Raw genomic sequence first — 57,531 nt, forward strand, 5'->3', positions numbered from 1 at the left:
GGCGAACACTGGCCAATAGAAGACCGGCACGGCCCCCATGTAGACCAAATTGTTGCGGCTGGAGATGCTCTGCCGATGATCGACCAGCGGCTCTCCCTCGGCGTTGACGGCGGGCAGACCGGTGGCGGGATCGATCAGCGGAAATTGACTGTCGGTGAACTCGATCTCGCCCGACTGAATGCGGTAGCGCGGGGCGCCCAGTTGGCTGGAGGTGGCGAAGCTGTCGCGCAGAAGGAACCGATCGCGACCGGTGATCTGCACCAACTGTGATCGCAGGCGGAAGGGTTGGCCGATCAGCGGCGCCTCGGTGCGCAGTTCGCTGTTGAGCACAATGCCGTTCTCATTGCGCACGTTGTAATACATGCGATCGGCGTGGATCGTGCGCTCGCCCTCGCGGAAGACGATGTTGCCTTCCAGGTACAGCTCGAGCGGTTGATCGAGCGGTTGCAGCGTGCCGGCGCGGATGTCTGGTGTTTGGCTGTTGGGCTGTCGCTCGTTGCGCATCCAGATCACCGCGCGATCGGCGGCGATGTCGAGCGCGCCGAGGCTGCCGACCCCTTGCACGATGATGTTGATGCCCGAGTCGATGGTGGCCACCCACTCCGATTGATCGGCGCTAGGGAACCATTGAATCTGCGGTTCGACGCTGCTGCGCGGCAAGACGAGCACGCGGCGCGTGCCGGCGGGCAAACTATTGAGGACGGCGTCGGGCTGTTCGACGCGTGGGCCGGGCGCGACCATCGGCGGCGCCGGGAGGGGTGAAATCGCGGGGGGCGCGATTTGTTGGGTTTCTTGCAGGCCGCGCTGCTTGGGGTCGCGAGCGCGGCTGGCGCGATGAAAGACTTCGGGACGCGGCAGGGGATCTTCGGTCGGTGGCGGCGTCTTAAGGCGGAAGGCGCTGACGGTGTCGAACTCGCCGAGCCAGGTGGCGTCGTCGATCGTCGCGCGGCGACCATCTTCGCCGACAAACGTGCCGCGCACCGCGCCTTCGAGATAGGTGATGGCGCGGGTATGCACCGCGGCGCCGTCGGGCTCGCGCAACACCCAGATGACGGCGCGATCTGCCTGGGCCGACGAATCGTGCTGCTCGATGCGGCAGGCGTCGAGCGTGTAGACATCGTACTCGCCCAGGCGCCAATGGCTGGCGCGGTCGGCGGAGATGGTGAGCGGCAGGAGCGGATCGGGGATCGGCAGATCGACACTGGCGCGCGCGATCCAGGGCGCGAGGAGCCACAGCGCCAGCGCCAGCGCGCAGCGCCACAGCGCGGCGCGATCTTCGCGCAGCGCTTGGCACGAGCGACTCGTTCGACTCGCCGAAGGCTTGTTCAGTGTTGCGATCCCTTGCCCGCGCGATGCCCTGGTTGCAGACGAGCCGGCGACGTCCCAAGACGTACGCCAAGCGGCTGTTAGGAAGAGAACGGGGGCGCCGCGCCGGGCGGGGATTGTAGGAATGGCGGTCAGCCAGAGCAAGGCATCTTCAGCGCGGCCGCGCAACCCTCAAGTCACTGGCTTACTTGTCTTTACGCGCACTGAGTTGGCCGTCGATCCAGGCCGCGCCAGCCGCCGCCAAGAGGGCGAAGGCGGGCATGGCTGGCGCGCGCATGCGCATGTCGGTCCAGTAAAAGAGGTGGGCCGCGGCAAGCGTGGCAATCAAGAGCAGCGAGGGGAGCCAGAGCCGCCAGCCGACGCGTTCGATCCACAACAGGCCGACCAGCGCCAGCGCAAACACCGCAAAGTACCAGCCGGCGATGGCAAGCCGCGCGAACTGCGCGGACCGCGTACCGGTCGGTCCGGCGCGCAGCGGCGCCAGACGCCAAAAGCTTTGCTGGCGGTAGATCGCGGCGCGCAGAAAATCGCGCCCGGCGGCGGCGATGTGGGCCCGGGCGAGTCGATAGGCCAAGGCGTCCTCGTCGATCTCGCTGGCGACTTCTTCCTCAGCCAGCGTCTGCTGCCACGCTTGCACAAATTCGGCAGAGTCCCAGGTTTCGCCGCGCCGCCGCTGGCGCAAGAAATCGTAGAACCGCGGGTTGTTGCCCAAGAGCAGCGTATAGCCGCCATGCGTGGTGGTAATCAGTGGCTGCCCGAGTTGCAGGGCGTTGCGAATGGCCCACGGGGCGAGCGTGGCCATAGCTACCAGCAGGGCCATGGCCGCCCAGCGCGGCTGATAGCGCTTGCCGGCCGCCGCGCCGACCAGCGGCAGGCAGGCGATCATCCACAGCGCGAAGGTGGGACGGCAGAGAATGGCTAGCCCACCAGCAATTCCCACGGCAAGCGCGGCGATGGCGCCGCCGCGTGTCTGGGCGCGGCAGAGAGAGTAAAGCACGAGACTGGCAAGAAATGTGGCGAGCGTTTCGGTCATCACCTGCGTCGAGCTAGCGAGCAGAATGGGGTCGCACGTCACCACCAGCGCCGCCAGCAGCGCGCAGCGTCGCAACCCTAGCGCGCGCGCGGTGAGGAGCGTTAACGCCACCGTTGCCAAGCCGGCCAGCCAATGCAGCGCCGCGACGGACCAGATGGATTGAGCATCGATGCGCTGCGCGGCGGCCAAGAGCAGTGGATAGAGGGGGGGGCGCCAGGCGGAAGGGGCGCCGTTGCGCAGGAAATTGCCGTGCTCCAGGAGACTGGTGGCGTACTGGCGATAACTGTCGGGGTCGGCGGCGAGCGAATCGGCGCCATGCCAGAGCGCGGCGGCGCGGATCAGACCGGCCACGCAGAGCACGAGCCAGAATTGGCCGTCGAGCCGCTGGAATGGTGGTTCGGCGGCCGAAGGATTGGCATGCTGCGCGCCGTGCGGGTGGATTGGTAGAATTCGCGTTCTCCCACAAACGAGACAGCCGCCGCGGACCCCTGTGCCGGTGGCGGTACGACTATCTTGTGCAACCGCGAGCGCATTTCCAACAGCATGTCGTATTCACCGTTGAGTGAGAAAATCGCGGGTCGCCTGATCGCCTGGCGGTGGCCGCTGTTGTTGCTGGCGGCGGTGGCCGTTGTCCTGTCGATCCGACCGGCTGGCCGCCTCGGATTCGATCGATCGATCGAGAACATGTTCGCGCCCGACGATCCGCTGCTTGTGCCGTACCGGCAGCTCAAGCAGATCTTTGGCGGCAACGAGGTGGCGCTGGCGGCATATATCGATCCGGAGTTGCTCACCAGCGACGGCATGGCGCGGCTCGCGGATGTGAGCCAAAAGATGGAGGCCGTGCCCGGGGTGGCGGGGGTGATGAGCCTGACCACGACGCCAATGGGAGTGGACCTGGTGCAAGATCCGCTCTTGGAACCGTTTTTGAAGTTGTTCGAGGGGTATCTGGTGAGCGCCGATCGGCGCACCGCCGCGGTGGTCTGCACGCTGGCGCCGGAGGGCGATTCGACCAAGCGAACGCACACGGTGAACGCGCTGCGCGCGATCATCAGCCGGCACGACCCAACTGGGGTACTGACCGGCGAGCCGGTGATGGTGAGCGAGGGGTTTCGCTATCTCGAACACGACGGCACGCTGTTGGGCACGATCTCGACGGTGCTATTGATGGCGACCATCGTGCTGTGCTTTCGCAGCGTGCGGTGGGTGATTGCGCCGTTGGCGGTGGTGACGGCGGCCTTGTGGTGGACCAAGGCGGTGCTGGTGGTGGGCAACTTCCGCCTGAGCATGGTGAGCTCGATGCTGTGGTCGATCGTCACGGTGATTGGCATTGCGCACGTGATGCACATTATCGTGCGATTTCGGGATGAGCGAGCGCAAGGCAAGACGCCGGAGAAGGCGCTCTTGGCCGCCGGCGCCGGCCTGGCTGTGCCGATCGTGTGGGTGTGCCTGACCGACACGGCCGGTTTTGCCTCGCTACTGGCCGCCAAGGTGGGGCCGGTACACGACTTTGGCGCGATGATGGCCATGGGGTCGCTGCTGGTGCTGGCGAGCATCGCGATGGTGCTGCCGGGGCTGTCTTTGATTGGCTCGATCGACGCCGATCCGCAGCGCGCCTGGGGAGAGCGGAACCTGGATCGGGGGTTGCACACGCTGGTGTATTACCTGGAGCAACGACCGAAGCTGATCTTTGTGTCGTCGCTATTGTTTATTGGCATGTCGTTAATTGGCTACCGCTGGCTGGACGTGGAGACCGATTTCACGCGCAACTTTCGCGCCTCCAGCCCGGTGGTGAAGAGTTATCAGTTTGTGGAGTCGCACCTGGGGGGCGCGGGGGTGATGGATATTTTCATCGCGGCGCCCGAAAAACTGGACGAATCGTTCTTGTCGCGGGTGCGCGCGCTCGAAGCGCGGCTGCGCGACGAAGTGCGGGTGGAGAACGCGCAGGGCGAGACCGTGCCGGGATTGACCAAGGTGCTGAGCCTGGTCGACGGGATCGACATGTTCGCCGGGGCGCTGGGGGAGGAACTGCGCGACAGCATGCCGCTGGACTTGTTGATCAGCAACTTCAAAAGTCAGATGCCGGTGGCCATGCAGGCGCTGTTGGGCACGGACCAGGCGCACGGCAATCAGTCTTACTACCGCATCATGCTGCGCGCACGGGAGCGACAACCCTCGGCCCAGAAGAACCGCTTGATCCAACAGGTGCTCACGATCACGCACGATGTATTTCCCCAGGGGGCCAGCGTCACCGGCTTTTTTGTGCTGTTGACCAATCTGATCGACAGCATGTTGCGCGACCAATGGATCTCGTTCTTGATCGCCACGGCAAGCATCTTGGTGATGATGGTGGTGGCGTTTCGCAGCGTGCCGTTGGCGATCATCGCGATGATTCCCAACGCGCTGCCGATCATGGTGGTGTCGGGGCTGATGGGCTGGTTTGGGCTGAAGATCAACATGGGGGCCGCGATGATCGCGGCGGTGTCGATTGGCCTGGCGGTGGACGCTTCGATCCACTACATCGCCGAGTTCTTGGAGGTGCGCCAGGCGGGGCACGACGTGTATCGGGCGATCGACATTGTGCATCAGTCGGCGGGGCGAGCGATGGTCTTCTCGACGTTGGCCTTGATCGTCGGCTTTAGCGCGCTGTGCTTCAGCCAGTTCATTCCGCTGGTGTATTTTGGCGTGTTGATGGGGCTGACGATGTTCGGCGGGATGCTCGGCAATTTGATCTTGCTGCCGCTGCTGTTGCGGATGTGGTCGGGCGAACGACTGTAAAGCCGCCGGCGCCGGTTGCCCAGACAGGGACGTTTTGCGACGATAACCGCACGATTCGCCGCAGCATGTGATACCGCCACCAGTCGATTGAAGGACTTCGCCATGGCCGCCGCATTTCCGGAAATTGCCAAGATCGCGTACGAGGGCCCGCGTTCGAAGAACCCGCTGTCGTTCAAGCATTACAACGCCGACGAGTTGATCGAAGGCCGGTCAATGCGCGATCATTTGCGGTTCAGCGTGGCCTATTGGCACACCTTCCGCGGGCAAGGCGCCGATCCGTTTGGCGTGGGCACGATGCAGCGTCCGTGGGAGGGACCGGTCGACAACGTGGAGAACGCGATTGGCCGCGTGCGGGTGGCGTTCGAGTTCATGCAGAAGCTAGGAGTGGACTTTTATTGCTTTCACGATCGCGACGTGGCGCCCGAGGGGAAGTCGCTGGCCGAGAGCAACCAGAACCTGGACGCGGTGGTGAAGGCGCTGGCGGAGGAACAACAGCGGACCGGCATTCGCTTGCTGTGGGGCACGGCGAACTTGTTCAGCAATCCGCGTTATGTACATGGGGCGGCGACCAGTCCCAACGCCGACGCCTTTGCCTACGCCGCCGCGCAGGTGAAGAAGGCGATTGAAGCGACGCACGCGCTGGGCGGCGAGAACTACGTGTTTTGGGGCGGGCGCGAGGGATACCAAAGCCTGTGGAACACCGACATGAAGCGCGAGTTGGATCACCTGGCGCGCTTCTTTCATCTGGCGGTCGATCATGCCAGGCACATCGGCTTCAAGGGGCAGTTTTTGATTGAGCCCAAGCCGAAGGAGCCGACCAAGCACCAGTACGACTTCGACGCGGCGGCGTGCATCAACTTTTTGCGGGCGTACGACCTGACCGATTCGTTCAAGCTAAACATCGAGACCAATCACGCCACGCTGGCCGGGCACACGATGCAGCACGAGTTGGAGTACGCCGGCAGCCAGGGATTTTTGGGATCGATCGACGCCAACACTGGCGATCTGCTGTTGGGTTGGGACACCGACCAGTTTCCGACCGACATCTACCTGACCACGCAGTGCATGCTGGCGATTTTGAAATACGGAGGATTGAAAACGGGGGGCGTGAATTTCGACGCCAAGGTGCGGCGCGAGAGCTTTGAGCCAGTGGACCTGTTCTACGCGCACATCGGCGGCATGGACGCCTTTGCGCGGGGCTTGAAAATCGCGGCGGCGATGCGGGCCGACGGCGCGCTAGAGCGGATGGTGCGCGAGCGCTATAGCTCTTGGGACAGCGGCATCGGCCAGGAGATCGAAAGTGGCCGAGCCACGCTGGCCTCGCTCGAAAAGCACATGCTGGCCCAGGGGGAGATCACTCCCAATCGCAGCGGCCGGCAAGAACTGTTCGAGAATGTGGTGAACGACTACCTATAACGATCACTTGCCGAGGAGCTTGCGCTTCTCGCGCGCGAACTTCATGTGGTGCGCGAGGTGATTGGTGTAGGTAGTGAGCAGCTTTTCGAGCGTGACCGGCCCCACCTCGTTGTGGATGCCGGTGCGGGCAAAGGCTTTGTCGGGGACATGCTCGAGCAGCGCGGCCGTCAGCAGCCGATTGAGGCGAAAGATCTCGCAGGCCATGGCAGCGTCGAGTTGATCCTGCGGCAGGTTCTCGGCGAAGAGAGTCTCGTTGTAGCCGATGAGCGCTGGTTGATCCTCGGCGATGACGCGCTTCATGCGGTCGGAGGCGATGAGGTCGCTATCCATCATGTGGATCACGATTTGTTGAATGCTCCACGTGCCAGGGACGGGATGGGCGTTCAGTTCCTTGTACGACAGGCCTTCAATGGCGGGCGCTAGTTGATCGGCGCCGGCTTTGTAGTCGGCGACCAGTTGTTGGAATTTCGACATGCGAGACGCTCCCTCAACGCTAAAACAGTTGGAATCGCCAGAGCTTAGCAAAATGTGAGTCTTTTGCAGCGCCGTCGGCTGGCGGTGAGCGGACAGCGCGAGCTGGGCGCAGGTTCGCGGCGAGACTCGACCTTTGGGATGTGTTACGATGGCGGGGCCTGGGAGCATCGCCCCCCTCTGGTTGCAGGTGAGAGCCGCTTGGCATGTTGCGTGTATTGGGTTCGCATCGCCGGCTTTGCAGTGGCGTCAGTCGCCGCGATTTTTTGCATGCCGGCGCGCTGGCGCTCTCGGGACTCGGGCTAGGCCATATGGGTCTGGCCGATCTGTTGCGGCTGCAAGCCGCCGCTGGCGAAAGCGGCGGCACGTTCGGCAAGGCCAAGTCGATCATTCTGCTGCATCTGTATGGCTCGCCCAGCCAGTTGGAGTGGGCCGATCCCAAGCCGCTGGCGCCGGTGGAGATTCGGGGCGAGCTGGGGACGATCTCGTCGTCGCTGACGGGCTGTGGCGTGTGCGAGTTGCTGCCGAACATGGCCAAGGTGATGGATCGGACCACGGTCATTCGGTCGATGACCCACCCGTATCCGATTCATGGCGTGGCCTACGCGCTGACGGGGACGCCGACCATCGACGTGGCGATGGAGCTGGCGCCGCACGATCCCCGGCATTGGCCCTTTTTCGGCTCGGTGGTGGAGTATGTCGATCGATTGAAGCGCGACGCGGGCGCGGGCGGCGCGCCGGCGGCCACGCCCGGCATTCCGCCGAATCTGGCGCTGCCGTTTCCGATGAGCACGCGGCGCGTGGGTGAGGTGCCGCGCGCGGGGCCGTATGCCGCGTTCCTGGGCGCGCAGTACAACCCGGTGTGGACCGAGTTTGTCGGCACGGCGACGCGCGGCATCCGCAAGGAACTGGCGGGCAAGGTGTTTGCCGACAACGATCCGTATCTGGGGGTGGCGCCCGACAGTTATTTCATGATTCCCTCGGCGACCGATCCGCAGCCGGGAGTGACGCTTAATCGGCTTGATAGTCGGCGCGGGCTGCTCGCGCAGTTGGAGCAAGAGCGACGAACGCTCGATGCGACCAGCGCGGGCTTGGAGCTGGATCGACATCAAGAAACGGCGTTCTCGCTATTGCATTCGGCCGGCCTGCGCGAGGCGCTCGACCTGAGGCGCGAAGACACCAAGTCGCGCGCGCTGTATGGCGACCGGTTGTTTGGCCAAGCCTGTCTGGCCGCGCGGCGGTTGGTGGAGGCGGGGAGCCGCGTGGTGACGGTTTTTTGGGATGAGTTTGGTTTGGCGGGAGACGCCTGGGACACGCACTACAACCATTTTGAGCGGATGCGCACGGCGCTGTGCCCTGGCCTGGATGAAGCGTGGTACGGGCTGATCACCGATCTCGATCAACGGGGGCTCTTGGACGACACGCTGGTGGTATGCACTAGCGAGCATGGTCGCACGCCGCGGTTCACCGGCACAGGGCGCGATCACTGGTCGCGCGCGTACACCACCCTGGTCGCCGGCGGCGGCACGGCGCGGGGACGGATTGTCGGCGCCACCGACAAAATTGGCAGCGACGTCACCGATCGGCCGGTGAGCCCCAAAGATTTGTTGGCGACGATGTACCACCTGTTGGGCATCGATCATCGCACCTGGATTCACGATGCGCTGGGGCGGCCGCTGCCGCTGGTCGATGGCGAAGTGGTGCACGAGGCGCTGGCGTAGCGATTGGCATAGCGCTCAATGATCCAGCGCCGGCCCAAGGATGATCACGCTGTCGGGCGCCAAGTGAACGGCGTCGGCAGTGATCTGGCAATGTCCACTGGCCGCCAGGACGTTGGTTGACTGGCCGGCGCTGGTTGGCACGTCGGCGGTTGCCTTGCCCAGGTTGCAGGCGATGGTGACCGGCCCGCGTTCGACGCGCAGCCAGCAGGCGGCCTCGTCGTAGGCGACCTGGACTGCGTCGCGTTCTCCATCGCGCAGCACGGGGTGCGCGCGGCGCAGCCGAATCAACTGCTGGTACCAATCGAGCATGTCGCGATGCGCCGGTTGATCCAGTTCTTCCCAGCGAAGTTTGGAGCGCTCGAAGGTGGCGGGGTCTTGCGGGTCGGGAACCTGGTCGAACGTCCAGCCAAACTCTTTGAACTCGTTGCGCCTGCCGCGGCTGACCGCCTCGCCGAGATTGCGATCGGGGAAGCTGGTGAAGTACTCAAATGGCGTGGAGGCGCCCCACTCTTCGCCCTGAAACAAAAGCGGGATGTAGGGAGACAGCAGGATGAGCGCTGCGCCGACGCGGGCGCGGTCGGTGGATACCAGGCTTGTGATGCGGTCGCCTTGGGCGCGATTGCCGATTTGATCGTGATTCTGCAGGGCGACGACGAATTTTTCGCCCGCGAGCCCGTCGGGGGCGCGGCCGTGGCGTCGATCTCGAAAGGGAGAATAGCCGCCGGCGTAGGTATAAGGAGAGCGCATGGCGTCGGCCAATTGGGCGAAGGAGCCAAAGTCGCCGTAGTAGCCGGCGTGTTCGCCAGTGAGCACGGCGTGCAGCGCGTGATGCACGTCGTCAGCCCAGTGGGCGTCTAGCGCGTAGCCGCCATGCTCGCGCGTTTGAATAATGCGGGGGTCGTTGAGGTCGCTTTCAGCGACAAGGACGAAGCGGCGGCCCGTTTGTTGTTCCAGTTCGTCCACGCGGTCGCGCAACTCTTCCAGAATGTGGCGGGCGGAGGTGTCGACGATGGCGTGCACGGCGTCGAGGCGGAGACCATCGAAGCGATAGTCGCGCAACCACAGGAGCGCGTTTTGAATGACGAACTCGCGCACCTCGTCGCTGCCGGGCCCATCGTAGTTGGCGGCGGCGCCCCAGGCGGTATGGTGGCGATCGCTGAAGTAGGGACCGAAGCGCGGCAGGTAGGCGCCGCTGGGGCCGAGGTGGTTGTAGACTACGTCGAGCAGCACGGCCAGGCCGCAGCCGTGACAGGCGTCGACCAGACGGGCCAACGCCTCGGGGCCCCCATAGGCGTGATGCGGCGCGTACCAATCGACGCCGTCGTAGCCCCAGCCGCGCGGGCCGTCCCACTCGGCCACCGGCATCAACTCGACATGCGTGACGCCGAGCGCGGTTAGATGATCGAGCCGCTCGATCGCCGAGTCGAACGTGCCTTGCGGCGTGAACGTGCCGATGTGCAGTTCGTAGACGATCGCGTCGCGCCAGTCGGGGGGAGTGAAGTCGGCATGACGCCAAACGAAGTGCTGGGGATCGATCCAGCGCGAAGGGCCATTGACGCCGGCCGGTTGCCAGCGCGAGGCGGGATCGGGGAGCGGCTGGCCGCCATCGATCCGCAGCGCGTAGTCGGCGCCGGGTGGCAGTTCGCGGTCGAGGCGCCACCAGCCATGTTCGCACGGGGCGAGCGGCGTCTGCACGCCGCCCGTGTCGATGTGCAATTGTCGTGCGGCTGGCGCCCACACTCGATACATTAATCGTCCCCCTGGCGGTTTCAGAATGGCCCGGTGATTGGCTGTGACTTGGGTGGTCGCGCGCCCGGTGCTTAAACCGATTAACGAGCGCGCAACGAGGCACGACCGCGCTCGCGCAAGTTAACGCAGCAAGGATTGTGCCGTGCTGACGACGTGCTCGGCGGTGAAGCCGAACTTGTCGAGCAGCACCTTGAGCGGCGCGCTGGCGCCAAAGCGGTCCATGCCAATGAAAGCGCCTTGTGGTCCCAGCCACTGCTCCCAACCTTGGCGGACGCCAAGTTCGACGCCGACGCGGGCCGTGACGGCGGGGGGGAGCACTTCGTCGCGATACGCTTGCGGCTGTTGGGCAAACCACTCGAAACATGGCATGCTGACGACGCGCGCGCGAACGCCAGCGGCCGTCAGAAGCTCATAGGCGGCGACGCACAGCGACACCTCGCTGCCGGTGGCCATGAGAATGACCTGCGGCTTGCCGCCGGGCGCGTCGGCCAGGATGTAGGCGCCGCGGGCCAGCCCAGAGGCCGCGGCGTACTTGGCGCGATCGAGAGTGGGCAGGTCTTGCCGCGTGAGGACAAGCGAGACTGGGCGATCGCGCAGCGGCATGATCGCACGCCAGGCCTCGCTCACTTCGTTGGCGTCGGCCGGCCGGACGACGAGCATCTGCGGCATGGCTCGGAGCGACGACAGATGCTCGATGGGCTGGTGCGTGGGGCCATCCTCGCCCACGCCAATGCTGTCGTGCGTGTAGATGTAGATGACCGGCAGTTCCATGAGGGCGCTGAGCCGCTTCGAGGGGCGACAATAATCGCTGAACACCAGGAAGGTGGCGCCATAGGGGCGGACGCTGGAGAGCGCCATGCCGTTGAGCGCCGCCGCCATGGCGTGCTCGCGAATGCCAAAGTGCAGGTTGCGAGCGCCGTGGTCGGCGGCCTCGAAGCTGCCATCGCCGGCGATCAGCGTTTTGGTTGACGGAGCCAGGTCGGCCGAGCCACCCAGGAGCCACGGCACTTTGGCCGCGACCGCATTGAGCGCCTTGCCGCTGGAGACGCGGCTGGCCATGCCCTTGGCGTCGGCGGGGAACACCGGCAGTTCGCTGTCCCACCCCTGTGGCAGGCGGCGCTCGGCGATCAGTTTCCAGCGGGCGGCCAACTCGGGATGCGCCTTGGCATACGCCTGGAAGTTGGTCTCCCACTCCTCGCTCAGTTCGCGACCGCGCCGGCCGACCGTCGCGGCGTAGTGATCGCGCACCTCGGGGGGAACTAGAAAACTTTGGTCGGCCGGCCAACCGTAATGCTCTTTGGTCAGGCGGATCTCATCGGCGCCGAGGGGTTCGCCATGCGCTTTGGACGTGCCTTGCAGGTTGGGCGCGCCGTAGGCGATCTGGCTGCGGACAATGATCATCGTCGGCCGATCATTGACCGCCAAAAAATTTTCGTAGGCGCGGCCGAGCGATTCGAGGTCGTTGGCGTCGTCGACATGCACGACGTTCCAACCATACGCCTCGAAGCGCTGGCCCACGTTGTCGCTGTACGCCAGTTGCGTTTTACCTTCGATGGTGATGCCGTTGTGGTCGTAGATCCAGCAGAGGTTCGACAGGCGGAGGTGACCGGCCAACGAGGCGGCCTCGTGGCTGATTCCCTCCATCAGGTCGCCGTCGCTGCACACGGCGTAGATGTTGTAGTCCCACAAGTCGTAGCCGGGCCGGTTGAACTGCGCCGCCAGCCAGCGCTGGGCGATGGCCATGCCGACGCTGTTGCCGATTCCTTGGCCCAGCGGGCCAGTGGTGGTTTCGACCCCGCTGGTCCAACCGTGCTCGGGATGTCCAGGACAGCGGCTTTCCCACTGGCGGAATTTTTCGATGTGTTCGAGCGGCACGGCGAGCTCGCCGGTGGGTCGCCCCGCGGCGTCGAGTTGCCGCACGCCGGCCAGATGCAACGTGGAATAGAGCAGCATCGAGGCATGGCCGCAGGAGAGGACAAAGCGGTCTCGCGCGTGCCAAAGCGGGTTCTGGGGATCGTAGCGCAGAAACCGGGTCCACAGCTCGTAGACGACTGGCGCCAGGGCCATTGGCGTGCCGGGATGCCCGCTATTGGCTTTTTGCACCGCGTCCATCGACAGGGTGCGGATGGTGTTGATGGCGAGATCTTCGATGACTGCGGTCTGTGGATTCATCAGCGGTGGGCCTCGAAAAGCAAAGGCGCAAGGTGGGACCGGCGACGGAACTGTTAGCGCCGGCGCAAGTTGAGTTTAGGGGCGCCCTGGAAGATCGTCAACGAAAGGCGCGCGGCGCAAGCGCCGCCAACCTCGCTAGCGAAGCGGAGTTACACCAACCCCTTGCGCACCGCCCACACGGCGGCTTGTGTGCGATCGACGACGTTGATCTTGCGCAGAATATTCTGCACGTGTTCCTTGACTGTCTCGATGCTGATGGAGAGCGACTTGCCGATTTCCTTGTTGCTGAGCCCCAGCGCCACGTGGCGCAGCACCTGGTTCTCGCGCATGGTGAGGGTGACTTCCTCATCGACCGGCAAGCCAGTGGTGCGCAGCACGCTGGCCACGCGGCGCAGGACGGCGGAGCGGCGCGAGGTGTCGCCGGCGGCGGTGGCGCGGATGGCGGCCACCAACTCGTCGCGCGAGGAGCCTTTGAGCAAGTAGTCGCTGGCGCCTTGCGTCACCGCGCGGGCGATGTAGGTGGGATTGTCGTAGGTCGACAGGATGATGACGCGAGTCTCGGGGAGTTCATCGCGAATCTTTTCGAGCGCGTCGAGGCCGTCGACCTCGGGCATGCGGATGTCGAGCAAGATGATGTCGGGCTTGGTTTCTTTGGCCAGTTGGAGCGCTTCGGCGCCGTTGGCGGCCTGACCGACGATTTCAATTTCGGCGTCGGCCAGGATGCTGGCCAGGCCGGACCGGACGACCTCGTGATCGTCGGCAATCAACAAGCGAATACTCATTACGACGTGCTCTCCATGGACCGCATTAGGTCCTGCTAAGGTCTGGGGGACAAAACCTGACGAATCGCCACCTCGTTGACGTTTTGGACTTTGGTTCTGTCTGGCAGCCTGTCAGGGTTTTGGGCCCGTTCGGTGTTCCCCCACACGATGGCCCGGGGCACGCGTTCTTCGTAAACGCGAAAGAAAGATCGCAATCAGCCGAGCATGTCGCCCGGAGTCCCAAGGTGTTGAATCTGAGGCGTCGGACTGCAATCACAAGTTTTACGATACGCGCCGCCCCCCCCGGCGGCTAGGGGGACAAACCGCCAGTTGGCGGAGAATTGCGGCGGCTCAAAGCGACCTGGCGGCGGCACGGCGCCAAAGGACAAAAATGCCGCGAAAATCGGCACAATCGCTAGGCGTCTCGCGGGCCAAGAGCGATCTGGGGCGTCGGGACGACGCCCGCGTTGACCGGTGGCAGCGAGCGACGTAGATATTTGGCGACAGGCGTGTTTTCCTCCCACGTGCCGGCCCGCGGGCTCCGCGGCGCTTGGCGCGCTTGTCGACTCCGGCGGGCCCAGTGGCCCGCTCGTGGCGTTTGCCGCACGGATGGCGTATCGACCTTCCCGCCGATTGCCTCGGTTTCCGCGCGTGCGCGCGCTTGCCTTAGCAAAAGCCACCGACCAATGAGCAAAGCCACGCTGTTACTTGTCGACGACGACCGCCACATTCTCAACTCGATGTCGGAGTGGCTGCGCGAGCAGGGGTATCAGGTCGACACGGCAAGCGGCCATGCCGACGCGATGAAGTCGCTGGCGCGCCGCGGCTACGACCTGTTGCTGGCCGACGTGCGATTGGGAGACGGCGACGGCTTTGAGCTGTTGACGCAGTGCCGCCAAACGCATCCCGACATGGCGGTGATCCTCTTGACCGGTTACGGCCACGCCGACATGGCGGTCGAGGCGATCCAGCTTGGCGCGTTCGATTTTTTGACCAAACCGCTCATCGACGATGAGCTGGAGATGTCGATCCAACGCGCGCTGACGCAGCGGCGCGTGATCGCGGAAAACCAAAATCTCAAGGCGCAGCTCGATTTGCGGTTTGGCCTGGAGAATGTGATTGGCCACGACCACCGCATGCTCAAGGTCTTTGACCTGATCGAAAGCGTCGCCGACACCAAGGTGACGATGCTGATCACCGGCGAGAGCGGCACGGGCAAATCGCTGATCGCGCGGGCCATTCATCGGCGCAGCGCGCGGCGCGACAAGCCGTTTGTCGAAGTCGCTTGCGGCGCGCTGCCCGAGACGCTCTTGGAAAGCGAGTTGTTTGGCCACGCGGCGGGGGCGTTCACCGGGGCCACCGGCGACCGGTTGGGCAAGTTCGCGCTGGCGGACGGGGGCACCATCTTTTTAGACGAGATCGGCACGGCCACGGCCAGTATGCAGGTGAAGTTGCTGCGCGTGCTGCAAGAGTTTGAGTTCGAGCAGGTTGGCGGCTCGAAGACCTTCAAGGTCGACTCGCGCGTGATCCTGGCCACCAACGAGAATCTGTCGGAACTGGTGGGTCAGGGACGCTTTCGGCAGGACCTGTACTATCGCATCAACGTCATCAACATCGAATTGCCGCCGCTGCGGGAGCGAATCGCCGATATTCCGCTGTTGGCCAAACATTTCCTGGAAGAGGTGTGCCAGGAGTCGGGGCGGCAGGCGCGCGGCTTCGCGCCCGAGGCGTTGGCCGTGATGCAAGGCTATCGCTGGCCCGGCAACGTGCGCGAGTTACAAAACGTGGTCGAGCGGGCCGTGCTGCTGTCGAAGTCAGACACGATTCGGATCGACGATCTGCCGCCGGCCTTGGCGATGACGGCGCCGGCGACCGTGGTCGCGCCCTTGGGCGCGCGCACGCTGAAGCAGGCGCTGGAGGCGCCAGAGCGACAGATTATTTTGGAGGTGTTGGAGAGCCACCATTGGAACCGGCAGCTCACGGCGGAGCAGCTTGGCATCAACCGCACCACGCTCTACAAAAAGATGAAGCGGCTGGGGTTGGAAGATCACCCTAAGGCGCGCGAGACCGCCCAGGTCGGCTAGTCCAACGTCTGCCGATAGCGCTTGACGCTGATCGTCAGCACGACCGTGGTGAAGAGCGCGATGGGCCAGAGGTCGGGCACGATCTCGGCGATGCCGTTGCCCTTGAGCAGAATGCCGCGCACCACGCGCAAGAAGTGAGTGAGCGGCAACGCCTCGCCGACCATCTGCGCCCAGCGCGGCATGCCGCGAAACGGGAACATGAAGCCCGACAAGAGCAGCGACGGCAGAAAGAAGAAGAACGACATCTGCATGGCTTGCAGTTGGTTCTTGACCAGGGTGGAGAAGGTGATGCCGACCGCCAGATTGGCGAGAATGAACAGCAACGTGGCCGCCAGCAGCAACAGCAGGTTGCCGTAGATGGGCACGTCGAAGAGAAAACGCGAGGCCAACAGGATCAGCCCCACCTGCACATAGCCGACGAGAATGTAAGGCACAATCTTGCCGATCAGCACCTCGGCGGGGCGAGTGGGCATCGCCAACAGGTTTTCCATGGTGCCGCGTTCCCGCTCGCGCGTGATGGCCAGCCCGGTGACGATGACCATGGTCATCGTCAGGATCACGCCCATCAGTCCGGGCACGATGTTGTATTGCGTGTTGGCGTCGGGGTTGTAATGCGCATGGACGCGCAGTTCGATCGGCCGCGGAGGGGTGGCCAGGTAGTCGAGCGACCCCTGGAAGTCGTTGGCCAAGGCTGTGTCGAGCAAAGTTCGCAAGGCGCCAATGGCGTTGCTGGTGGCGGCGGGGTCGGTGGCGTCGGCCTCGACCAGCACCACCGGGCGATCGCCGCGCACCAGATCTCGACTGAACTGCTCCGGAATGTTGACGACAAACAGCGCTTGGCCGTGGGCCAGCGCGTCGCGCGCCGCTTGCTCGGTTTGCACGACGAGGGCCACATCGAAGTAGCCGCTGTTTTGAATGGCGCGCAGCAAGGTGCGGGCCTGCGGTCCGTGGTCGGCCAGCAGCACCGCGGTGGGCAGGTGCTTGGGGTCGGAGTTGATGGCGAAGCCGAACAGCACGAGCTGAATCATCGGGATGCCGATCATCATGCCGAAAGTCAGCCGATCGCGCCGCATCTGGATGAATTCTTTCCAGACCACCGCCCATAAGCGCGCTGGCGAGAACCGCACGCGACGACTCATGGCGGCGCCCCTTGGCGGGCCTGCTCGGTGAGGTGGATGAACACGTCTTCCAAGCCGGGCGCGACCTGGCGCCACTGGCCGCTGGCCGCGCGGAATGGTTCGATGGCGTGGGCCAGCCGCGCCGCGTCGTCGCCGCTGACATGCAGCGCGGCGCCAAAGGCGGCCACCTGATTGACGCCGTCTTGCTGGCGAAGCGTTTCGGCCAGCGCGTTCAGTCCGGGGCCGCGCACCTCCCAGGTGGTGAGGCCGGCCTGGGCGATCACCTCTTCCACCGTGCCATGCGTGAGCAGGTGACCATCGAGGATGTAGGCGAGCCGATGGCAGCGCTCGGCTTCGTCCATGTAGTGCGTGGTGACCAGGACGGTCAAGCCTTGCGCGGCGAGTTGATGAATCTCGGTCCAAAACTCGCGCCGCGCTTTGGGATCGACGCCGGCGGTTGGCTCGTCGAGCAGCAAGAGCCGAGGCTCGTGGATCAGGCAGGCAGCCAGGGCGAGACGCTGCTTCCAACCGCCAGACAATTGGCCAGCCAGTTGGCCGCCGCGCGCCGTAAGGCCGAGCCGGGCCAGACTATCGCGCACCGCGTCGCGCGGGCGCGGCACGCCGTACATGCGGGCGGTGAAGCTGAGGTTTTCGGCGATGCTGAGGTCTTCCCAAAAGGTGAAACGTTGCGTCATATAGCCGACGTCGCGTTTGATCGCGGCGCTTTCGCGGATGACGTCGTGCCCTAGGCAGACGCCGCTACCGGCGTCGGCGCGCAGCAGGCCGCAGAGCATGCGGAGGAAGGTGGTTTTGCCGCTGCCATTGGGGCCGAGAAATCCACAAATCTCGCCCGTGCGCACCTGCAAATCGATGTGATCGACCGCCACTCGGTCGCCAAACCGCTTGGTCATTCCATGGACGTCGATGGCGAGATCGTGAGGCATGCAATCACTTGGGCAGCAGCACGTCGACCGGTTGACCGGGGTGGAGCCGGGCGGCCACGTCCGGAGTGAACGTGACTTCGATCATGAACACCAGCTTGCTGCGATTCTCCTGGCTGTAGATCACCGGCGGTGTGTATTCGGCGCCGGGCGCGATGAAACTGAGCTTGCCGGCGAAGGGCTGGCCCACGCCATCGACGATCACGCGAACGGCATCGCCGGCGCGCAAGGAGCCGATGCGCGGCTGGGGGACGAACGCCCGCACTTTGATGTTTTGCGGCGGCAACAGCGCGACGACAGGTCGGCCGGCGGCCACCCACTCGCCGGGGCGGAAGAAGACGTCGAACACGAGTCCCGCTTGGGGGGCGGCGCGGCTCGTCTGGTCGAGATCCCACTGGGCGCGTTCGAGCGCGGCCTGTTGCGCGCGGACATGGGCCTCGGCCGCGGCGATCTGATCGGCGCGGGCGCCGAGCCGCGCCGTGGCGAGATCGGCCTCTAGCTGCGCCACGCGCTGCCGATCTTGCTTGGCCAGCGTGCGCGTCCGATCGAGTTGCTCGGCCGAGGTGGCCTTGGTGCGATAAAGCTGCTCCTGCCGGGCGAGTTCGTTTTGGGAGAACTCAACGGCGGCGCGAGCCTGCTCGAGCTGCGCGTTCAAGGCGTCGATCTCGCTGGGGCGCTTGCCTTTGGTCAGGTCTTCCCAGGTGGCGCTGGCTTGCGCCAGTTTGCGAGTGGCCTCGTCGCGCGCGGTTTGGGCGGGAGTGCTGTCGAGCGCAAACAGCGGATCGCCTACCGCGACTTTTGCGCCGCGATCGACATGCAGCGTTTGCAGCAAGCCGGGCTGGGGAGACGCGACATAGACAAACTCCCCCTCGACGTAGCCTTGCACGCGGTTCGGATCGGCGCGGTCGCAGCCGGCGATCGATAGGCCAACGGCGGCCAGGGAGGTCAACCAGCGTGCTGCGCGCGGCGGATTCATTTTTTTGCTCTGGGTTTGCGCGTCATGACCCCTTCGAGCACGACCGAGATGATCGTGTTCATGGCGGTTTGCGGCGACACGTCGAGCGCCGTGATGGTGGCGGGGTTGGCAATGACCTGGACGGCGGCCAGCAGGATGTCGATCATCCATTGCGTGGAGATGTCGCTACGGATCGCCCCCGCGCGCTGGCCCCGCGCGAAGAGTTGGCCAAAGTAGGTTTGAATCATGGCGCGGCGATGGGTTTCGATGCGGGCGAAGACATCGGGCGACAGCAAACGGAGATCGCGAACCAAGGGGGGCTGAATCTCCGCGGTCTGGCGCTGCAGGCAGGCCAGCAGTTGACGCAGTTCGTCCTGGAATTTGCCGCCGGGCCGAGAGGTGATCTGGTCCAACTCGGCGCGCATGCCTTGAAACTTGTCGAGCAGAACGGCGTCGAGCAATTGCGGCTTGCTGGGAAAACAGGCATAGAGCGTTTTCTTGCTCATGCCGAGGTCGCGAGCCAGTTGATCCATGGTGACGCCGCGCACGCCGTGGGCAAAGAAGTGCTTGCGGGCGGCGGCGACGATCCGGGCGACGAGCGCGGGGTCGGGCGGGGGAGCGGACACTGGGGCGGATGGGCTTGGTTTGCGTGGCATGGTTTGGCGCGGGTGATACTATGGAAACTGTATTAGTATTTACAGTTTCCTGCGGCGCGTCAAGATGGGCGCCGCTTAGCCAGACGCGCATGGATTGAAAAGGGGATTGGAGCGGGCGACCGCTTATGCGCAGGCGCGTACCAGAGGCGTTACGCCAGGGCGGCGCGGAGCTCTTCCAGCGACTTGGGGACGCCTTGGCGCGGGTCTTGGGGCTCTTCGTATTCGAGCACCACATAGCCGCGATAGCCGCTGTCGCGGAGGATGGCCGCCAGTCGCTTGAAGTCTGCGGGTCGGCGATCGGCGCCGGCGGGGTGGACAGAGACCTTCACCTGCACGTTTACGGCGTAGGGGGCGATCTTCGCAAGATCGGCGTAAGGATCGGCGCTGTTGAAGTTGCCCGTGTCGAGATTCACGCCGAACCAAGGGCTTTTGACGTCGCGGACGATGGCCAGCATGTCGTCGACATGCTCGGTGAGCCCGCCGTGGTTTTCGAGCGCGAGCATGACGCCGTGCTGGCCGGCATAGTCGCAACTGGCCTCGATTCCTTCGACGGCCAGGCGATGCGCTAGGGCGGCGTCTTGCAGAAACTTGCGACCGCCAGAGAAGATGCGGATCACCGGCGCGCCGAGTATCTCGGCATAGTCGACCCACTGGCGCACATGCGCCAGATCGGCCTCGCGCTTGTCGCCGGCAGGCTGGGCGAAATCGTTGGCGACCGCCGTGCCCGAGATGTCGAGCCCGAGCAGGAACGCAAGTTGTTTGAGCTGGCGCAAATACTCGGGCGTGATTTGTTTGGGAAAGTAGTAGCTGGTGAGTTCGGTGGCGTCGAGTTGCAAGTCGGCGCAGGTGCGGACGAAGTCTTGTAGCGAGTAGTTGGCGGCGGGCTTTTCCAGCAGATCGCGATAGCTGTAGGCGGCCAGACTGAGTTTGAACTTGGGGCCGTCCTGGCGGCGAATGGGTTCGATCGCGGAGGCCGTGGCGAACGGATGGGCCAGCGCGAGCGAACCGGACGCGGCGGCGGCAAGGAATTTTCGGCGATCGAAGCGCGGCATGGGCGTGTCCTCAGGGAGACCAAGAGGCGCCATTGTAGCAACGATCGCGGCGCGGCGCTTAGCGCGAAGGCACTGGCATTGGCTGGCTGCTGTCGAGCAATACGGCGTGTGAGCGGCCCAGCGCGGCGGAGCACTGGGGCGCCACGAACGCCAGTCCCGCGGCGAACATGATGGCGCTGAACAACCAAAAGCCCGAGACGAGCGCGACCATGCACCACAGGGGGAGCGACAAGGCGACCAGCAGCGGGCGGGCCGAGCGGTTCCAGATCAGCAGCGCGAAGGCGAGTTGGAACCACACGATGGAGTGCGTGAGGAAGTTGAGCAGGAACACATGGTCGTCGAGGTAGGGGGCGAGAAAGTAGCTGGCGCCCTCGGGCTTGGCCACCAGCCACCAAACCGCTTCGCCGCTCCACCAGGCATCGACGCCGAGCTTGGCGATCGCCGACATGAAATAGACGGCGGAGACGTGCAACTGCAGTAACCGCGCACCAATGTTGGCGGCGGCGGAAGGAAGCGGCTGGCTGGCGCCGCGGAGCCAGGAGTCGATGGAGAACCGAGCGCCTAGCGTGTCGCCGGAAAGCAAGGCGAAGGGGGTGTGCGGCGGGCGCTCAAAGAGCGCAATGATTTCGGCAAAGGTGAAATAGGCGAGGACCATGGTGAGCACCGGTTCGAACTCGCTGGTGAGCATCGGCGCGCGATGGATATAGGAGATGGCCACGACCAGGGCGCCGATCGTGGCGGCGCGCGTGGCGAAACCTACGGTGAACGCCAGCAGCACCGCGAAGCCGAGCCAGTGCATCAGGACGAGCGACTGCGCGGAGTTGGCGTAGATCAGGTAGTTGAAGCGCGACACGCCGCCGCCAATCGCCGAGCCGGAGGTCCAGGCATTCCAGAGATCGGGGGTGATGACTCCGCCGGGGCCGAAGAACTCAACGAGGTCGGCCGTGTAGGTCGCGTGCCAGGCCAGCGCGATCAGCCCGACCAGCGGACGCATGAGGCTGAGCGTGTCGGGAAGGGCGCGGGTAAACCAGAAGCGGTTCCACCCTTCTCCAAAGCGCTGGGCCAAGGTGCTGAAGTATGTGGAGATCAAATCCATCGTCCTTATTTCGCAAGCGAAGGGGGCAAGGTCGGCGTGGGCGAGGCTGGGGGAAGCTGTGGAGGCAGGGCCGGCGTGGAGGCGGATTCAGCGACCGGCGCCGCCTCGCCGCGATTCTCTTTCTTGAGAAGTCGCGGAGCGCCGCCCGACATCCAGATGCGGGCTTCATAGCGATCGCGCCACAGATCGTCGCGATTGGGATCTGGCTTTTGCAGGTAGCCGCCGCGGTCCTGGAGGTAATGGGCCTTGAGCTTCAGATCGACGTCTTTGGCGTCGTAGCGGGCGATGAGCCCTTGGCCGATGCCGGTGGCGAGCAGCGACTCGCGATCCGCGTCTTCGAGATACAGCGCCATGTATTGGCCGAGCATGCGCCAATGGCGGGCGCGCTCGCCGGCGATACTGGAATCGGGCATGAGCAGCGTTTGAGCCTCTCCCGTGGGGAGCGTGACCAGGGCTTCGATCACGTAATCGATGTCGAACTCGTCTGCCCGCGTCAGCGGAAAGGCGTAGGCGGAATCGATATGCAACAAGCGGCGGTACTCGGCCAGGATCGAGAGGTTGGCGACGCGGGAGGTGAGGGGCGAGGGGACCGGGCCGCGGCCGACGATCGCGATGATGACGGCGAACAAGTGCGCGAACAAGAAGATCGACAGTCCGGTGCGCAAGGCGCCGGCTGGGAGCATGTTGGCCTCGGCGGTGTTGGCGTTGGTCATAGGATTCTTGGAAGTGCGGATTTCGGGAGAGTGCGCCGACGGAGCGCGAGCAGTTTAAAGAGCGCGCCGCTTCATCTTTCTCGACCGGCGAAGTTTGCCAAGTTCAGCCAGCGGCGGAGCATTCGGGAATTGCCGGTGGCGCGAATCATTGCGAGGTGGGGCAGGGGCATAAAAAAACCCGGACTTCGGCGAACCGAAGTCCGGGCTTGATTTAACCTCATCACCGCCACAGGGCAGACGGCGATATTCGGTCAGGGTCATCCGCGCTTAGCGACGGAAGGCGACCTGACGGAAACCGAACGGCTGCACCGAGGCCGAAGGGGCCGGGGCGGGCGCCGGGGGAGCAGCCTCAGCCGCAGGGGCCGGGGCCGGAGCGGGAGCCGGAGCAGCGGCATCGCCGCAGCAGCTCGGGGGGCAAGCCGGCTGACAGGCCGGGGCGCAGACCGGGGCTTCGCCACAGCAAGCCGGCTGGCAGGCATCAACGCCGCAGCAGGCCGGGGCAGCGCAACCGCCGCAACGACGATGACGCTTGTGGCCGAACAAGCCACAGCAACGATGACGGTGCTTGCGACCGCCACAGGCCGGGGCGCAGCAATCGCCACCGCCACAATCGTAGCCGCCGCAACCAGCATGGCAGCCGCCGCAGCCGTGACCGAACAAGCCGGCCTTGGCCGAGCTCTCACCGCCCACCAGGGCGATTCCAACCACCGCGAAAAAGATCGCGATGCCGAACAACAAAGTCCGATTCATCCGAATTCCTCCAAACAGGTACCGAGAATATCAGGATTCCCAAACGATCGTTTGCTGCCTCGTCGCAGTTCATCCACCCCCCACGGACAAGGCAGCCACTGGAGCGGGGAGTATTTCTTTTTGGACAATGAACTCAGATAACTCGCTCGGGGGGCGTCCCTGTGTGAATGCCCTTGCCGGTTAAGAAAACTAAGCACATTGCGCAGGCTAGGTTAACACCCTGACTACCCCTGTCAAGCGGCGGTTTGGGTAAAGTTTGCGGGTCAGGGTGGATTGGTAATCGATTGTTACCGGCGGGATCGTTGTGAAAACGTAGCTTGCTGGTTGTGAACGTCAAACGGGGTAATGCGCGCAAAAAAAACGACCCGAGAACGGGCCGTCCGTTCTCGAGTCGCAGTGATAAACAGCCTAATTTACCGCTCAATTCAAAATAGCGAATTTCGCGCTATTTTGTCATTGGGCTCCACGGGCAAATCGATGTGATGAATTTTTCATCATCAGCTAGCGATCCCGGAACCATTTTCGGGGCCGTTAGCGCCGCGGAGTGGTGGCGGGCGCTTGGCCAATCGTGGCAGATGCCTTTTGCACTCCCTGCGGCGCCGCCGGAGTTGAGCCGACGGGTGTCGCGGCGGCCGCATTGCCGCTGACCGGCTGACCAGTCTGAGCGGTGGCGGCTGGCGGTTGTGCTTGTGGATTGGCGCGGCGCTCGATCTCCTCCGCGACAAGCTGCTGCTTGCGCAGCATGTCTTCGGGATCTTCGAAGTTCAAAAACAATGGCGGCTGATCTTCAAAGACCTTGGTCGCCATGCCCGCGATCCGCCAACCGTCCGGCTGGCGCTGCACCATCCAGATAATAGGGTCGGTTTGCGGCGTGCCGGTTTCGGCGTCGACATCGGTCCATTCGGTGGCGACATGGGCGCCATCTTCGGCGATGTACTCGGTGGCGCCGATCTTATAGCTGGCGGTGGCGCTGCCTGGCGGGGCCACTTGAAGTTCCATTTCCTGTGTCTTTTGCTTGGCGAGCGGCGTCAATAGCTCGGACGCGCCGGTGTCGTTGCCGGTGCGGACCGCTTCGAGAAACGCGCGGACGGCGACATCGGGCGGTGGCACGGACTTGGCCGCGGCCTGCGCGGCAGGGGCATCCTTGGTGGCGGCGCTGCCACCGCAGCCAACCGCAAAGCAACACAGCAAAAGGGCCATCCCGGCCAACGGGCGTCGCATCGTGCCAGTCTCCTTACTTGGGCAGCGAGGGTTCCGTCGACGGCGGAAGCGTCGGCGGGCGCGCCATCAGTGCTAGCAATATCGAGCGAGAATCCACAGCGCGCGGGCGGGAGTTTGGCGAAACCTTGCCTGCGGGTCAAGACGGGATGGCGTCACCCAAATTGCGACGTCTCAACCGGCTCCCATGCCGCGATCGAAGGCGTCCTGGTCGCGCTGATAGAGGGCCAAGGCCGATTCAAAGGTTTCGCCGGTGATGCGCCAAGCGGGTTGGTCCTCGGTGTGGGCGTTGCAGTGCGCGGCCATCGCCCGATAGAGGAACTTGAACAGGTGCCGCGGCACGCGCAGTCCGCGAAAGGCGTCGATCAGGCGGCGGTCGTTGATCGACTCGTCGAACAAGTCGCGCACCTTGGGCGCGCGTCCATTGTTGGCGCAGGCGCGCAGGCGGGCGTTGGCCACGTCGTACAGGGCCTCGCCAGTCCACTCCAGCGAGGGGACCATGTTCTGCTTGTCGAGGCGAGCGCGTTGGTAAAAGTCGCGGTCCTCGCGATTGATGTAGTACGACAGTTCGATCGGCAGCAGCAGCTTGAAGCCGATCCCCTGGTGCTTCAAGAACTTGTTGTCGAGCATCGACCAGAGGAGTTGCCGCATCAGATCGGGGGAGCCGTTGATCAAATGCGGCTCATCGACGCGATCGACCAGCACCACAATGCCCCCGTAGCCGAGCGATTTGAGCACGCCTTGCAGCTTGGACAGCAGTTCGTAGCGGTCGTCGGTGCGTGCGCGGGTGGGGAGCGGCTGATTGGAGAGTTCGTCGGACGTGAAGTTGCCGAGCACCTGCCGCAACGGGTTGGGAGTGTGGTTAATGACGCGCAGCTCGCGGGCGATGCCGCGCGCGGTCCATAGCAGTCGCCCCGCGCGAATGGCCCAGGGGAGCCAGCCGAGGATCACGAACAAATAGGGCCAGGGGGAGGCGAGCCAATCCCAGTGCTGGGTTCCGGCCACGACTCCAACCACCGTCAGCGTGACCAGCATGCCGAGCAGCAAGAACTTCTTGGCCCGCAGCGTGGAAAAGCGGAGTTTGCGCCGCAGACGGCTCCAACGGCCGCGAAATGTTTCCCAGGTCGATTGATCGTAGCAGGCGGCCAGCAAGAGCAGATCGCGCGATTGATGGCGATCGAGCGCCTTGAGATTGAGTTGTTCCTGGTTGCTCTCGTCCTCGTTGCGGACGCCGAGGATCCGGTCGACCAGCTTGGTGACGCCAATCGAGAGGATGGCGTCCATGTGGTCCCAAAGCTTCCATTGATCGAGCACGCGGGAGGCGTCGCGGCGTTTGCCGACCCGGTCGCGAAAACGATCGAGGAAAGGATTAAAGTCGTCGTATTCGATGACGAACACACGGCCCGCCGGATGCGCGCGGTTGTACTCTTCGATGTGCTTGACGATCTGCAGCCGCAGCGCGGTCTTGCCAGAACCCTTCTCGCCAAAGACCACGCTGGTGGCGGGCTCGGAGGGATCGCCATACACCTTTTCCCAGGCCGGGTGGTGGGCGTTGGCGATGCAATAGGTCTTGAAGACCGGATCGGTCTGGGCGTCTTCCTCCGCGAAGGGATTGGCGCCGATGCCGTGATGTTCGAGAAACTGTTGAATCTTCATGCCGGAGAGCGGACTCGTCGATTGAGGAAGATGCAGGCAGGGACGCTCGCCGCGTTCCGCCATGGGTGGCGAGAGGCGCGTTACGATTCGTCGACGCCGTCGAGGATCATCTGGCGAAACGCCGCTTCGTGGGCGGACATGGTCGCCTTGGGGCCATAGAACTTGAAGTACACGGCGCCCCGAGCGCCGGGGATAATAGCGCCGAGCATGCGATAGCCCTCGCGCGCGACGCCAGGCGCGAACGGGGCGGGCTTGTCGTCGAACGTGCCCGAGAGTTCGACAAAGTGAACTTCGTGGCGGCCGGCTTGTTTCTTTTCGACCTTGGGTTTGACGGCGCCCCCGTCAGGCGAGCTGAATTGGCCGATCCAGCGTTCGATGTTCTGCGCGACGGTACCGCCGGCGGTCATCACGGTGAGTCGACCGCCGCGCTCGTCTCCCTCGGCGGCGGGAACCGAAAACTCCTGCTCGATGATCTGCGACTTGGGGCGCTCGACTTTGAACGCGGTGGGCGCCTCAAAGGTGAGGCCGGCGATCTTGAATTCCGTGCCTTTCGGCTCGTCCGCGGCAAACACCTGGCCCAGCGAGCAGACGAGAACGGCAATCGCCAGCGGGAAACAATGTTTTTGCATGGTCTGCTCCGGTACTGACATAGCATCCAAGGAAGCCGAGGCACGAATCGCCATTCTATCGGTCGCTGGGGGGGCGTAAACCGCCGCGACAAGTGATTCGCCGAGCGGAAACGGCGTGCCAGGGCCGCGCCAACGTTTGGTGCGCGGGCGGTGGCGCTGGCCGGGCGATATAATCGACGTGATCACAGGTTGGGTTACTTTCGCAAACTCTGGAAACTTGCGCCATGCGAATGCCGTGGGCCTGCTGGCTGCTGTTGTTTGTGTTTTCCATTACCCCATTACGCGGCGCGGAACCGCTACGGCTGGCGACGTTTCAGGTGGACGCGACGCCACCACTTGGGAGTCCGCTCTGCGAGGGGGCGGTGCCGCCGGCCAAGGAGATTGTTGATCGGCTCAGCGCGCGCGGCTTGATTTTGGTGGGCAGCGGCCCGCCAGTGTGTCTGGTGGCGGTGGATTGGGTGGGCATCGCCAACGCGTCGCACGACCGCTGGCGCGAGACGTTGGCCGGGGCCATTGGGACCAGCGCCGATCGCGTGGCGGTACACGCGCTGCACCAGCACGACGCGCCGGGCATCGACGAGTCGAGCGAGGCCTTGTTGGCAGCGCGTGGGATGCGGGGCCAGATTTACAACGCTGAATCCGCCGAGCAGGTGCTGCGCACGGCGGCCGACGCCGCGCGCGCCGCCATGCAACAACTGACGCCGGCGACGCATTTGGGAGTGGGCATTGGCGTGGTGGAGGGGGTGGCGTCAAATCGGCGCATACTAGGCGCCGATGGCCGCGTACAGCATGTGCGGTTCAGTTCTTGCAAGGACGAGGCGGTGCGCGCGGCGCCGGAGGGAACGATCGATCCGCGGGTGCGCTTGATCAGCCTATGGAGCCAGGATCGGCCGCTCGTGGTGTTGAGCTACTACGCCACGCATCCGCAGAGCTATTACGGTCAAGGAGGAGTGAGCGCCGATTTTGTCGGCATGGCGCGCGCGCTACGCGAGGCCGCCGTGCCGGGCGTGCCGCATATTCACTTCAACGGCGCCGGGGGGAACGTGGCCGCGGGCAAGTACAACGACGGCTCGCCGGCCATGCGCCCGATTTTAGCGGAGCGACTGGCGGTGGGGATGCAGCGCGCCTGGGAGGCGACGGAGCGGCGGCCGATCGACGGCGCGGCGCTTGCGTGGAACACCACCGTCGCCAAGATGCCGCTCCGAGACATAGTGCAAGACGAGTCCGCGCTGGCGCGCGTGCTGGACGACGCCGCCGCGCCACAGGCGGAGCGGATGCGCGCGGCGCGCGATCTGGCGTATTGTCTGCGGGTGCGCGAGGGAAAGCATCCGGTAATCGCCTGCCTGGGATTGGGGCCAGATATTCGCGTGCTGCACATGCCGGGAGAACTGTTCGTGGAATATCAATTGGCGGCGCAGCAAATGGCGCCGCAAGCCACCGTGTGCATGGCGGCCTATGGCGATTACGGCGCGGGCTACATTGGCACGGCCATCGCCTACTCGCAAGGGGGCTACGAGACGAGTCCTGTCTCGCGCACCGCGCCCGAGGTGGAAGAATCGCTCATGACGGCGATGCGACAATTGCTGAAAGCCGATGCGACCGCAAAGCCGAATTAGGCCGCAAAGAGCACATACCAAAGCAGCGGCAAGAGCACGAACAGCGCGACCACCAGTCCGGCGATGATCTTGGTCGTCCGCTGCTGCGACAGGCGGCGGTAGGCGCGCGAGGGGCGCGGAGCTTCCTCCAGCGGTTCGATCTCGGTGATTTCTTCGGCTTCCGCCACGGGGGCGGGGCCGCGCGGACTGAGCAATTGCGGGTCGAATTCAAACTCGGAGCCGATGGGCTGGTCGTCGCTCGATTCAAAGACCTCTTGCGCGGCGCGCCATTGTTCCCAATCGCTGCGCCAAACGAGCGCATCGGCGGGGACGCGCCCTTCGGCCAACCAGCGGCGCATCACATCGGGCGCGGCTGGGCCAAACTGTTCGCCGCTGGCGTAGCGCACATGCCAATGCGTGTCGGGGGGACCAGAGAGCGGGTCGCTGCTCGGACCGGCCGGCGCCGCGCTCGCCGCCAGATGGTTGGTGCCGGTGGTCGGATGAGAATCGCCGCTGCCACGCTTTTGAGCTGGCGCCACCCGCAAGTTGGGCATCGACTGCGTGGGGACGTAAAAGCGCGCCTGGCAGTTGGGACAGACGCCGCGCTTGCCCGCCAGGAAGTCTTTGACGTGCAGTTTGTGTCCGTTGGGACAGAGGAAACGGATGCCCATGCGGTTGGCAGCGAGGGGTATTGAGAAGTAGTGCCATGTCAGGCGCTTGCCATGCCTCGGCGCCGACCAGAAAGGGATTATACGATTTTGAGGCGGGCGTGGCGCAGGGTCTGCGCGCGCTGCCCTTGCGGGCTTGCGGCGATTGAACCACACTACCTAACTTTGTCTGGCTGCGGGGTTTTGGTCGGCAGCGGATAGCATGGGTTTAGTTGAACGATGAGCATCTCGGCCTGGACAACCATAGGGGTGATTGGCGCCGTGTTCGCGGCGCTGGCCTTCACATCGATCGCCCCGGATATCGCTCTGGTGGGGGCGCTGGGGTTCTTGTTGGTGACGGGCATCCTGTCGCCGGGCGACGCGCTGGTCGGCTTCGCCAACGAAGGCATGATTACCGTGGGCGTGCTATTTGTGATCGGCGCCGGGGTGCGCGAAACGGGCGGCGTGGACATCATTGCCAATCGGTTGTTCGGGCGGCCGAAGTCGGCGTCTGGCGCAGTGACGCGGCTGATGCTGCCGGTGGCGGCGCTGAGCGCCTTCATGAACAACACGCCGCTCGTGGCGATGCTGATTCCGGCGGTCAACGATTGGGCGCGTCAGTTGCGCATCGCGGCGTCGAAGGTGATGATGCCGCTGAGCTTCGCGGCGATTTTGGGCGGCACTTGCACCTTGATCGGCACCAGCACCAACCTGGTGGTGAATGGTCTGGTGATCTCCGCCGCGGCCAACGAAGAGCAAGCGCTTGGCAAGACCGATCTGCCGCATGGCCTGGGGATGTTCGACATCACCTGGGTGGGGTTGCCTTCGGCGCTGGCGGGGTGCGCGTATGTAATCTTTGTCAGCCGCTGGCTCTTGCCCGACCGGCGACCCGCTATCAGCCGGCACGACGATCCGCGCGAGTACACAGTGGAAATGCTGGTGGCGCCCGATAGCCCCCTGGTGGGCAAGACGATCGAGGACGCGGGGCTGCGCCATTTGGAGGGGGTGTACCTGGCGGAGATCGATCGCGCAGGAACGATCATGCCGGCGGTTTCGTCGCTCGAGCGATTGCGGGCGAACGACCGGCTGGTGTTCGTGGGAATCGTCGATTCGGTGGTGGAGATGCGGCGCATCCGCGGGCTGGTGCCGGCCACCGATCAGGTGTTCAAGCTGGTGAGCCCGACGGGCGAACGCACGCTGGTGGAGGCGGTGGTTTCGGACACCTGCCCGGTGGCGGGGCGGACGATCCGCGATGGCCGTTTTCGGTCGATTTACAACGCGGCGGTGATTGCCGTGGCGCGCAACGGCGAGCGACTGCGGCAGAAGATCGGCGACATTGTGTTGACGCCGGGAGACACGTTGCTGTTGGAGTGTCATCCGTCGTTCGCGGAACAGCAGCGCAACAGCCGCGATTTTTACCTGGTCAGCGCGATCGAAAACTCGAACCCGCCGCATCACGAGCGCGCGGCGCTGGCGATTGGCATTTTGCTTTGCATGGTGATCGCGGTGACGCTGGCCGAGACGGAGTGGTTTGCGACCATTCCCAGTCGCGTGGCGGCGCTGGGGCCGGTGGTGCGGGCCATCGCCAGTCTGTCGATGCTCAAGGCGGCGGTGATTGCCGCGGCGGCGATGCTGGTGACCGGTTGCGTGACCATTGGATCGGCGCGGCGCTCGATCGATTGGTCGGTGTTGGTGGCGATCGCCGCGTCGTTTGGCTTGGGAGCGGCGCTGGAAAAGACGGGGGCGGCCAAGGTGATTGGCAGCGCGATCATCGACGTTTCGGGCGGCAGCCCTTGGTACGCGCTGGCCATGCTGTACGTGGTGACGGTGATCGTGACCGAGCTAATCACCAACAACGCCGCGGCGGCGCTGATGTTTCCGTTCGCGCTGGCCACGGCGCGGAATCTGGACGCCAATCCCATGTCGTTCATCATCGTGATCATGATGGCGGCGTCGGCGGGTTTCGCCACGCCGATCGGCTATCAGACGAATTTGATGGTCTACGGTCCGGGCGGATATCGCTTTAGCGACTATGTGAAGGTGGGGGTGCCGCTCGACCTGTTGATTGGGGTCATCACGGTGCTGATCGCGCCCTTGGTTTGGCCATTTCACAGCTAGCAGATGATCGGCGCGCGGAGAGGCATCGCGCTGGACCCTGTTTTTTGGCAGGGATAGAATGGCCGAAGTCGCTCGCCATTTGCATTTTGCCGATGTCTCTTGCCCGAGGAGCTTATCTGATGCGCGCGCTTTGTTGGACCGTGCTGGCCGCTGTTGCCTTGTTGAGCCATGCGGTCGCCACCGCCGAGGAGATTTCTGGAGATTATCTCGAAACGCGGACCTGCGACGTTTACACAGGACCCTGTTTCGCGAACGGCCAGGTGGGGCTAACCGGCCGCGACGCGCTGCTGGCCTGGAGCATTGACCGTGGCTCGTTCAACGGTGTTGATCTCGCTGGCCGTCAGGTGGTGATGGCTATCCGCGCCTCGGATACGCTGGGCTTTGGCGGCGGGATGGTGGTGCGGCCCGATCCGATCCGCTCGGTGGTGTTGGTCGATCAAGACGCCAGTCCCGCGCAGCGCGACGCGCTGGTGGCGTTCGCCAAGAGCCGCGCGGGCCAGTTGGCGGGCGAGGTGACGCGTGTCGAGTCGGTGGCGATCGACATGACGCTCGATCATATCGACATGGTGGCCAAGCTGACCGCCGGCAAGGTGGCTCACATCGAGACGCGTAAGCTCGGTAAGGGAGATTGCGTATGCACCAACGAGATGATCTTTTATCCGCCGCTGACCGACGTCGATAGCTACGAGCCGGCATACACCGTGGAGGCGGGCTATCAGGGACGTGGGCTGGGGAGCCGCTGGCAGGCGCCGCGCACGCGCAGTTCGTTCTTGGCCACGTTCAACGTGAAGACCGAAGAACTGGCCGCGCGATAGGCGCAGTGTTCGACAGTCAGATTGTCAAAGGAAAAGCCGCGCACGGCAGCGCGGCTTTACTTTTGCGCGGGGGAAGCGGACGGTTTACCGTTCCGCGATCGGCAGAAAATCGCGCTTGTTGGGACCGACGTAGATCTGCCGCGGGCGGCCGATCTTTTTGTTCACCGAGCGGTGCATCTCCACCCAGTGGGCGATCCAGCCCGGCAAGCGGCCGATGGCGAACATGACGGTGAACATCGGCTCGGGCAGTCCCAAGGCGCGGTAGATGATGCCGGAGTAGAAGTCGACGTTGGGATAGAGCTTGCGTTCGACAAAGTACTCGTCGTGGAGGGCGACTTCTTCGAGTTCTTGGGCGATGTCGAGGATGGGGTCGTCGATGTTCTTTTTCTTGAGCAGCTTGTGGCACGCGTCCTTGATGATCGAGGCGCGCGGGTCGTAGTGCTTGTAAACACGGTGTCCAAAGCCCATGAGGCGGAAACCGCTGTCCTTTTTCTTGGCGAGCTCGACCGCCTTGCGAACGTCTCCGCCGTTGGCGCGGATATGTTCGAGCATTTCGATGCAGGCCTGATTGGCGCCGCCATGCAGCGGCCCCCACAGGGCGCAGATGCCGGCCGCGATGGAGGCGAACAGATTGGCGTCGGCCGAGCCGACGATGCGCACCGTGGAGGTGCTGCAATTTTGCTCGTGGTCGGCATGCACGATGAACAACAGGTTGAGCGCGCGGACGGCGTCCGGGTCGATCACATACGGCTCGGAGGGGACCGCGAACATCATCTGCAAAAAGTTCTCGACGTAATCGAGATCGTTGCGCGGATAGATGAACGGCTGGCCAATCGACTTCTTGTAGCTGTAGGCGGCGATGGTGGGCAGTTTGGCCATCACCCGATAAATCGACATCTCGACCTGCGCGGGATCGCGCGGGTTGAGCGAGTCTTGATAGAACGTGGAGAGCGCGCCGACCACTGAACTGAGGATGGCCATGGGGTGGGCGTCGCGCGGAAAACCGTTGTAAAACGAGCGCATGTCCTCGTGCAGCATGGTGTGCCGACGAAGATTTTTGCGGAACTGTTCAAGCTGATCGGCGTTGGGCAGTTCCCCATAGATGAGCAGGTAGCTGATCTCGACAAAGTCGCAGTGCGCCGCCAGTTGCTCCACCGGGTAACCGCGGTAGCGGAGGACGCCATTTTCGCCATCGAGATAGGTGATGGCGCTGGTGGTCGAGCCGGTGTTGACGAACCCTTCGTCCAGCGTGATGTAGCCGGTTTGCGAACGCAGCTTGGAGATATCGACCGCGTGTTCGTTCTCTGAACCGACAACGATGGGCAACTCGATCTGCTGGCCATTGAGTTGCAGCTTGGCAACTTCCGTCATCGAGTTCGATCCTTCCCGATTCTGCGCAGGGGATTTGGTCGCAACCATTGCAATCTGCTGTCTTCTGCTATCGTGTGTTGTTAACCCGCAGTGTAGCGGCGCGCGGCGCTTACCACAATTCACGTATCGAACATTGCACGCGCCCACTATTACTATTGCTTATGCGAAGCAGTCATGGTCGACGCCGCGGCGGACGAGTCTGCCGCCGCTATAATCGTGCGACGACCAGAGTTGAGTGTCGTTACCTGGTAGTTAAGGCGGCAAGAAACGGTTGGCTCGCCGTCTCAACCTGCTTTGCGCGTTCGTCAGTGGCTGGTCGGAATCGATCCATGCGACAACTGAGTTGGCTGTGTCTGTTGATGTTGGCCTGGGCCGGGTGCGAACGGCCGGCGGAGTTTGCCGCGCCAACTGCCGTCGCGGCGCCCTATGGCGCCAAGATGGGGGGGGAGTGGCCGGGCTGGCGCGGACCGGTTGGCCGGGGCGTGGCGGAACAGTTTCCGCGCGCGTGGCAATGGCCTCGGCAGGCGCCCGCGCTCGTTTGGGAGCAACCCACCGGCGATGGCTGGTCTTCGCCGGTGGTGGCCGATGGGCGGGTTTTCGTTACCGATCGCCAGGGAGACAAAGAGCGGCTGTTGGCCTTTGACGCCGATCGCGGCAAGAGGCTGTGGGTGGTTGAGAACCGCGTCGATTTTGAGCCGCACCCCGTGGGGCGCAAGCATGGCAACGGGCCAAAATCGACGCCGGTCGTCGCCGACGGCAAAGTGTACAGCCTGGGGATCGCCGGATATTTGCAATGCGTCGACGCCGCCAACGGCAAGCGCCTCTGGCAGCACGATCTGCCGGCGGAGTTTTCGGAGTCCGTTCCACTGGCCGACGGCCGGGCGTACGTGGACGGTACTCGCTCGGTCGTTGTGCCGACGACTGCCGGCCAGGGGGGGCGGGCGCCGCTGTTTGGCTACACCGGATCGCTATTGGCGATCGACGGCAAGATCGTGCTGTCGGTGGGAGGAGAGCGCGGCGGCACAGTGATGGCCTTCGACGCGCCGACTGGCAAGGTCGTATGGCAGGCATTGCGCGAGCATGTGTCGTATTCGTCGCCGGTGGCGGCGATGCTGGCCGGCGTCGAGCAGGTGGTGGTGATGACGGGGCCGCGCGTGGTGGGCCTGCGACTGGCGGACGGCAAACTCTTGTGGAGCCACCCATTTCAAATTCAATACGACGAGAGCATCAGCACGCCCGCTATTGCGGATGACCTGGTGCTGGTGACCGGCGATGGCAAGCCATTGACCGGGCTGCGCATAGCGACCGCTGGTGAGGGGCAACAGGCGAGCGTGGCCTGGGACAACGTGGATCTGACCAGCTATTTGTCGTCGATGTTGGTGCACGAAGGGCACGTGTACGGGATGGCGGACGACGGGCAGTTTGCCTGCGTGCGTCTGTCCGACGGCAAGACGCTGTGGCAAGGGGGCGACCACGGCTACTACGCGTCGCCGGTTTTGGCGGGAGATCGCCTGCTCGCGCTGAACGAGGAGGGGAGTGTGGCACTGTTGGCGGCCAATCCGGCGCGGTACGCCGAGTTGGGCCAATGGAAATTGGCCGCCGGCGCGACGTGGACCATGCCCGCCATCGCCGGCGGCCGAATTTTTGTGCGCAGCGCCGATCGTTTGGCGTGCTTCGATCTGAGCGCGCCTTGAAGCACTGCGCTGTGACGGTTAGCGCGCCTTGACGGCCTTCAGGGTGGTCTGGCGACCGGGGCGATAGAAGCCGACCGACTCCAACGATTTGTAGACTTCTTCCAAAGTCTTTTCGCCAAAGTTGGAGATGCTCAACAGATCGTCGCGCGTGCAGTGCAACAGGTCGTTGACGGTGAAGATGCCGCGCTCTTCGAGACAGTTGGTGGTGCGAACCGTGAGCCCAATCTCGGCGGTGCTCATCGACAAGCGGTTTTTGAGATCGCGAGCTTGACCCTCGGCGGCGCTGAGCGGAACGCGCGTCATGACAATTACCTCCCTGTACAAGAAATGGTTGACGAGTGGGGCGTCGACCGCGGCAAGTCCCACATGCCGCAAGTGGGGAGCAGTATAACAATCGCCCCGCGGCTTTCGTAGCAATTGGCGCTGAAAAAATCGCGTGATAGCAGGGGTTTTGCCAGCATCGCCTCGCTGGTCGGCGCGCGACCGGTATACTCAAGTGACATGGCCGATTTACTCCAACATTTGACGTCTGCCCAACGCGAGGCCGTGCAGCACATCGACGGCCCGCTATTGATTTTGGCGGGTCCGGGGAGCGGCAAGACGCGGGTGGTGACGCACCGCATCGCCCACATGCTGAGCGAGGGGGTGCCGGCGCGGCAGATCGTGGCGCTGACGTTCACCAACAAAGCGGCCGAGGAGATGCGCTCGCGGGTCGAGGCGCTGGCGCCGGGGCAGCATGTGTGGACCAGCACGTTTCATCGATTTTGCTCGCGGCTGTTGCGCAAGCACGCGGCGCTGGTCGGTCTGGAGCAGAACTTCACGATCTTCGACACGGGCGACAGCCAGCGGGCGCTTAAGCTGGCGCTGGAGCGGTTGAACTTTGATCCGGTGCATTACACGCCGGAGCGGATCGGGCAGGCGATCAGCCACGCCAAGAACAACCTGCTGACGCCGGAGGCCTATCTGGCGCGGCCCGCCGGCGCGCTGGCGGCGGTGGTGGGACGCGTGTACCCGGCGTACCAATCGCAATTGCTGGCGGCCAACGCCGTGGACTTTGACGACCTGTTGCTGCATGTGGCCACGCTGCTGCGCGACAACCCAGAACTGCGGGCCGGCTACGACGCCGCGTTTCGCTACATCATGGTCGACGAGTATCAAGACACCAACAGCGCGCAGTACGCGATTGTGCGGGCGCTGTCGATTCAATATCCCAATCTGTCGGTCACTGGTGACCCTGATCAGTCGATCTATGGCTGGCGCGGCGCCAACTTGAGCAACATTCTGGAGTTCGAGCGCGACTACCCCGAGGTGCGGGTGGTGCGCTTGGAGCAGAATTATCGCAGCACCAAGAGTATTTTGCGCGCGGCCGACGCCTTGATCGCGCACAACGTGCGGCGCAAGGAAAAGGCGCTGTTCACCGATAACGAGGAGGGGGCGCCGGTCCGCTTCACCCTTTACTCGAATCAAAGCGAGGAGGCGGATGGCATCGCCGACCGCATCGCGGCGGAGATCGAAGCGGGACGCCGCCGGCCGAGCGACTTCGCCATTTTCTACCGGGTGAACGCGCTGAGCCGCGAGTTGGAGCACGCGCTGCGCGAGCGCGGCGTGCCGTACCAGATGATCAGCGGTCTGGAGTTTTATCAGCGCAAGGAGATCAAGGACGTTCTGGCGTATTTGCAAGTGCTCAACAACCCGCGCAACGAGGTGGCCTTTTTGCGGGTGATCAACTCGCCGGCGCGCGGCATCGGCAAGGCGACCATCGAGCGCCTGCGAGCGCATGCCGATCGACGCGGCCTGTCGCTATTCGACGCCGCTCGCGAGGCGGGCGTGGTCGAAGGACTGCCCAAGCGGGCCGCCACCAGCGTGGCCCGCTTCGTGGCGATGTACGACCTGCTGGGGACGCTCATCGAGCGACCGGTGGAAGAGATCATGGGGCGGCTGCTCAAAGAGTCGGGCTATCAAGACGCGCTCGAGAAGTCGGACAGCGAGGACGATCAGGAGCGGCTGGCCAACGTGCAGGAGTTGCTCACCGCCGCGCGGCAATACGACGAACGACACCCCGACGATGGCGGCCTGGAGCGCTTTTTGGAAGAAGTGTGCCTGGCCAACGAGACTGACGCCTGGGAGGCGGAGAACGACCGCGTCACGCTGATGACGCTGCACGCCGCCAAGGGGCTGGAGTTTCCGGTGGTGTTCATCATCGCCCTGGAAGAAGGGTTGATGCCGCACGAGCGCAGCTTGCAGGCGCCCGACCAACTAGAAGAAGAGCGGCGGCTCTTGTTTGTGGGCATTACCCGCGCGCGGCAAGAGCTATGGCTCAGTCAGGCCTACTATCGCGAGTTTCGCGGGCAGCGGCGCATGACGATACCGAGTCAGTTTCAGATGGAGTTGCCGCGCGACGAGTTCGATTGGCACGGCGACACGCCGAGCGAAGTGGATTGGCTCGAAGAGTTCCATCAGGAGCCGGTGGTCTCGCCCGAGGCGTTCGAATTTCCGCCGCGGCCCAAGCAGTTCGCCATCACGACGGCGGCCGAGATGGCGCGGGGCGACGCGCCGGCAGCCTCGCGGCCGGCGATCTCGCCAGAGACTTTTTGCCACAACATGCGGGTGCTGCATCCCGAGTATGGACTGGGGACGATCGTGGCGCTGTCGGGCTCTGGGGTGCGGCGGATGGCGACGGTGGAGTTTGGCAGCGTGGGGGTGAAAAAGTTCGTGCTGCTCAACACCAATCTAAAGCCGGTGAAGTAGGGCGCTCGCGCATCGAGTCGGCGCGAGCTAAATGGATTCTTCGTCACTCGCCGGGGCGATTTGGGCGGAGAGTCGTTTGGGGGCGACCAGGCGATACGAGTCGCGCACGAATTCGGCGATGTCTTCCCAGTCGACGCCGGCATCGAGCCAAATGCCGATCCAACCGCTCGGCCCGACATAGGGCGGGGCAAAGAAGCAATCGGGGGCGGCGCGGATCATGCGGGCTTGCTCGCCCGGCGCCGCCTTGAGCCACACCGCCTCGCGCCCCGCGCCGTGATGGTTGTGGCCGCTGGCGTGCATGGCGAAGATTTTGTTGCGCACGCGGAAGGTGGCCTCGCCCCAGGCCTCGACCTCGTGCGCCTCGGGCAGCTTGAGGCAGAGCTTGCGCAGGCGAGTGATGGCGCGCGGCGGCATGGAAAGCAGGGGGAGAAACTAGGAAGAAGCGATTAGGGAGATCGTAACCCACGCAGCGCGTTGTCGGAGTACACGGAATCGGATTTTTTTACCGGCTTCCGAATTCACGGCGGGGCCAAAGTCGAGGTTCTCGCGCCGCATTAACGATGCTTCCGGACAGGTTTGGCAAGATTGACTGGCTATGCCAGCGCTGGCGTGGTAAGTGCATGCGTGAACAGTTGAATCAGCGTGAAATAGAGTAAGCTTCGCCTGCATTTGGAGTTGTCACAGGACAGTATTCGGTCAGCGGTACCGGCGAAGTGGTCGGACACAGCGCATTCGATGATAGGCTACAGAGCATGATGATTGTCGTTCCTTGGTTGCTTGGCGTCGGCGCCTGCGCTGGTTTGATCTGGTCGCTGCTGGTTTGGAACGCGGCCGGGTTTTTGGTGTTTGATCCATTCTATCTGAGCATGCGGGATGAGGTCGTCGCGGACGGCTTAGTCTTTCAGTCGCTCAATCAACGGTGTCGGATAGTGTTGCTGGCGGCGCTCGGCCCGGCGTGGCTGATGTGCTTGAGTTGGGCGGCCCTGGCGATCTACGAGATGACGGCAGCGCCCAAACGTTCTCAGAGGTTGCGGTATGGTGTCGGGGCGCTGCTAGTCGCTACTTTCACCGCTGCCGTCTGGTCGTTTGTTATCTGGAAGGCGTCGGGCATGCTCATATATGACTCGATTCGAGACGCGTTTTCGGATGTCGCACGTCGAGATGCGCGACTGGCGCCCGAAATCAACGCGACCTGGCGCCATCTTGTGATTTGGGCCATCTGTCCGGCATGGTTAATGTGTGTGGCCTGGATCGTGTGGGCGAAGGTGGTTTGGCGCCGCACACGGCTACCGAGCGCGACACTACCGGCGTGACAGGCCTGATTGGGCGATCAATCGCAAGTACGACATCGAGCGCATTGGCGGACAAGCCATCACTGCGTCGCAAAACTCGGTAGGCGGCGCGTATTCATGTGCGTCCATGTAATGCAAGATCGTCGATGGAGCGACATAGACGACTTCGGAAGTCGGCACAAAGAGATTGTTTACGCCCAGCTCGATTCGAAAATGGCCGCGCGCAAAGATGGTTGGCCCGCCAGTTAGTCGACAGAATTCGCACTGGTGAACCCCCAAGGCGAGTCCTGGTTGCCAGGGATTGGCGAGCAACTCACAAAGCCGATCAACGATGGTTGGGTCGACGCCTCCCTCGGTATGGATGTGGCCGGGCTGTAGCCAGCCCACGGCAAGCACTGGCACGCGCGCGATCTTGCTGAAGAGCGAGCAGGATTCGAGATCTGTGTAGTGCATCTTGTCGGCCCAACTTCGAGAATGGCCCCTCACCGCGACCTGCGGCCCAAGCCTCTCCCCCTGTTACGCTGCGTGGGGGGCGAGGCCGAAAGACCAGGACGCAAGCGAAGCCAGTAGCGTAACAAAGCCCTAAATTCTCGCAGCATTTTCAGGGGTATCGCAACCTATCACCACTGCTGCCGCGGCCTGGCCGCTTTCGATGCAAGCCGGCACGCCGACGCCGCGGTAGGCGTTGCCGCACAGGGCCAAGCCCGGCAGGCGCCGCGCCCGCGCGAAGATGCGATCGACACGCTCGGCATGCCCCACATGATATTGCGGCATGGCCTGCCGCCAGCGCACCAGCCGAAAGAGCGCCGGTTCGCCGCGCGCGCCGAGCAGTTCGGCCAGTTCGCGAAGCGCGAGTTGGCGAATGGCGTCGTCATCCAGTTCGTGCAAGTGAGGCTGGCAAGCTCCACCGAGAAATGCCCGCAGTAGCACGTGCCCTGCCGGCGCGCGATGCGGAAACTTCACGCTCGTAAAACTGCACGAGAGGATCGGGCGTCGCTCGATCTCTGGGACGACAAAGCCAAAAGCGTCGAGCGGGTGGGCGATTTGCTCGCGTCGGTATCCGATCTGGGCGATCACGCAGCCGGCATATTCGATAGCGGCGAGTTCGGCGGCCAGGTCGGCGTCGAGCGGCGCCAAGAGGCTGGCGGCGTGGCGACTGGCGCAAGCGACGATCACGGCGTCTGCCTCCTGCGGTTCGCCGCCGGAGATGGCGAGTCGCCACCTGCCGGTGGGCAAGCGCTCCAGACGCTCGACGCGCTGCGCCAAGTGAATTGATTGCTGCGGGAGGCTGGCCGCCAGGGCCTCGACCAGGCTTTGCATGCCGCGTCTGGGCGCGACGAAGAGGCTGTAGCGGGCGCCGCTGTGATGATGGTCTTTGCCCGACTGTTTTTTTCCGGCGCGGATGCCGCGATAGAGGCTGCCGTGTCGGCGTTCCATGTCGACGAAGCGCGGCAGCGCGGCGCGCATGGAGAGTTTGTTGGGGTCGGCGGTATAGATGCCGCTGACCAAGGGTTGCGCCAGCCGCTCAAAGGCTTCGCGCCCTAACCGGCGGCGGCCAAAGCTGGCGAAGCTTTCGTCGGCGTCGTCGCGCCGCGCCGGCAACAGCGCCTCGGCGAAGAGGCGGAGCTTGCCGGGCCAGGAGAGAATCGGGCTGGCGACGATTGGCCTCAGGCGCGCGGCGGTGAGCAGCGTGAAGCCGTCGGGCAGCTTTTGCAGTTTGCCGCGGGCGACAACATAGGCGGTGCGATGGCGATCGTCGGTTGGGAGCAGTTCGGACTCAAAACCGATGCGGCGACACAACTCGACGGCGGCCGGTGGATCGGTGATGAAGTTGTCGGCGCTTTGTTCCAATAGCCAGTCGTCATCGATCTCGGTCTTGAGCACGCCGCCCAGCCGGTGGCCGGCCTCCCACAGGGTGACCGTCGCGCCGGGATCGAGCTCGCGGGCGCGCTGCGCGGCGGCCAGGCCGCTGATGCCGCCGCCGATCACCGCGATTTGCCGACCGGTAGGGGAGGTTGTGGATGGGGCCATGACTCCATGGTACCCGAACGACGCGGGGGGCAATGGCATCGCGCCGAGCGTTGAAAAGGGGGGGCGGCTAGTGCATGATGGTTGGGCTAAATTGGCGGCTTGGCGTCAGGGTGGTCTTGGGTCTGCCCGCGTGTGGGTCGCCGCCCAAGTACGAGATTGGCGCGCTGCTCGCGCCGCGATGGTCGCGCCCCGCGGGGCGCCTTCTGGGAGAGCCTTGAGTTGGAAGAGACAGCAGTTGACACGTCGGCGCAGGCGCGGCGGCGGCGCATCCGCGAAATCGAAGTGATGGTGGCCGACATCCTGGTCGAGACGCCCGACACCACGACGCTGGTGTTCTTCACCGGCAACGACCGGCTGGAGTATGAGGCGGGACACTTTCTGACCATCGACCCGCATCAGTTCAAGGCGCTCGATCGCTTCACGCGCTACCTGGAGGACATGAAAGGGAAGAAAGAGCCCCCGCGCGCGTACTCGATGTGCTCTGCCCCGCACGAAAAGTATCTGGCGGTGACGGTCAAGGAGGAGGAGTACATCACCGGGCAGACGAAGTATCCGCCGCTGTTGTCGCCGCTGTTGGTGCGGCGGGTGCTTAAGGGGCAGCGGATGGTGGTGACCGGGTTCACTGGGCCGTACACGCTGCCGCGCGACATCGAATCGAAGACCGATCATCTGGTGCATATCTGCGCCGGCTCGGGGAGCGTGCCGAACCTGAGCATCATCAAGCACGCGTTGCAAACCGGAATGAAGCTGCGGCACACGTTTGTCTATAGCAACAAGACGTACGGCGATGTGATCTTTCGCCGCGAATTGGACGAACTGGAGCACGCCCATCCAGGCAAGCTGCGCGTGATTCACACGCTGACGCGGGAGCCGGCGGCGCCGTCGCACGGCCCCAACTATCGCGTGGGGCGCATCGGCGAGGGGTTGTTGCGCGAGTTGATCCCCGACCCTTCGGCAGTGCATGTGTTTTGTTGCGGGCCGGCGATCACCAAATACGATCGCGACCTGGCGAAGGAGCGCGGGCAAGACCCGCCGCCGCGCTTCATGGAAACGACGCTCGCCGCGCTCGACAAGCTGGGGATGAAGAAGGAACAGATTCACCGCGAGAGCTACGGCTAGTCAGCGCGTAGTTCGCGCGAGTCATGCTTGGCGCGCGGCGCCAGCCATCTCGTCCCGTCGCGCGCGGCCGATTGAGTCGCGACGCGTTGGGGGTTACAACAGCGGCGGTTCGATTCGCTGGTTATGAGGACGATTGGACATGCCGCGCGCGGAAAGCAGTGTTGCCCCTGGCTGGTGGGATTACACCACACTCGATCAAAAACTAGTGGCCGACGCCGCCGCGCTGACCGGCGAACAGGTGTTTGGCCTGTCGCGGCCTGGCTTTCGGGTGGTGGTGTACGACACCCTGGAAGAATTCTATCTGGCTGAGGCGCTGGAATACATTCACGCCTGGCGGCAGTCGACGCTCGACAACCCGGTGGGAATCTGCGGACCGATCGGGCCGACAGAGCAATTGCCGCTGGTGGCGCGGCTGGTGAACGACTTGGAACTGGACGTGCGCAGCGCGCACTTCTGGGGGATGGACGAGTGGTACCTGGATGGGCAGGCGGCGCCGCTTGCGCATCCGTTGTCGTTCGAGCGCGCCGACCGCGAGTTGTGCTTCGATCGGATTCACCCCTCGCTGCGGATGCCGGACGAGCAGTTGCACTTTCCCAAGACTGATGTGCGGCCGTTTATCGAGAGTTGGCGGTCTGCCCGCTGCGCGGTGATGCAAGGAGGCCAGGGGGAGGTGAAGCACTGGGCGTTCAACGATCCGCCACGGCGCGAAGGGCAGTGGACGGCGGAGCCGCCGCCGCCGGCGGAGTATTTGAAGCTGTCGACGCGCATCGTCGATTTGCATCCGATGACGTTGATTCAGAACGCGCGGACCAGCGGGGGCGGGAGCGTGGCGAGCGTACCGCGGCAGGCGATCACCGTGGGCCCCCAAGAAACGTGGCAGGCCGAGAAGGTGAGCATCTGGCATGCGGGCAATCACGACAACCCGTTTGGCATGCGGCTGACGACGCTGATGATTTCCAAGAACATCGCCGACGCGGCCGTGCCGATGTCGCTGTTGGCGCAGCATCCCAACGTGCAGTTCAATTTCTATCGCCACGGTATCGGAAGCTGCCAGGCCGAGATGCATTAGGACGCGATTGGGATGTGCGCGATGGCAGCAGCGCGGCCACCCATGCAAATTGAGTTACTCGATCGACAACGAGTTGGCGCGGCGGCCGACGCGCTGGCGCGCGGATTTCAGAACGACCCGCTGTATTCGTTTGTCGTGCCGCACGCGGAGCATCGCCGCCGGTGGCTGCCGATCTTCTGGCGTCAGATATTGAAAACCACGCAGCCGTTGGGACACACCTATCTGGCGGTGGACGACGCGGGCCAGATCGGCGGGGTGATCGCGCTGACGCCGCCGGGTAAGTTCCCGCATTCGTGGTGGAGCGACCAGCGGATGTTTTGGAACATTCTGCTGCGCCCGCTGCCGTGGGTGCCTGCTCTCCGGCCGCTGTGGCCGCTGAAGCGCTACGCCGAGGCGTTCGACGCCATGCACCCGGCCGATCCGCACTGGTACGTCGATGTGCTGGGGGTTGATCTGGCGCGGCAGCGCGGCGGCATCGGCCGGCGGCTGATGGGGCGGGCGATCGAGTTGTCGCGGGCCAGCGGCGATTTGCTGTGGCTGGAGACGGAGAACGTGGCCAACGTGCCGTACTACGAATCGCTGGGGTACGTCGCGAGCGAGCGGCGCGATCCGGTGGCGGGCGGCCCGCCGACGATCGGCATGCGACGCGACTGCGATACTTAGTTGGCTCAGTTCGGGCCAATTGGTCGCGGAAAACGCGCTTCTCTCGTCGCTATGTAACACGCCCCGCCCGGCTTGCGCTTAGCTGCCAGTGGGCTATCTGGGTGACGCGCCGGGAGTGAATCGCCATGCCAAGGCACATTGTTTCGTTACAGAATTGCAGCGAGTTTCGGCAGACCTTGGAAGCGCGGCCGCCGGTTTTGTTGCACGCGACCGCCGCGCTGGCGATGGCGGCGATCGGCGTTGCGCTGGTGTGGGCCGCGCTGACCCCGGCGACCTTGGTGGTGCGTTCGACGGGGCGGGTGCGGCCTGTGGCGCAAACGGCGCCGGTCTTTGCGCCGGCGACCACCAAGGCCGATCTACGGATCGCGCGGGTGCTGCACCGCGAGGGAGATCGCGTGGCGCGGGGCGCGCCGCTGGCGGTGCTCGATACGCAGCGCTTGGAAAACGACGTGGCGCGGCTGACGCGCACGATCGCCACCACCGACGCGGAGCTGGTCAAGCTGGACGAACTGGCCGAGCGGTTGACCACGCAATTCGCCGCGGCCGAGGCCAAGGCGCAGGCCGAGCTTGAGCAGGCGACGCGCGAGATCGAGCGAACCAAGACATTGCGCGAGAGCGAAGCGCGGCGCATGGAAGCGGAATTGACTGCCGCCCGCGACCGGCATGAACGCAATTTGAAACTGGCGGCGACCAACGCCGTGACCGCGGCGACTGTGGTGGAAGGCGAGAGCAAGCTGCGCGAAAGCGAGGAGAAGTTGGCGACCGCGCGGCTGCCGGTGGACGAGAGCAAGCGCGCCGTGTTCGAGCGGGCATTGGCGCTGGTGGGCGAGGATCATCAGGTCAAGCTGGCCGAACTCGACGCGCGGCGGGTGGCCAAGCGCGGCGAGCGGGCCACCGCCGAGAAAGACCTGGCGAACTTGACGCTCGAACTCGAACAGGCCACGCTGCGCGCGCCGATCGACGGCGTGGTGACCAAGGGACGCTATCGCGTCGGCGATCGGATCGAGCCGGGCAAGGCGGCGTTTGAACTGGCGGCCGACGACGCCTATTGCTTCGAGGCGGCGGTGGTCAGTGAAGACGTGGGGCGATTGCGGCAACAGATGAAGGCGCGGGTCAAGTTCGACGCCTTCGACTTTCAGCGCTACGGCACGCTGGCGGGGGAGGTGTCGTTCATCTCGCCCGACTCGACGCTGCTGACCGAGCCGGCGGGGCGCGGCACGGTTTACGTGGTACGGGTGCGGCTGACGGGGCGCGAGTTGCGGCGGGGCGAGCTGCGCGGCGCCATTAAGCTAGGAATGGCCGGAACGGTGGAGATCGTCACCGATCGGCAGAGCGTGCTGATGGTGCTGGTGCGGCGGATTCGCTCGTCGATCAGCCTGGGTTAGCCGACGGCCTATTGCCGGATGAGCCACAACTCCGAGACCTGGCTGCCGCGGCCATTGTCTCCCAGACCGGGCTCGCGACTCCAGGAGAGTTCCAGCACGCCGTCGGCGGTGGCCTCGGCGGGGACATCGAACTCGATGGGACGCACCGGAAAGGGCTTTTGCACGAAGGGGTGCACCTCAAAACGCTCGTCGGCCACCAGGCGAATCATTTTGCGCAGCCCATCGCCGGCATAGACGACGCGGAGGCGATAGCGGGCGGCGGGATCGAGATTTTCGTAGCGAGCCTGGAGCGGCTGTTCCAATAGCGTCTCGGCATGATCGATCCACGAGTGGCGCCAGACGCCGCCGCCGGCGTTGTCTTCGTCGATGCCCTCGTCGAAGCCGACGTGCGACGAAAGGAGCGAGGCGGGATCTTCGGCAAACGGCAGGCCGCGCACCAAGTGTGGCTGCGCGGCGGTATCGCCAAAGTCGTCGTAGAATCCGCCCGGACCGGGATTTTTCCAATCGACGATCTTGCGAATCGCTGCGAGTTGCTGGTCGGCCGCGCCGAGCGAGCGAATCACCGCGAACTGCTCGACTAGCCAGCGGCGGTTGTTGAGCGGAAAGTCGAGCGTGTCGAGCGTGGCGCCGCGATCGACGTCGATGGCGCCGTACTTCTCGACGCTGGTCTGCATGCGAATCGATTGCCACAAGTCTTCCGCCAGCGCGTAGACGCGATCGCGCAGGTCGGTGGCGACGTGCTCTTGATCGGCGCGGGCAAGCGACTGTTGGGCGGCGCCGAGCGCGGCTTCGATCGATTCTGGTTTAGCGGAGCGCAAGGCGTCGAGCGCGGCGGCTTCGAGGTCGGTTTCCCAGAGCAAGCGGCGGCGGACATAGGCGTCGTAGTAGGCGCGATAGAGCGCCTGTTGAAAGCGCCAGTTGCCGCGCAGCTTGGCGTCGGCCGCGCGCTCCAGGTCTTGCGCTTGCGCCAGTGTGACTTCGACCTGCTGGTTGGTGGCCAAGGGGCCTCGCCAGTTGCGCTCTAGCGCCATCAGGAGTTGGGCGAAGGCATCGCGCTGGGCATGGCCGATGAAGTAGCCGCTGTACTCGCGGAGGATGTCGATCGGGGGGCGATCGTCCCAGCCCAGGCCGCTCCAGATGAACTTGTTGACGTCGTCGTTGCAGCCCTCGGAGTAGGTAAGAAATCCGATGGTATGCGGTTGCAACAAGCGGAAGATGGCCGCCTGATCGACCGGTCGCGGATTGACGCACTCGCGCCCCGAGGTGACGGCGTGCGCCACATCCCAGTCGGGCACCGGGTACTGGCACTGGCGGCTGTGGGTGATGTCGGGGTAGTGGCGGATGGGATATTGCTGTGGCACGAGGGACCGCAATTCCGGCAGGCCGACGCGCACCTGCGGGCCGAACACCACCCCGGCCAACCACTTGGGTTGCTCGTTCTTGAGGATGGCGATGAACTCGTCGAGCCACTCCTGATTGAAGCTTTGCGGCGAGACCCACATTTGGGCCTGGGGGTGCTTCACTCGCAGCCGGGCGGTTTGCTTTTCCAACAGCGGCATCAGGTATTTGGGGCGCGTGCGGCCGGGGTCGCCACCGGGGACAAAGATGGCGTCGATCCGCGGCACGGCGTCGAACACGCGGCCCCACTCCTCGATCGCCGCTTCCACCGTGCGCGGGTTGTCGTAGTCGCGGTCGAGCGCGGGGTACCAGATCCAGACATCCAGGCCATAGTCGTCGCAGATGCGCGACATGCCCGCCATCATTTCCAATTGCGGCCTGGGAAAATGGGGACTGGTGGGGTCGTCGTCGGTGCGCGGCGGGACCAGTTCGATGGCGTTGGCGCCAAAGACCGCCAGATCGCGAATGTATTGGTCCCAGACCGGCAAGTCCCAGGCGTCGTAGGCGTTGGTCTTGGGGCGATAGCCAAGCTGATGGCCGCGCAAGGAATAGCGCGGCGCCGAGTAAAGATCGGCCACGGCGTTGAGTTCGACCTTGCCGGCCTGCATGGCGAGCGCGCGCAAGAGGTGTCCCACGCCAAAGAGCAGGCCGCGCTCGTCGTCACCCGAAACGATGACGACGGGGCGCTGGTGATGCTCGCGCGACACTAGACGAAACGCCTCGGGGCGCCGCGAGCTGAGCCGCGCCAGTTCCTCGGCGAAGGGACCGGCAAACGATGGGGCTGCGTCGATCTCGCCCAGCGCGATCACGGGGGCGTCGCCGTCAGGCCAGGTGGTGGCAATCTGCCAGCGGACGCCGGTTCGCTTGTCGACTTCTTCGACGAGCAGCGCCGCCGCTTTTTGGTTGCGCGCTGACGCTTGGGGCGAGACAACCACCGTGGCGGTCGTCAGATCGACCGCAGCGACGGTGGGGGCGAGCAACAGAGAAATCACAACGGCCAGAAGCGTCTGCGGTTTTGTCATTCAGAATCCCTAACTGTTGTATCATGCATAATGCGTTTAGCATGTTCGGTAGTTTGTTTAGAAATCGTTGCGCTCAAGCTCTGAACCGACACTTTAGGCGGCTTCGACATACTCATGCAAACACGTCCCAGAGTCAAAATCTGTTGCATCAAGTCTCCCCTGGAAGCGAAGCTGGCCATTGATTGCGGAGCGTCGGCATTGGGCTTGGTTTCGTCCATGCCAAGTGGCCCCGGGGTGATTTCGGAGGAGACAATTGCTTTGATTGCTGGCGTGGTGCCGCCGCCGATCGCTAGCTTCCTCCTCACGAGCGAGCATTTGGCGGAGGCCATCATCGCGCAGCAGCGCCGCTGTCGCACGAACACACTACAACTTTGCGATCACTTGCCCGCGACGGTCTATTCCCGCCTCCGTTCTGAGTTGCCGGGGATCTCGCTGGTTCAAGTCGTCCATGTGACCGGTCCGGAGTCGTTGGATTACGCGGTAGCCGCGGCGGCGCATGTGGACGCGTTGCTGCTCGACTCCGGCAATCCGGGGCTCGCTGTCAAGGAACTTGGCGGCACCGGGCGCGTTCACGATTGGACATGGAGCCGCCGCATCCGGGATGCCGTCGGCATACCGCTCTTTCTGGCGGGTGGGCTAACCGCGACCAACGTCGCTGATGCCATATCCGCCGTCGAGCCGTTTGGCCTCGACCTGTGCAGCAGCGTCCGTACCAACGGCGACCTCGACGCCGTCAAACTTCGAGCATTCTTTGCCGCCATTCCCAAGGGCGCCGCCTAACTCGCGTGTGGCAGCGATCCGCCAGACAGGTGCGGCGGCGGTCGCAGAGCTTGATCGATGGGCTACGGCGTGACGTCGTACTATTCTTGTTTGCGGCCTAGGATGCTTCTTGGGTTTGATTTCGCCGCTGGTGGGCGTTTAAGCGCGGGTGAATTGTGCGGCATCTAGTTTCGCCTGCCCGCGCGGTCGGGCTTGACGTTGGACTCGCCGGTCATCAACCGCACCTTGAAGCCGAGTGACTGCGACAACGCGACCATCTCTCCGAGGATATCGCCGTAGGCCACGGCGATGTGGTTGCTGTTGTAGTGGGCCATGATCGTTTCCCACGAGCAGCCGAGATCGGCGGCCATGAAGGGCCACTGCCGCGTGGTGCCGTTCCACCAGGCGTCGCGCACCTTGGGGGGGAGTTGCACCACCTCGCCGCGCCCCAGGTCCATCCACAGTTCACCCTCTTTGATGTGGGCGCGGGCCCAGGTCATCTCGCCTGCCAGGCTTTCGCCGGCGAAGGTGCCGCCGGGCACGGGGAAGTAGCCCTTGGGCTGGCGGTAGCTGTGAACCCCCTTGAGGGTGTCGGGATCGTGATTGAAGGCGTAGGCGCCGCACGATCCGCTGTTGAGGAGCACCCAGAGGAAGCGGCCCTTGTGCTCGGCGCCCCAGCGCACATCGTGGAACATGACGGCCTGATGCAACCCACGCTTTTTGAGGACGCGCTTCATCAATTCCATCGGGACCAGATTGCCTTGATCAGCCTCGGTGGAGGTGATGATGAGGTCGCCATTGCTCTCCGGTCGGCAAACGCTGTTGAGCAGCCCCTCGCAGAAATCGCTCGGCGGCAACAGCGGCAACAGGCCGAGTTGATATTGCCAACCGAGGCAATCGGCCTGGAACTCGTCGACCAGGTCGAGCACGGTGAGATACATGCGCAACTGCTCGCGGGTGGCCTCGGCGTTAAAGTCCTCGGCGCCTGGCTCCTGCCAATGGAATTTGACCCCGCGATCGACGCAGAACTTAAAGGCGTCGTCGATGCGCCGATCGGTGATGAAGCGGCCACGGCTGATGAGCCAGGCCTGATCGACCTTGTGCTCGGTGAAGCCGATGGGGTTGAGCAGACGCGGGCCAAAGTAGCCATTAATCATGCCCATCGAGGTGTCGCCCAGCATCAGCGCCAGAACGCGGCGCTGGCGCAATTCGGCCAGCACCTCGTCGGCGACGCGGGCGGCGTCGGTCGAGACGGGCGCCGAGTAGCGCAGTTCGCTGGCGGAGTAGGCTACGGCGCCGGTAGAGCACCACTCGTCGAGCCGCTCCATGAACTGGCGATCTTTGGTCCAGTTGGGGGCATCGGTCCAGATGCGCGAGTGCTGGCGGCCCACGCTCTCCAGGCAGGCGCTGGTGTTGAGCAGCGCGACCAGACCGGGCCAGGTGCCCGAGAAGTTGGAGGCGAGCAGTAGCGGATTCTGCTTGCCGACCACGCCATCGCAGGTATGGGGGCCATAGGTCCAGTGGCAGAAGACGCCGATCATGGGATCGTCGATGGGCCCAAGCTGTTCGATCGATTCGTGCGGCTTGCGGAGAAAGCTGCGAATGACCTTGGGGCGGCGGCCAAGCTTTTTGAGCGCTTCGGTAAGCTGCTCGGTGGTTTCGCGCACTTGCGGCGTGGCGAGTTGATTGGGCTCGGCGCGGTAGTCGCCCGGCCAGAAGACGACGACGTTCTTGGACATGGACTCACACTCTCCGATAAGCGGGAAACAGAATCGGAAGTATGAGTTTGCGACGTGAATCGCCGGCCGTCTAGGGGCGGCAAGTTCGCGTCGCGCCTTTGGCGACGGCACGGCCTGGGTTGCAACGGGCCGCGCCCTGCCCCGTATCGCCAAAGGACGGTCACGAATGTTGCTGGCGCCTGCTTTGGTTATTGCGATGTGCCACTTGGGCCGCGCCGAACTGAGTCTGGCGGCCAAATTCGGTGCGTTGCCCCACAGGAGGTACGCCGCCGGTGGCGGCGCGTTGCGCGCTGTCGTAAAAAAATCTTTGAAAAGGAGAGCCGCTAGCCTTTGCCGCTTTGGTCGGAAGGCTCGTTGCCTTTGGCCGGCGCCGGCGCGGGGTCTGAAACCTTGCCCAGAAAGAGAATCTGGCCGGTAGCATTGTCGCGGATGGCAAAGACGAAGGGGCGATTGACGGCGACGACGGTGGGCTCGTCCTCCAGGCTCGCGCCAACCGCGTATCGAATGGCGGTGGCGGCAGCGGCCTCGGCGCCTGCTTCGTCGACGTTGATCCAGGTTTGATGCAGCACGTCGGAGATCATTAGCGGCTCGGCGGCGATGCCGGAGAAGTTGGCGCTGGTGGCGAAGGCGGCCGAGACGCCGAGCGACTCCAGCGGAGCTCGCAGATTGAGATGCGAACTGACGCGAAAGCGGGGAACCCAAAGAACGATATGGCTCGATTGGACCGCGGCCTGCCAGCGGTCGAACTTGGCTGGCGTAAGCTGGCCAATCCAATCGTTCAGCGGCGCCAGCCACGGCATGACGAGCAGCATGGTTTGCTTGCCGGCAAAGGGAATTTCGACAATCAACTCGTCCTTGGTTTGGGCAAAGGCCAGATAATCGTGCTTGCGCATCATCGGAACACGGCGATGGCGGTCGGGCGAGAGCAGGAAATCGCCGTCGTGCGTGTCGCGCGGATCGAACGGCGCCTCCCAACGACTCTTGAAATGGATTGCGGAGGTGAGCAGCAGTCGCGTGTCGGCGTCGATTGAATCTGTGGCGACGAGTCGGTCGATCCGTCCGGCGGTGGCCGACTGAATCCACTGGTTGATCGCGTCCGCAGCGCCACTGGGATCGGCCGCAAATGGCGCTCGGCCGATCTCGGCGTGATACGCGTCGGCAAGAAGGGCCGCGAAATCGGCGCGCGGCTCGAAGTCTTGCGCGGTCCACAGACGCGCGGCGCTGGTCAGCCGCGTGTGGTCGCCTTCGCCGGCGGGGCGAAGTCGATCGGCGAGCAAGGCCGACGCGCTGGCAATATCCTGGGGCGGTTGATCGAGATGCAGCGCCGCGGCCAACTGCGCGGCGGTGTCGCCGGCGGCGCCGGCGTGCGCCATGGCGAGCGCGGCGGCCACGTTATAGGGAGAAAAGACGACATTGCCGGGTTCGGCGGCTGCCAGGGATTGAAATAGCTGGCAGGCGAACTCGTTGTTAGCGGATACCAGCGCGGCGACGGCGGCGGGGTTTGGCGAGTTTGGCGGAGGGCTGTCATCTGCCTTGGCCGTGCCGGGAATTAGCAGCAACGCCATGCATAATAATTGTTTGCAGCTTTTCATGGAGATTCCTCTTGAACCGTTTGCGGCTAGCTCGCGTATAATGGTGGCACGCGCCCGGGGGATGTTACGGAGCGCGTGGGAGCGATCTGACAAGCAGCCGAGGCCTTTTCGATGAACTTTGGGTTCATCCATCGCGACAAGCATTGGCCAGCCCGCGCGGCATTTGCCGTGATGCTGGCAATCAGCCTGTTTGCCGGGCCGGTGTTGGCGTCGCTCTTGCCGTGCTGCTGCACGGCCCGCGCCGGAGAAATGGAGCACGCCGCCAAGGCCCACCAGGGCCCGGCCTGCTGTCATCCGGCCAAGGAAACAGAGCAAGCAACCTCGCCGGCGCCAGGTTGCCCCGCGCGCGGCGAGTCGGACCAGCCCGGTCGCTGCTGCTTTGTGAATAGCGATGACGCCGTGCGTGGCGAATCGCGCGCGACGGGAGTCGACGAATCGGCGCGAGCCTTAGTGGTCGCGCTGCCGCCCGTGGCCGACGACTCGCTAGATGTCGCGCTGGTGGCCGATTGGACGCGTCCCGATCTGGCGAGGGCGCTGGCCCCGCCTGTTTCGATTCTTTACGGCGTGTGGCGGAATTGACGCAAGCGCGAGTTTGTCGCTTTCGTCTGTTCTGATTCTCACACGCTTTATTTTCAAGGATCGAAACCATGAAACGCTTGTTTGCCATCGTGGCGCTCGCTTGCGCCGCGATCTTGATCACTGGCACGGCCCTATTGGCTTCTAGCGGGTCGGCCGCGAGCGGCTGCGCCTGCGTCGATTGCCAATGCCCGGATTGCGACGGCACGAGTTGCTCGTGCGAGACATGCGACTGCGGATCGTGTGGTTGCGCTAGCGCGCAGGCCACACAGCCGGCGGTGGCTACTGTCGCGCCGGCCCAATCGGCCGCAAGTTGCGGATGCACCGACTGCGCTTGCCCGGACTGCGATGGGCAGAATTGCAGTTGCGAGGTGTGCGGTTGCGGCACGTGCGGCTGCTCGGCCTAACGCCGCGGCAGGTTGACAGCTTCGAAGCCCGGGCGGCGTCGCGAGGCGCTGCTCGGGCTTTCGCATTTTATGGCGTCGAGGCGCCCCAGCGCGCGATTGCCAACAGCACCGTGCCGGCGAGGGCGGCGATGACGCCGGGGAGCAAGATGGGGCTTTCCAGCGGGCCCGCGTCGGCGCCGGCGAACGAGAGGAACATCATGGCAGGCGCGATCAACAAGAGCGCCGAACCGAGCATGCTGGCGCGCAGTCGCCAGCCGCTGACGGCCGGCGTCGCGAGCGCAGCCGCCAGATTGATGAGCCCGGTCATGAGGATGTAGATGTGCCGGCTGCGGAGCGCCACGCGCTGGTCGGGGGGCAGGTCGGGCATGGCGGGCGCGTGGTAGTCCATGTACTGGCCAGTGCCGAGGAAGGCCAATAGCGCCGCGGCGAAGACGAGCAGATGGAGCTTGCGAGACATGTCGGCCGGCCGAATGGTACGGGGGGGCGCCTCGCGGATAGGAAGCTGGCGGCGCGAGAAAGGTTCGCGGCGGGGCCGCGAGGCCGAGCAGCCAAGCGGCAATTGAAAGAAGTGCGGGAAACAGGACTTGAACCTGCACGACCTTGCGGCCACCAGGCCCTCAACCTGGCGCGTCTGCCAATTCCGCCATTCCCGCGAAAGGGCAAGATTTTCGAGTCTATCTTGCCCCCCGTCGGAGTCAAGGCGTTGGCGCGCGGCGTAACGGTAGCAAAAGACGGGAAAAACCTTGCCGCATATGGGAGGATAGTGCAGTTAACGTGGCGCCAGACTGACTGGTCTCGCCGCCCTTCTCCAACAATTGCCATCGGGCAGCAAAGCGGCGTGGATCATGAATACTCGACCGCCACGCAGGATCTACGACAGCGAGTTGCGCGAGTACGGATTCGAGATCGCTTCCGACGGCAACGCAGTGCATTGGCTCGGATTGGAAACGCGGCGGCGATGCCTGGTCTGCGGCGGATGGGCTATCGCTCACGCGCCCAGGTCAGAACAATTTACTTGCGTGAATTGTCTGCTTGAGCAGGCGTCGTTTCCGCCCCTGCCAGACTGATCCGCGCGACGACTTCAAACGTCGGCCGGAGTCGCTTTCGTTTATTCCCGCGGCACGCGCGTGCCGCGATAGACGCGGACCGGCGAGCCATCGGCGATGAAGGCCGAGGCGGGGGGGCCAGTCAGGTAGGGGGCGAACTCTTGGCCATAGAGCGTGGCGGGCTGGCAATCGAGCCGCGCGTCGCGCGCCGGGGCGATCCGCCAAGGAATATGCTCGACGGCGTACTCGAGCGCGCCGCCGTCGCGCTGCGCCGAGTAGCCCCAATAATGTTCGACGATGAACTGGTCGAGACTCTCGGGCAGCGGGAAGCGAGCGTCGCGCTCGGCGACGGCGGATAGACCTTCCCACGCTCCCCGGCGGCGCCACTGGTAGCAAAATTCGTCGCCCGCGCGGAGGGTGAACTGCGGCTCAGGGCAGGCCTGCCGCATGGGATAAGTGACGTAGCTCTCGTTGTACACCCACCGCGCCACCCACGAGACGCAGCGGCGGGCGACAATTTCTTTGAGAAACACCACGCCGCGGCGCAACTGGCCATCGACCTCGCGGCGCACGTAATAGCGCAGGTTCACTTCGGCGAAGCACCGGTGGCGCGGGATCGACCAGCCGCGGAGACGGGCGTCTTGAAACAGAAAGCCGACCACGCTCACGTAGCACTGCCCTTGAAAGGTGTCCAGCTCCAGCCCGCGCGGCACGCGCGGCGCCAGCACGGCGGGGTTGATCGTGTAGTTGAGCATGACCAGCGAGCGCCACTCGGCGGTGAGAAAGGGGCGCGGCGGGGGAGCGTCGGCCGGGGCGATTCGCGCGGGGCGATCGACGTCGACGCTGGTCAAGGGTTGGCTCCAATCGTGGGGGGGGCGGCGCCGCGCGCGGCGGCCTCGGGCCGTTGCTGGTTTTGGCGACGATCACTATAATTCTCGGCGACGCCCGGCGGAAAGCATCCTCCTGGCGTTTTTCAGTTTGCGGTTCGCGCCGGCGTTGTCGCCGGTTGGAGGGACCGCGATATGGCTTGTGATGGAGGAGGTCCGGCAGTGGCAATTCGCGTAGGCATCAACGGTTTTGGTCGCATTGGCCGGATTGTGTTTCGCATTTTGACCTCGCGCGCCAGCGAGTTCGAAGTGGTGGGCATCAACGACATCACCGACAACAAGACGCTGGCCACGCTGCTCAAGTACGACAGCACGCACCGCCGCTTTGCGGGCACGGTGACCTACGACGACGACAGCATCACGGTCAACGGCAAGCGGATTCGCGTGTTTGCCGAGAAGGACCCCGGCAAACTGCCGTGGAAAGAAGTGCAGGCCGATGTGGTGCTGGAGAGCACCGGCCTGTTCACCAGCCGCGCCAAAGACGGCAAGCCGGGCTACGACAGCCATCTGGCGGCGGGCGCCAAGAAGGTGATCATCAGCGCGCCGGCTTCCGACGCCCCCGATTTGACCTGCGTGCTCGGCGTGAACGACGACCAACTGACGCCCCAGATGAAGACCATCTCCAACGCCAGTTGCACCACCAACTGCCTGGCGCCGCTGGCCAAGGTGCTCAACGACAAGTTCGGCATCGAAAAGGGGCTGATGACGACAGTCCACTCGTACACCAACGATCAGCGCGTGCTCGATCTGCCGCACAAGGACCTGTATCGGGCGCGGGCCGCGGCGCTGAACATCATTCCCACCTCGACCGGCGCCGCCAAGGCGGTGGGTCTGGTGATTCCGGAACTGAAAGGCAAGCTCACTGGCATCTCGCTGCGCGTGCCGACGCCGACTGGCAGCGTGGTCGATCTGACCGTGGTGACCAAGAAGAACGTCAGCAAAGACGAGGTGAACGCCGCGATGCGCGAAGTATCGCAAGGGCGGATGAAGGGCATTCTGGAATACAACGAAGACCCGCTCGTCTCCAGCGACATCATCGGCAATCCGCACAGCTCGATCTTCGTGCCCGACTGGACCGAAGTGATCGAAGGCAACCTGGTGAAGGTGGTGAGCTGGTACGACAACGAATTTGGGTATTCGAGCCGCAGCGCGGACCTGATTGCCCGCGTGGGGAACATGTAAGCGCGCGAGGCGGCTACTTGCTGGCCGACTGAGTTAACTACTCACTGGCCGGTTGGGCTGCCCGCACTTTGTGGACCTGTTCGCGCGCGGCGCGGACGATGCGTTCTTCGACATCGGGCGCCCACGGCGACGGCAGGCCGTAGTAGACCATCGCGCCTCCTCCTTCGTAGCCGCCTTCGGCCAACACTCGGCGCGACGGGATATAGGCCATCACGTCGTTGGCGTAACCGGCGACCCAGGTCTTGGTCGGGTCAAGCTCGCTCTTGAGTCGCAGCGCGTAGTCGACCACCACCTCGCCCCCCAGATGGATGAGCGTAGGACCGTCGCCAAGTCGCCACACTTGCACGGGATAGGGGTAGTCCTTGTCGATGGCGCCTTGCGCGTCGAGCCGCGCGAGCAATAGCTTGGCGCGGCTAGCCTGATAGCGATCGCTCGACTTGGCGTCGCGATCCAGTTGTTCGCGGGTGGGAATCTCGGCCAGTTCGAGCGGTATCTCTTGATAGCTGGCGGCCAGATCGCCTTGGATGGGCGATTGTTTGCCGGCGATGGCCTGGTTGACCACGTCGGCCAACTGGCGGCCGTACTGGATGGCCAGTTCCACCTGGCGGCGGGGAAGCGGATTCTGATCGGCGCCGCAGCCCGCGAAGAAGAGCGCGGTGCAGCCAGGGTGATCCATTTCGAGGTCGGCCTGGGCAAAGCCAGGATAATCGCCGCACCACTGGTAACCATCGAGCACGGTGGCATGACAGGCGTAGCCAAACAGAATGGCGCGGAGCTTGTCGCCCGAGGTGACGGTGAGCACCGGCACATCGTGATCGAAGGGCCCCTTGATCTTGCCCTCGGCCAAGAGGCGGGGCACGTCGGCCTCTTTATTTTCGCGGCGATTGACCGCGAAGGTGGCCGTGCCGTGTGTCCAGGCGAGATGGGCGGGCGCCAGATCGGCGATGGCGTCGTTCACCAACCGCACCAGTTGCTCGCGCAAGCGCGAGGTGTAATCGCTCACCAGCCGGGCTTGCCGCTCATCGAGAAAGTACATGGCCAGGAGGGTGTCGCCGACGACCGGGCCGCTATGGGTGTGCGACGAGAGCAGCGCGCAGCGCTCGGGGGGCAGCTTGCACTCTTTTTCGATCGCCGCGCGCACCGACTTAGAAAAATCGCGACCGATGCCAACCAGATCGAGCGTGACAAAAACCACGCGCTCGCCATGCGGGTCTTGCAGCACCAATGCCTTGGCCCACAGGTCGTGCAGCTTTCCCTCGGCCGGATGATTGCGACTGGCGTAGCCCGACATCCACATGGGCTCTGACGGCGTAATTGCGACGCGGGCGATGCCGGCTTGCCAATCGTCGGCCTGTGCGATGGCGTTATAGCAGCAGGCAAATGGGACGAGCGCGAAGATGGCGCGGCGCGCGACGCGGCGGAAGCGAGTGCAGTTCATGCGGCGATCCTTGAGACTGACGAGCGTGGCGGCGGCGCCGCCAGAACTCGCGCCAGTTTAACGGATGAGCCGCATGTCCCCAAAATTGGGATAGAACGGAATGCGGATCGTCTTGCCGCGCAAATGGAGCGGGATGTTGTAGGCGGTTTCCCAGGCGTGCGGCCAATAGACGTAAAAGGCCTTGCCAATGATCAAATCGCGGTTGACAAAGTGTTCGCCCGGCCAGAAGCGGCTGTCGCCGCTATTGGGGCTGTTGTCGCCGAGCGCCAAGAACTGTTCTTCCGCCAGATCGAAATCGACACGGGCCAGCCGATTGTAAACGTCCCACCGCTCGGGGCTGGAATGAAACTCGGCCAACTCATGCGGCTCCAACTCAAAGATATAAGGATCTTGCTGAAAGTCGGTGAATAGCCGACTGGTGGTGGCGACGTAATAGATGTCGCGATCGACGCGCAACTGCTCGACAGCGACCTTGGCGCCTTGAACGCGAATTTGCGCGGGGGTCAGGTCGGCCTCAGTGGGGCGATGGTTGCCTAGCTCGGGATAGGTGGTGGGGGCGTTGAACTCCACCACGTCGCCATTGACCCAGAGGTGCAATTGATCGTCGACATTGGCGAAGCGCAGGTCGTACACGCCGGCGCCCTGG

47 protein-coding genes and 1 tRNA gene (2 of these 48 running past the window's edge) are annotated in these 57,531 nt (G+C 64.2%); 18 read left to right on the forward strand and 30 right to left on the reverse strand.

The window, feature by feature from the left end; genetic code table 11:
* Positions 1–1,470 carry the start of an organic solvent tolerance protein OstA gene (locus K1X71_01540; protein MBX7071804.1) on the reverse strand. Its footprint begins 1,809 nt before the window's first position, so only the first 1,470 of its 3,279 coding nucleotides appear in the window; its start codon is at positions 1,468–1,470; its stop codon lies off the left edge, out of view.
* Between the two features lie 40 nt (positions 1,471–1,510).
* Positions 1,511–2,710, reverse strand: coding sequence for a glycosyltransferase family 39 protein (locus tag K1X71_01545; GenBank protein MBX7071805.1), 1,200 nt, complete (start codon positions 2,708–2,710; stop codon positions 1,511–1,513).
* Positions 2,711–2,902: 192 nt separating this feature from the next.
* Between K1X71_01545 and K1X71_01550 the strand changes: the two genes are divergently transcribed.
* A complete protein-coding gene (locus K1X71_01550; GenBank protein MBX7071806.1) occupies positions 2,903–5,134 on the forward strand; it encodes an MMPL family transporter in 2,232 nt (743 codons plus the stop codon).
* Positions 5,135–5,236: 102 nt separating this feature from the next.
* Complete coding sequence (gene xylA / locus K1X71_01555) at positions 5,237–6,550, forward strand: xylose isomerase (protein ID MBX7071807.1); 1,314 nt, start codon at positions 5,237–5,239, stop codon at positions 6,548–6,550.
* A gap of 3 nt (positions 6,551–6,553) precedes the next feature.
* Here xylA and K1X71_01560 read toward each other — a convergent pair whose 3' ends face one another.
* Positions 6,554–7,024, reverse strand: coding sequence for a DinB family protein (locus tag K1X71_01560; GenBank protein ID MBX7071808.1), 471 nt, complete (start codon positions 7,022–7,024; stop codon positions 6,554–6,556).
* Between the two features lie 203 nt (positions 7,025–7,227).
* On the opposite strand from K1X71_01560, the gene K1X71_01565 reads away from it, so the two are divergent.
* Positions 7,228–8,742 carry a DUF1501 domain-containing protein gene (locus tag K1X71_01565; GenBank protein ID MBX7071809.1) on the forward strand — a complete coding sequence of 505 codons (1,515 nt, stop codon included), beginning with the start codon at positions 7,228–7,230 and terminating at the stop codon, positions 8,740–8,742.
* Between the two features lie 15 nt (positions 8,743–8,757).
* Here the strand turns inward: K1X71_01565 and treZ are convergent, their stop codons facing one another.
* From treZ to K1X71_01580, 3 genes are all read right to left on the reverse strand, one after another.
* Entirely contained in the window at positions 8,758–10,491 is a 1,734-nt protein-coding gene (gene treZ / locus K1X71_01570; GenBank protein ID MBX7071810.1) for a malto-oligosyltrehalose trehalohydrolase, read from the reverse strand.
* A 120-nt stretch (positions 10,492–10,611) separates the two neighbouring features.
* Entirely contained in the window at positions 10,612–12,663 is a 2,052-nt protein-coding gene (gene tkt, locus K1X71_01575; GenBank protein MBX7071811.1) for a transketolase, read from the reverse strand.
* A 149-nt stretch (positions 12,664–12,812) separates the two neighbouring features.
* Positions 12,813–13,445 (reverse strand): response regulator transcription factor, encoded by a 633-nt coding sequence (locus K1X71_01580; GenBank protein ID MBX7071812.1) that lies wholly within the window; start codon positions 13,443–13,445, stop codon positions 12,813–12,815.
* 665 nt (positions 13,446–14,110) lie between these two features.
* On the opposite strand from K1X71_01580, the gene K1X71_01585 reads away from it, so the two are divergent.
* A complete protein-coding gene (locus K1X71_01585) occupies positions 14,111–15,508 on the forward strand; it encodes a sigma-54 dependent transcriptional regulator (protein ID MBX7071813.1) in 1,398 nt (465 codons plus the stop codon).
* On the opposite strand, the gene K1X71_01590 is transcribed toward K1X71_01585, so the two are convergent.
* The 7 genes from K1X71_01590 to K1X71_01620 form a co-directional block, all read right to left on the reverse strand.
* Entirely contained in the window at positions 15,505–16,647 is a 1,143-nt protein-coding gene (locus K1X71_01590; protein ID MBX7071814.1) for an ABC transporter permease, read from the reverse strand. The genes K1X71_01585 and K1X71_01590 overlap by 4 nt on opposite strands.
* On the reverse strand, positions 16,644–17,570 hold the full coding sequence (locus K1X71_01595) for an ABC transporter ATP-binding protein (GenBank protein MBX7071815.1): 927 nt from the start codon (positions 17,568–17,570) through the stop codon (positions 16,644–16,646). The genes K1X71_01590 and K1X71_01595 overlap by 4 nt, the downstream gene beginning before the upstream one ends.
* Before the next feature lie 4 nt (positions 17,571–17,574).
* Positions 17,575–18,543: an HlyD family efflux transporter periplasmic adaptor subunit gene (locus K1X71_01600; GenBank protein MBX7071816.1), complete on the reverse strand. Its 969-nt coding sequence runs from the start codon at positions 18,541–18,543 to the stop codon at positions 17,575–17,577.
* Positions 18,540–19,178, reverse strand: coding sequence for a TetR/AcrR family transcriptional regulator (locus K1X71_01605; GenBank protein MBX7071817.1), 639 nt, complete (start codon positions 19,176–19,178; stop codon positions 18,540–18,542). Before K1X71_01605 ends, K1X71_01600 begins: the two co-directional genes overlap by 4 nt.
* Positions 19,179–19,327: 149 nt before the next feature.
* On the reverse strand, positions 19,328–20,230 hold the full coding sequence (locus tag K1X71_01610) for a sugar phosphate isomerase/epimerase (GenBank protein MBX7071818.1): 903 nt from the start codon (positions 20,228–20,230) through the stop codon (positions 19,328–19,330).
* A 58-nt stretch (positions 20,231–20,288) separates the two neighbouring features.
* Complete coding sequence (locus tag K1X71_01615; protein ID MBX7071819.1) at positions 20,289–21,320, reverse strand: hypothetical protein; 1,032 nt, start codon at positions 21,318–21,320, stop codon at positions 20,289–20,291.
* Positions 21,321–21,331: 11 nt separating this feature from the next.
* Complete coding sequence (locus K1X71_01620; protein MBX7071820.1) at positions 21,332–22,039, reverse strand: hypothetical protein; 708 nt, start codon at positions 22,037–22,039, stop codon at positions 21,332–21,334.
* Positions 22,040–22,561: 522 nt separating this feature from the next.
* Here K1X71_01620 and K1X71_01625 point away from each other — a divergent pair.
* Entirely contained in the window at positions 22,562–22,930 is a 369-nt protein-coding gene (locus K1X71_01625; protein MBX7071821.1) for a hypothetical protein, read from the forward strand.
* Positions 22,931–23,320: 390 nt separating this feature from the next.
* On the opposite strand, the gene K1X71_01630 is transcribed toward K1X71_01625, so the two are convergent.
* From K1X71_01630 to K1X71_01640, 3 genes are all read right to left on the reverse strand, one after another.
* On the reverse strand, positions 23,321–24,010 hold the full coding sequence (locus K1X71_01630; GenBank protein ID MBX7071822.1) for a hypothetical protein: 690 nt from the start codon (positions 24,008–24,010) through the stop codon (positions 23,321–23,323).
* 171 nt (positions 24,011–24,181) lie between these two features.
* Positions 24,182–25,663 carry a hypothetical protein gene (locus tag K1X71_01635; protein ID MBX7071823.1) on the reverse strand — a complete coding sequence of 494 codons (1,482 nt, stop codon included), beginning with the start codon at positions 25,661–25,663 and terminating at the stop codon, positions 24,182–24,184.
* An 80-nt stretch (positions 25,664–25,743) separates the two neighbouring features.
* Complete coding sequence (locus K1X71_01640) at positions 25,744–26,292, reverse strand: hypothetical protein (GenBank protein ID MBX7071824.1); 549 nt, start codon at positions 26,290–26,292, stop codon at positions 25,744–25,746.
* A 224-nt stretch (positions 26,293–26,516) separates the two neighbouring features.
* Here K1X71_01640 and K1X71_01645 point away from each other — a divergent pair, with 224 nt between their 5' ends.
* The gene (locus tag K1X71_01645) at positions 26,517–27,908 is read left to right on the forward strand and encodes a hypothetical protein (GenBank protein ID MBX7071825.1); all 1,392 of its coding nucleotides are present in this window, start codon (positions 26,517–26,519) and stop codon (positions 27,906–27,908) included.
* On the opposite strand, the gene K1X71_01650 is transcribed toward K1X71_01645, so the two are convergent.
* Positions 27,905–28,558, reverse strand: coding sequence for a DUF4339 domain-containing protein (locus K1X71_01650; protein ID MBX7071826.1), 654 nt, complete (start codon positions 28,556–28,558; stop codon positions 27,905–27,907). The genes K1X71_01645 and K1X71_01650 overlap by 4 nt on opposite strands.
* A 216-nt stretch (positions 28,559–28,774) precedes the next feature.
* On the opposite strand from K1X71_01650, the gene K1X71_01655 reads away from it, so the two are divergent.
* Positions 28,775–30,652 carry an SLC13 family permease gene (locus K1X71_01655; GenBank protein MBX7071827.1) on the forward strand — a complete coding sequence of 626 codons (1,878 nt, stop codon included), beginning with the start codon at positions 28,775–28,777 and terminating at the stop codon, positions 30,650–30,652.
* Between the two features lie 119 nt (positions 30,653–30,771).
* Positions 30,772–31,467: a DUF1326 domain-containing protein gene (locus K1X71_01660; protein ID MBX7071828.1), complete on the forward strand. Its 696-nt coding sequence runs from the start codon at positions 30,772–30,774 to the stop codon at positions 31,465–31,467.
* Positions 31,468–31,551: 84 nt separating this feature from the next.
* Here K1X71_01660 and K1X71_01665 read toward each other — a convergent pair whose 3' ends face one another.
* Positions 31,552–32,838, reverse strand: coding sequence for a citrate synthase (locus K1X71_01665; protein ID MBX7071829.1), 1,287 nt, complete (start codon positions 32,836–32,838; stop codon positions 31,552–31,554).
* 329 nt (positions 32,839–33,167) lie between these two features.
* Here K1X71_01665 and K1X71_01670 point away from each other — a divergent pair, with 329 nt between their 5' ends.
* Positions 33,168–34,532, forward strand: a complete 1,365-nt coding sequence (locus K1X71_01670) for a PQQ-binding-like beta-propeller repeat protein (protein MBX7071830.1) — start codon at positions 33,168–33,170, stop codon at positions 34,530–34,532.
* 18 nt (positions 34,533–34,550) lie between these two features.
* On the opposite strand, the gene K1X71_01675 is transcribed toward K1X71_01670, so the two are convergent.
* Positions 34,551–34,835 (reverse strand): DNA-directed RNA polymerase subunit alpha, encoded by a 285-nt coding sequence (locus K1X71_01675; protein MBX7071831.1) that lies wholly within the window; start codon positions 34,833–34,835, stop codon positions 34,551–34,553.
* 198 nt (positions 34,836–35,033) lie between these two features.
* On the opposite strand from K1X71_01675, the gene K1X71_01680 reads away from it, so the two are divergent.
* Positions 35,034–37,280, forward strand: coding sequence for a UvrD-helicase domain-containing protein (locus tag K1X71_01680; GenBank protein ID MBX7071832.1), 2,247 nt, complete (start codon positions 35,034–35,036; stop codon positions 37,278–37,280).
* A gap of 27 nt (positions 37,281–37,307) precedes the next feature.
* Here the strand turns inward: K1X71_01680 and K1X71_01685 are convergent, their stop codons facing one another.
* Positions 37,308–37,694 carry an MmcQ/YjbR family DNA-binding protein gene (locus tag K1X71_01685; GenBank protein ID MBX7071833.1) on the reverse strand — a complete coding sequence of 129 codons (387 nt, stop codon included), beginning with the start codon at positions 37,692–37,694 and terminating at the stop codon, positions 37,308–37,310.
* 338 nt (positions 37,695–38,032) lie between these two features.
* Between K1X71_01685 and K1X71_01690 the strand changes: the two genes are divergently transcribed.
* Entirely contained in the window at positions 38,033–38,593 is a 561-nt protein-coding gene (locus tag K1X71_01690; GenBank protein MBX7071834.1) for a hypothetical protein, read from the forward strand.
* Here the strand turns inward: K1X71_01690 and K1X71_01695 are convergent.
* A complete protein-coding gene (locus K1X71_01695; GenBank protein ID MBX7071835.1) occupies positions 38,582–39,025 on the reverse strand; it encodes a hypothetical protein in 444 nt (147 codons plus the stop codon). The genes K1X71_01690 and K1X71_01695 overlap by 12 nt on opposite strands.
* Positions 39,026–39,154: 129 nt before the next feature.
* A complete protein-coding gene (gene hemG, locus K1X71_01700) occupies positions 39,155–40,603 on the reverse strand; it encodes a protoporphyrinogen oxidase (protein MBX7071836.1) in 1,449 nt (482 codons plus the stop codon).
* Positions 40,604–40,888: 285 nt separating this feature from the next.
* Here hemG and K1X71_01705 point away from each other — a divergent pair, with 285 nt between their 5' ends.
* From K1X71_01705 to K1X71_01720, 4 genes are all read left to right on the forward strand, one after another.
* A complete protein-coding gene (locus K1X71_01705; GenBank protein MBX7071837.1) occupies positions 40,889–41,722 on the forward strand; it encodes an oxidoreductase in 834 nt (277 codons plus the stop codon).
* 139 nt (positions 41,723–41,861) lie between these two features.
* Positions 41,862–42,791 carry a glucosamine-6-phosphate isomerase gene (locus tag K1X71_01710; protein MBX7071838.1) on the forward strand — a complete coding sequence of 310 codons (930 nt, stop codon included), beginning with the start codon at positions 41,862–41,864 and terminating at the stop codon, positions 42,789–42,791.
* A 42-nt stretch (positions 42,792–42,833) separates the two neighbouring features.
* Entirely contained in the window at positions 42,834–43,454 is a 621-nt protein-coding gene (locus tag K1X71_01715) for a GNAT family N-acetyltransferase (GenBank protein ID MBX7071839.1), read from the forward strand.
* A gap of 125 nt (positions 43,455–43,579) precedes the next feature.
* On the forward strand, positions 43,580–44,839 hold the full coding sequence (locus tag K1X71_01720) for an HlyD family efflux transporter periplasmic adaptor subunit (GenBank protein ID MBX7071840.1): 1,260 nt from the start codon (positions 43,580–43,582) through the stop codon (positions 44,837–44,839).
* Between the two features lie 8 nt (positions 44,840–44,847).
* Here K1X71_01720 and K1X71_01725 read toward each other — a convergent pair whose 3' ends face one another.
* Positions 44,848–47,259, reverse strand: a complete 2,412-nt coding sequence (locus K1X71_01725) for a hypothetical protein (GenBank protein MBX7071841.1) — start codon at positions 47,257–47,259, stop codon at positions 44,848–44,850.
* Positions 47,260–47,373: 114 nt separating this feature from the next.
* Between K1X71_01725 and K1X71_01730 the strand changes: the two genes are divergently transcribed.
* On the forward strand, positions 47,374–48,039 hold the full coding sequence (locus K1X71_01730; GenBank protein MBX7071842.1) for a phosphoribosylanthranilate isomerase: 666 nt from the start codon (positions 47,374–47,376) through the stop codon (positions 48,037–48,039).
* 164 nt (positions 48,040–48,203) lie between these two features.
* On the opposite strand, the gene K1X71_01735 is transcribed toward K1X71_01730, so the two are convergent.
* Both K1X71_01735 and K1X71_01740 read right to left on the reverse strand, forming a co-directional pair.
* Positions 48,204–49,757 carry a hypothetical protein gene (locus K1X71_01735; GenBank protein MBX7071843.1) on the reverse strand — a complete coding sequence of 518 codons (1,554 nt, stop codon included), beginning with the start codon at positions 49,755–49,757 and terminating at the stop codon, positions 48,204–48,206.
* 323 nt (positions 49,758–50,080) lie between these two features.
* On the reverse strand, positions 50,081–51,322 hold the full coding sequence (locus tag K1X71_01740; protein ID MBX7071844.1) for a hypothetical protein: 1,242 nt from the start codon (positions 51,320–51,322) through the stop codon (positions 50,081–50,083).
* A 138-nt stretch (positions 51,323–51,460) separates the two neighbouring features.
* On the opposite strand from K1X71_01740, the gene K1X71_01745 reads away from it, so the two are divergent.
* Complete coding sequence (locus K1X71_01745; protein ID MBX7071845.1) at positions 51,461–51,928, forward strand: hypothetical protein; 468 nt, start codon at positions 51,461–51,463, stop codon at positions 51,926–51,928.
* Between the two features lie 471 nt (positions 51,929–52,399).
* Here K1X71_01745 and K1X71_01750 read toward each other — a convergent pair whose 3' ends face one another.
* The 3 genes from K1X71_01750 to K1X71_01760 all read right to left on the reverse strand — a co-directional run bounded on the left by K1X71_01750 (position 52,400) and on the right by K1X71_01760 (position 54,133).
* A complete protein-coding gene (locus K1X71_01750; protein ID MBX7071846.1) occupies positions 52,400–52,789 on the reverse strand; it encodes a hypothetical protein in 390 nt (129 codons plus the stop codon).
* A gap of 112 nt (positions 52,790–52,901) precedes the next feature.
* Positions 52,902–52,985 (reverse strand) — tRNA-Leu (locus K1X71_01755).
* Positions 52,986–53,440: 455 nt separating this feature from the next.
* A complete protein-coding gene (locus tag K1X71_01760) occupies positions 53,441–54,133 on the reverse strand; it encodes a DUF2071 domain-containing protein (GenBank protein MBX7071847.1) in 693 nt (230 codons plus the stop codon).
* Positions 54,134–54,427: 294 nt separating this feature from the next.
* Between K1X71_01760 and gap the strand changes: the two genes are divergently transcribed.
* A complete protein-coding gene (gene gap / locus K1X71_01765; GenBank protein MBX7071848.1) occupies positions 54,428–55,447 on the forward strand; it encodes a type I glyceraldehyde-3-phosphate dehydrogenase in 1,020 nt (339 codons plus the stop codon).
* 37 nt (positions 55,448–55,484) lie between these two features.
* Here the strand turns inward: gap and K1X71_01770 are convergent, their stop codons facing one another.
* Both K1X71_01770 and K1X71_01775 read right to left on the reverse strand, forming a co-directional pair.
* Positions 55,485–56,885 carry a neutral/alkaline non-lysosomal ceramidase N-terminal domain-containing protein gene (locus K1X71_01770; GenBank protein MBX7071849.1) on the reverse strand — a complete coding sequence of 467 codons (1,401 nt, stop codon included), beginning with the start codon at positions 56,883–56,885 and terminating at the stop codon, positions 55,485–55,487.
* 57 nt (positions 56,886–56,942) lie between these two features.
* Positions 56,943–57,531, reverse strand: partial view of a S26 family signal peptidase gene (locus tag K1X71_01775; protein MBX7071850.1) — the end only. It continues 1,229 nt past the right edge of the window; only the last 589 of its 1,818 coding nucleotides appear in the window; its start codon lies off the right edge, out of view; the stop codon is at positions 56,943–56,945.

The sequence above is a fragment of the Pirellulales bacterium genome (assembly GCA_019694455.1).
Classification (GTDB): Bacteria; Planctomycetota; Planctomycetia; order Pirellulales; family JAEUIK01; genus JAIBBY01.

What these genes read in the sequence shown, in the direction of transcription:
- K1X71_01640 (MBX7071824.1), bottom strand. Translation starts at nt 26,292, where the DNA reads ATGCAAAAACATTGTTTCCCGCTGGCGATTGCCGTTCTCGTCTGCTCG.
- K1X71_01710 (MBX7071838.1), top strand. Translation starts at nt 41,862, where the DNA reads ATGCCGCGCGCGGAAAGCAGTGTTGCCCCTGGCTGGTGGGATTACACC.
- K1X71_01715 (MBX7071839.1), top strand. Translation starts at nt 42,834, where the DNA reads ATGCAAATTGAGTTACTCGATCGACAACGAGTTGGCGCGGCGGCCGAC.
- K1X71_01760 (MBX7071847.1), bottom strand. Translation starts at nt 54,133, where the DNA reads ATGCTCAACTACACGATCAACCCCGCCGTGCTGGCGCCGCGCGTGCCG.
- K1X71_01750 (MBX7071846.1), bottom strand. Translation starts at nt 52,789, where the DNA reads ATGTCTCGCAAGCTCCATCTGCTCGTCTTCGCCGCGGCGCTATTGGCC.
- hemG (MBX7071836.1), bottom strand. Translation starts at nt 40,603, where the DNA reads ATGGCCCCATCCACAACCTCCCCTACCGGTCGGCAAATCGCGGTGATC.
- K1X71_01680 (MBX7071832.1), top strand. Translation starts at nt 35,034, where the DNA reads ATGGCCGATTTACTCCAACATTTGACGTCTGCCCAACGCGAGGCCGTG.
- K1X71_01740 (MBX7071844.1), bottom strand. Translation starts at nt 51,322, where the DNA reads ATGGCGTTGCTGCTAATTCCCGGCACGGCCAAGGCAGATGACAGCCCT.
- K1X71_01620 (MBX7071820.1), bottom strand. Translation starts at nt 22,039, where the DNA reads ATGACCAACGCCAACACCGCCGAGGCCAACATGCTCCCAGCCGGCGCC.
- K1X71_01725 (MBX7071841.1), bottom strand. Translation starts at nt 47,259, where the DNA reads ATGACAAAACCGCAGACGCTTCTGGCCGTTGTGATTTCTCTGTTGCTC.
- K1X71_01600 (MBX7071816.1), bottom strand. Translation starts at nt 18,543, where the DNA reads ATGAATCCGCCGCGCGCAGCACGCTGGTTGACCTCCCTGGCCGCCGTT.
- K1X71_01645 (MBX7071825.1), top strand. Translation starts at nt 26,517, where the DNA reads ATGCGAATGCCGTGGGCCTGCTGGCTGCTGTTGTTTGTGTTTTCCATT.
- xylA (MBX7071807.1), top strand. Translation starts at nt 5,237, where the DNA reads ATGGCCGCCGCATTTCCGGAAATTGCCAAGATCGCGTACGAGGGCCCG.
- K1X71_01655 (MBX7071827.1), top strand. Translation starts at nt 28,775, where the DNA reads ATGAGCATCTCGGCCTGGACAACCATAGGGGTGATTGGCGCCGTGTTC.
- K1X71_01590 (MBX7071814.1), bottom strand. Translation starts at nt 16,647, where the DNA reads ATGAGTCGTCGCGTGCGGTTCTCGCCAGCGCGCTTATGGGCGGTGGTC.
- K1X71_01685 (MBX7071833.1), bottom strand. Translation starts at nt 37,694, where the DNA reads ATGCCGCCGCGCGCCATCACTCGCCTGCGCAAGCTCTGCCTCAAGCTG.
- K1X71_01675 (MBX7071831.1), bottom strand. Translation starts at nt 34,835, where the DNA reads ATGACGCGCGTTCCGCTCAGCGCCGCCGAGGGTCAAGCTCGCGATCTC.
- K1X71_01550 (MBX7071806.1), top strand. Translation starts at nt 2,903, where the DNA reads ATGTCGTATTCACCGTTGAGTGAGAAAATCGCGGGTCGCCTGATCGCC.
- K1X71_01580 (MBX7071812.1), bottom strand. Translation starts at nt 13,445, where the DNA reads ATGAGTATTCGCTTGTTGATTGCCGACGATCACGAGGTCGTCCGGTCC.
- K1X71_01595 (MBX7071815.1), bottom strand. Translation starts at nt 17,570, where the DNA reads ATGCCTCACGATCTCGCCATCGACGTCCATGGAATGACCAAGCGGTTT.
- K1X71_01650 (MBX7071826.1), bottom strand. Translation starts at nt 28,558, where the DNA reads ATGGGCATCCGTTTCCTCTGTCCCAACGGACACAAACTGCACGTCAAA.
- K1X71_01770 (MBX7071849.1), bottom strand. Translation starts at nt 56,885, where the DNA reads ATGAACTGCACTCGCTTCCGCCGCGTCGCGCGCCGCGCCATCTTCGCG.
- K1X71_01670 (MBX7071830.1), top strand. Translation starts at nt 33,168, where the DNA reads ATGCGACAACTGAGTTGGCTGTGTCTGTTGATGTTGGCCTGGGCCGGG.
- K1X71_01610 (MBX7071818.1), bottom strand. Translation starts at nt 20,230, where the DNA reads ATGCCGCGCTTCGATCGCCGAAAATTCCTTGCCGCCGCCGCGTCCGGT.
- K1X71_01625 (MBX7071821.1), top strand. Translation starts at nt 22,562, where the DNA reads ATGACGCTTGTGGCCGAACAAGCCACAGCAACGATGACGGTGCTTGCG.
- K1X71_01665 (MBX7071829.1), bottom strand. Translation starts at nt 32,838, where the DNA reads ATGACGGAAGTTGCCAAGCTGCAACTCAATGGCCAGCAGATCGAGTTG.
- K1X71_01745 (MBX7071845.1), top strand. Translation starts at nt 51,461, where the DNA reads ATGAACTTTGGGTTCATCCATCGCGACAAGCATTGGCCAGCCCGCGCG.
- K1X71_01660 (MBX7071828.1), top strand. Translation starts at nt 30,772, where the DNA reads ATGCGCGCGCTTTGTTGGACCGTGCTGGCCGCTGTTGCCTTGTTGAGC.
- K1X71_01690 (MBX7071834.1), top strand. Translation starts at nt 38,033, where the DNA reads ATGATGATTGTCGTTCCTTGGTTGCTTGGCGTCGGCGCCTGCGCTGGT.
- K1X71_01720 (MBX7071840.1), top strand. Translation starts at nt 43,580, where the DNA reads ATGCCAAGGCACATTGTTTCGTTACAGAATTGCAGCGAGTTTCGGCAG.
- K1X71_01635 (MBX7071823.1), bottom strand. Translation starts at nt 25,663, where the DNA reads ATGAAGATTCAACAGTTTCTCGAACATCACGGCATCGGCGCCAATCCC.
- K1X71_01630 (MBX7071822.1), bottom strand. Translation starts at nt 24,010, where the DNA reads ATGCGACGCCCGTTGGCCGGGATGGCCCTTTTGCTGTGTTGCTTTGCG.
- K1X71_01560 (MBX7071808.1), bottom strand. Translation starts at nt 7,024, where the DNA reads ATGTCGAAATTCCAACAACTGGTCGCCGACTACAAAGCCGGCGCCGAT.
- K1X71_01730 (MBX7071842.1), top strand. Translation starts at nt 47,374, where the DNA reads ATGCAAACACGTCCCAGAGTCAAAATCTGTTGCATCAAGTCTCCCCTG.
- tkt (MBX7071811.1), bottom strand. Translation starts at nt 12,663, where the DNA reads ATGAATCCACAGACCGCAGTCATCGAAGATCTCGCCATCAACACCATC.
- K1X71_01605 (MBX7071817.1), bottom strand. Translation starts at nt 19,178, where the DNA reads ATGCCACGCAAACCAAGCCCATCCGCCCCAGTGTCCGCTCCCCCGCCC.
- treZ (MBX7071810.1), bottom strand. Translation starts at nt 10,491, where the DNA reads ATGTATCGAGTGTGGGCGCCAGCCGCACGACAATTGCACATCGACACG.
- K1X71_01705 (MBX7071837.1), top strand. Translation starts at nt 40,889, where the DNA reads ATGGTGGCCGACATCCTGGTCGAGACGCCCGACACCACGACGCTGGTG.
- K1X71_01565 (MBX7071809.1), top strand. Translation starts at nt 7,228, where the DNA reads ATGTTGCGTGTATTGGGTTCGCATCGCCGGCTTTGCAGTGGCGTCAGT.
- K1X71_01585 (MBX7071813.1), top strand. Translation starts at nt 14,111, where the DNA reads ATGAGCAAAGCCACGCTGTTACTTGTCGACGACGACCGCCACATTCTC.
- K1X71_01695 (MBX7071835.1), bottom strand. Translation starts at nt 39,025, where the DNA reads ATGCACTACACAGATCTCGAATCCTGCTCGCTCTTCAGCAAGATCGCG.
- K1X71_01735 (MBX7071843.1), bottom strand. Translation starts at nt 49,757, where the DNA reads ATGTCCAAGAACGTCGTCGTCTTCTGGCCGGGCGACTACCGCGCCGAG.